This is a genomic window from Amycolatopsis sp. MtRt-6 (genome assembly GCF_017308975.1).
Lineage (GTDB): Bacteria > Actinomycetota > Actinomycetes > Mycobacteriales > Pseudonocardiaceae > Amycolatopsis.
On the sequence record NZ_JADWPD010000001.1, the window covers coordinates 287,612 to 342,128 of the forward strand.

At 69.8% G+C, this 54,517-nt stretch carries 58 protein-coding genes and 2 tRNA genes (1 of these 60 only partly in view); 33 read left to right on the forward strand and 27 right to left on the reverse strand.

The window, feature by feature from the left end:
* The first annotated feature begins 151 nt into the window (after positions 1 to 151).
* Positions 152 to 883 carry a trypsin-like serine protease gene (locus tag I4Q55_RS01475; RefSeq protein WP_206784174.1) on the forward strand — a complete coding sequence of 244 codons (732 nt, stop codon included), beginning with the start codon at positions 152 to 154 and terminating at the stop codon, positions 881 to 883.
* A 95-nt stretch (positions 884 to 978) separates the two neighbouring features.
* Here the strand turns inward: I4Q55_RS01475 and I4Q55_RS01480 are convergent.
* Positions 979 to 1,061: transfer RNA gene (locus tag I4Q55_RS01480), tRNA-Leu, on the reverse strand.
* A gap of 130 nt (positions 1,062 to 1,191) precedes the next feature.
* On the opposite strand from I4Q55_RS01480, the gene I4Q55_RS01485 reads away from it, so the two are divergent.
* From I4Q55_RS01485 to pknB, 7 genes are all read left to right on the forward strand, one after another.
* Entirely contained in the window at positions 1,192 to 2,421 is a 1,230-nt protein-coding gene (locus tag I4Q55_RS01485) for a DUF3662 and FHA domain-containing protein (RefSeq protein WP_206784175.1), read from the forward strand.
* Between the two features lie 100 nt (positions 2,422 to 2,521).
* Positions 2,522 to 2,983 (forward strand): FHA domain-containing protein, encoded by a 462-nt coding sequence (locus tag I4Q55_RS01490; RefSeq protein WP_091305105.1) that lies wholly within the window; start codon positions 2,522 to 2,524, stop codon positions 2,981 to 2,983.
* Entirely contained in the window at positions 2,980 to 4,377 is a 1,398-nt protein-coding gene (locus tag I4Q55_RS01495; RefSeq protein WP_206784176.1) for a PP2C family serine/threonine-protein phosphatase, read from the forward strand. The genes I4Q55_RS01490 and I4Q55_RS01495 overlap by 4 nt, the downstream gene beginning before the upstream one ends.
* Positions 4,377 to 5,864 (forward strand): FtsW/RodA/SpoVE family cell cycle protein, encoded by a 1,488-nt coding sequence (locus I4Q55_RS01500; protein ID WP_206784177.1) that lies wholly within the window; start codon positions 4,377 to 4,379, stop codon positions 5,862 to 5,864. The genes I4Q55_RS01495 and I4Q55_RS01500 overlap by 1 nt, the downstream gene beginning before the upstream one ends.
* The gene (locus tag I4Q55_RS01505) at positions 5,861 to 7,330 is read left to right on the forward strand and encodes a penicillin-binding protein 2 (RefSeq protein ID WP_206784178.1); all 1,470 of its coding nucleotides are present in this window, start codon (positions 5,861 to 5,863) and stop codon (positions 7,328 to 7,330) included. The genes I4Q55_RS01500 and I4Q55_RS01505 overlap by 4 nt, the downstream gene beginning before the upstream one ends.
* 3 nt (positions 7,331 to 7,333) lie before the next feature.
* A complete protein-coding gene (locus tag I4Q55_RS01510) occupies positions 7,334 to 8,686 on the forward strand; it encodes a serine/threonine-protein kinase (RefSeq protein ID WP_206784179.1) in 1,353 nt (450 codons plus the stop codon).
* A complete protein-coding gene (gene pknB / locus I4Q55_RS01515) occupies positions 8,683 to 10,653 on the forward strand; it encodes a Stk1 family PASTA domain-containing Ser/Thr kinase (protein WP_206784180.1) in 1,971 nt (656 codons plus the stop codon). Before I4Q55_RS01510 ends, pknB begins: the two co-directional genes overlap by 4 nt.
* A 48-nt stretch (positions 10,654 to 10,701) precedes the next feature.
* Here the strand turns inward: pknB and I4Q55_RS01520 are convergent, their stop codons facing one another.
* From I4Q55_RS01520 to I4Q55_RS01535, 4 genes are all read right to left on the reverse strand, one after another.
* Entirely contained in the window at positions 10,702 to 11,019 is a 318-nt protein-coding gene (locus I4Q55_RS01520; RefSeq protein ID WP_206784181.1) for a hypothetical protein, read from the reverse strand.
* A gap of 100 nt (positions 11,020 to 11,119) precedes the next feature.
* Positions 11,120 to 11,761 (reverse strand): hypothetical protein, encoded by a 642-nt coding sequence (locus I4Q55_RS01525; protein WP_206784182.1) that lies wholly within the window; start codon positions 11,759 to 11,761, stop codon positions 11,120 to 11,122.
* Complete coding sequence (locus tag I4Q55_RS01530) at positions 11,749 to 12,540, reverse strand: ABC transporter ATP-binding protein (protein WP_206784183.1); 792 nt, start codon at positions 12,538 to 12,540, stop codon at positions 11,749 to 11,751. Before I4Q55_RS01530 ends, I4Q55_RS01525 begins: the two co-directional genes overlap by 13 nt.
* On the reverse strand, positions 12,537 to 13,181 hold the full coding sequence (locus I4Q55_RS01535) for an aminodeoxychorismate/anthranilate synthase component II (RefSeq protein WP_206784184.1): 645 nt from the start codon (positions 13,179 to 13,181) through the stop codon (positions 12,537 to 12,539). Before I4Q55_RS01535 ends, I4Q55_RS01530 begins: the two co-directional genes overlap by 4 nt.
* A gap of 85 nt (positions 13,182 to 13,266) precedes the next feature.
* Here I4Q55_RS01535 and I4Q55_RS01540 point away from each other — a divergent pair, with 85 nt between their 5' ends.
* The gene (locus I4Q55_RS01540; protein ID WP_307793091.1) at positions 13,267 to 14,613 is read left to right on the forward strand and encodes an FAD-dependent oxidoreductase; all 1,347 of its coding nucleotides are present in this window, start codon (positions 13,267 to 13,269) and stop codon (positions 14,611 to 14,613) included.
* Here the strand turns inward: I4Q55_RS01540 and I4Q55_RS01545 are convergent.
* Entirely contained in the window at positions 14,610 to 15,212 is a 603-nt protein-coding gene (locus tag I4Q55_RS01545; protein WP_206784529.1) for a response regulator transcription factor, read from the reverse strand. The two genes, I4Q55_RS01540 and I4Q55_RS01545, sit on opposite strands and share 4 nt — an antisense overlap.
* Positions 15,209 to 17,089 carry a sensor histidine kinase gene (locus I4Q55_RS01550; protein WP_206784185.1) on the reverse strand — a complete coding sequence of 627 codons (1,881 nt, stop codon included), beginning with the start codon at positions 17,087 to 17,089 and terminating at the stop codon, positions 15,209 to 15,211. Before I4Q55_RS01550 ends, I4Q55_RS01545 begins: the two co-directional genes overlap by 4 nt.
* A gap of 170 nt (positions 17,090 to 17,259) precedes the next feature.
* Between I4Q55_RS01550 and I4Q55_RS01555 the strand changes: the two genes are divergently transcribed.
* The 3 genes from I4Q55_RS01555 to I4Q55_RS01565 all read left to right on the forward strand — a co-directional run bounded on the left by I4Q55_RS01555 (position 17,260) and on the right by I4Q55_RS01565 (position 19,197).
* Complete coding sequence (locus I4Q55_RS01555) at positions 17,260 to 17,973, forward strand: ABC transporter ATP-binding protein (protein WP_206784186.1); 714 nt, start codon at positions 17,260 to 17,262, stop codon at positions 17,971 to 17,973.
* Complete coding sequence (locus tag I4Q55_RS01560; protein ID WP_206784187.1) at positions 17,970 to 18,704, forward strand: ABC transporter permease; 735 nt, start codon at positions 17,970 to 17,972, stop codon at positions 18,702 to 18,704. The genes I4Q55_RS01555 and I4Q55_RS01560 overlap by 4 nt, the downstream gene beginning before the upstream one ends.
* 100 nt (positions 18,705 to 18,804) lie before the next feature.
* Positions 18,805 to 19,197, forward strand: coding sequence for an SCO5389 family protein (locus tag I4Q55_RS01565; protein ID WP_206784188.1), 393 nt, complete (start codon positions 18,805 to 18,807; stop codon positions 19,195 to 19,197).
* Here the strand turns inward: I4Q55_RS01565 and I4Q55_RS01570 are convergent.
* The 4 genes from I4Q55_RS01570 to I4Q55_RS01585 form a co-directional block, all read right to left on the reverse strand.
* Entirely contained in the window at positions 19,166 to 20,155 is a 990-nt protein-coding gene (locus tag I4Q55_RS01570; protein ID WP_206784189.1) for an LLM class flavin-dependent oxidoreductase, read from the reverse strand. The genes I4Q55_RS01565 and I4Q55_RS01570 overlap by 32 nt on opposite strands.
* On the reverse strand, positions 20,152 to 20,580 hold the full coding sequence (locus tag I4Q55_RS01575; protein WP_242545104.1) for a protein phosphatase: 429 nt from the start codon (positions 20,578 to 20,580) through the stop codon (positions 20,152 to 20,154). The genes I4Q55_RS01570 and I4Q55_RS01575 overlap by 4 nt, the downstream gene beginning before the upstream one ends.
* Before the next feature lie 71 nt (positions 20,581 to 20,651).
* A complete protein-coding gene (locus I4Q55_RS01580) occupies positions 20,652 to 20,807 on the reverse strand; it encodes a hypothetical protein (RefSeq protein ID WP_091305087.1) in 156 nt (51 codons plus the stop codon).
* A complete protein-coding gene (locus I4Q55_RS01585; protein WP_206784531.1) occupies positions 20,807 to 21,859 on the reverse strand; it encodes a class E sortase in 1,053 nt (350 codons plus the stop codon). Before I4Q55_RS01585 ends, I4Q55_RS01580 begins: the two co-directional genes overlap by 1 nt.
* Before the next feature lie 243 nt (positions 21,860 to 22,102).
* Here I4Q55_RS01585 and crgA point away from each other — a divergent pair, with 243 nt between their 5' ends.
* Together crgA and I4Q55_RS01595 are read left to right on the forward strand one after the other, a co-directional pair.
* Positions 22,103 to 22,369 (forward strand): cell division protein CrgA, encoded by a 267-nt coding sequence (crgA, locus tag I4Q55_RS01590; protein WP_043787021.1) that lies wholly within the window; start codon positions 22,103 to 22,105, stop codon positions 22,367 to 22,369.
* Between the two features lie 70 nt (positions 22,370 to 22,439).
* Complete coding sequence (locus I4Q55_RS01595; protein WP_374194434.1) at positions 22,440 to 22,853, forward strand: PH domain-containing protein; 414 nt, start codon at positions 22,440 to 22,442, stop codon at positions 22,851 to 22,853.
* On the opposite strand, the gene I4Q55_RS01600 is transcribed toward I4Q55_RS01595, so the two are convergent.
* Both I4Q55_RS01600 and I4Q55_RS01605 read right to left on the reverse strand, forming a co-directional pair.
* Entirely contained in the window at positions 22,850 to 23,809 is a 960-nt protein-coding gene (locus I4Q55_RS01600) for a rhomboid family intramembrane serine protease (RefSeq protein WP_206784190.1), read from the reverse strand. The two genes, I4Q55_RS01595 and I4Q55_RS01600, sit on opposite strands and share 4 nt — an antisense overlap.
* A gap of 38 nt (positions 23,810 to 23,847) precedes the next feature.
* Positions 23,848 to 24,366: a peptidylprolyl isomerase gene (locus tag I4Q55_RS01605; RefSeq protein WP_167384499.1), complete on the reverse strand. Its 519-nt coding sequence runs from the start codon at positions 24,364 to 24,366 to the stop codon at positions 23,848 to 23,850.
* A 90-nt stretch (positions 24,367 to 24,456) separates the two neighbouring features.
* Between I4Q55_RS01605 and I4Q55_RS01610 the strand changes: the two genes are divergently transcribed.
* Entirely contained in the window at positions 24,457 to 24,993 is a 537-nt protein-coding gene (locus I4Q55_RS01610; RefSeq protein WP_206784191.1) for a hypothetical protein, read from the forward strand.
* A 64-nt stretch (positions 24,994 to 25,057) separates the two neighbouring features.
* Here the strand turns inward: I4Q55_RS01610 and I4Q55_RS01615 are convergent, their stop codons facing one another.
* Complete coding sequence (locus tag I4Q55_RS01615) at positions 25,058 to 25,510, reverse strand: hypothetical protein (RefSeq protein ID WP_206784192.1); 453 nt, start codon at positions 25,508 to 25,510, stop codon at positions 25,058 to 25,060.
* A gap of 146 nt (positions 25,511 to 25,656) precedes the next feature.
* Positions 25,657 to 26,190 carry a DUF2020 domain-containing protein gene (locus I4Q55_RS01620; protein ID WP_206784193.1) on the reverse strand — a complete coding sequence of 178 codons (534 nt, stop codon included), beginning with the start codon at positions 26,188 to 26,190 and terminating at the stop codon, positions 25,657 to 25,659.
* Between the two features lie 82 nt (positions 26,191 to 26,272).
* Between I4Q55_RS01620 and I4Q55_RS01625 the strand changes: the two genes are divergently transcribed.
* The 4 genes from I4Q55_RS01625 to I4Q55_RS01640 are packed head-to-tail and all read left to right on the forward strand — an operon-like array spanning position 26,273 to position 30,196.
* On the forward strand, positions 26,273 to 26,935 hold the full coding sequence (locus I4Q55_RS01625) for a hypothetical protein (protein ID WP_206784194.1): 663 nt from the start codon (positions 26,273 to 26,275) through the stop codon (positions 26,933 to 26,935).
* 1 nt (position 26,936) lies between these two features.
* Positions 26,937 to 27,575: a pyridoxal 5'-phosphate synthase gene (locus tag I4Q55_RS01630; protein WP_206784195.1), complete on the forward strand. Its 639-nt coding sequence runs from the start codon at positions 26,937 to 26,939 to the stop codon at positions 27,573 to 27,575.
* Between the two features lie 51 nt (positions 27,576 to 27,626).
* Positions 27,627 to 28,754, forward strand: a complete 1,128-nt coding sequence (locus I4Q55_RS01635) for an SMP-30/gluconolactonase/LRE family protein (RefSeq protein ID WP_206784196.1) — start codon at positions 27,627 to 27,629, stop codon at positions 28,752 to 28,754.
* 44 nt (positions 28,755 to 28,798) lie between these two features.
* Positions 28,799 to 30,196, forward strand: a complete 1,398-nt coding sequence (locus I4Q55_RS01640; RefSeq protein ID WP_206784197.1) for an alpha/beta fold hydrolase — start codon at positions 28,799 to 28,801, stop codon at positions 30,194 to 30,196.
* On the opposite strand, the gene I4Q55_RS01645 is transcribed toward I4Q55_RS01640, so the two are convergent.
* A complete protein-coding gene (locus tag I4Q55_RS01645; protein WP_206784198.1) occupies positions 30,174 to 31,391 on the reverse strand; it encodes a cytochrome P450 in 1,218 nt (405 codons plus the stop codon). The two genes, I4Q55_RS01640 and I4Q55_RS01645, sit on opposite strands and share 23 nt — an antisense overlap.
* A 98-nt stretch (positions 31,392 to 31,489) precedes the next feature.
* On the opposite strand from I4Q55_RS01645, the gene I4Q55_RS01650 reads away from it, so the two are divergent.
* Positions 31,490 to 34,606 (forward strand): BTAD domain-containing putative transcriptional regulator, encoded by a 3,117-nt coding sequence (locus I4Q55_RS01650; protein WP_206784199.1) that lies wholly within the window; start codon positions 31,490 to 31,492, stop codon positions 34,604 to 34,606.
* On the opposite strand, the gene I4Q55_RS01655 is transcribed toward I4Q55_RS01650, so the two are convergent.
* Both I4Q55_RS01655 and I4Q55_RS01660 read right to left on the reverse strand, forming a co-directional pair.
* Positions 34,590 to 35,339, reverse strand: a complete 750-nt coding sequence (locus tag I4Q55_RS01655; protein ID WP_206784200.1) for an ABC transporter permease — start codon at positions 35,337 to 35,339, stop codon at positions 34,590 to 34,592. The two genes, I4Q55_RS01650 and I4Q55_RS01655, sit on opposite strands and share 17 nt — an antisense overlap.
* A complete protein-coding gene (locus tag I4Q55_RS01660; RefSeq protein WP_206784533.1) occupies positions 35,336 to 36,271 on the reverse strand; it encodes an ATP-binding cassette domain-containing protein in 936 nt (311 codons plus the stop codon). Before I4Q55_RS01660 ends, I4Q55_RS01655 begins: the two co-directional genes overlap by 4 nt.
* 120 nt (positions 36,272 to 36,391) lie before the next feature.
* Between I4Q55_RS01660 and I4Q55_RS01665 the strand changes: the two genes are divergently transcribed.
* Entirely contained in the window at positions 36,392 to 37,642 is a 1,251-nt protein-coding gene (locus I4Q55_RS01665; RefSeq protein WP_242545105.1) for a hypothetical protein, read from the forward strand.
* A gap of 138 nt (positions 37,643 to 37,780) precedes the next feature.
* Here I4Q55_RS01665 and I4Q55_RS01670 read toward each other — a convergent pair.
* From I4Q55_RS01670 to I4Q55_RS01680, 3 genes are all read right to left on the reverse strand, one after another.
* Positions 37,781 to 37,853: transfer RNA gene (locus I4Q55_RS01670), tRNA-Ala, on the reverse strand.
* Positions 37,854 to 37,885: 32 nt separating this feature from the next.
* Positions 37,886 to 38,053, reverse strand: coding sequence for a DLW-39 family protein (locus I4Q55_RS01675; RefSeq protein ID WP_003100602.1), 168 nt, complete (start codon positions 38,051 to 38,053; stop codon positions 37,886 to 37,888).
* Between the two features lie 191 nt (positions 38,054 to 38,244).
* Entirely contained in the window at positions 38,245 to 39,114 is an 870-nt protein-coding gene (locus tag I4Q55_RS01680; protein WP_206784201.1) for a helix-turn-helix domain-containing protein, read from the reverse strand.
* 125 nt (positions 39,115 to 39,239) lie between these two features.
* On the opposite strand from I4Q55_RS01680, the gene I4Q55_RS01685 reads away from it, so the two are divergent.
* Positions 39,240 to 40,157, forward strand: a complete 918-nt coding sequence (locus I4Q55_RS01685; RefSeq protein WP_206784202.1) for an alpha/beta hydrolase — start codon at positions 39,240 to 39,242, stop codon at positions 40,155 to 40,157.
* Positions 40,158 to 40,170: 13 nt separating this feature from the next.
* Here I4Q55_RS01685 and I4Q55_RS01690 read toward each other — a convergent pair whose 3' ends face one another.
* Positions 40,171 to 40,749 (reverse strand): hypothetical protein, encoded by a 579-nt coding sequence (locus I4Q55_RS01690; protein ID WP_206784203.1) that lies wholly within the window; start codon positions 40,747 to 40,749, stop codon positions 40,171 to 40,173.
* A 137-nt stretch (positions 40,750 to 40,886) separates the two neighbouring features.
* Entirely contained in the window at positions 40,887 to 41,366 is a 480-nt protein-coding gene (locus tag I4Q55_RS01695) for an ArsI/CadI family heavy metal resistance metalloenzyme (RefSeq protein ID WP_206784204.1), read from the reverse strand.
* A gap of 83 nt (positions 41,367 to 41,449) precedes the next feature.
* Here I4Q55_RS01695 and I4Q55_RS01700 point away from each other — a divergent pair, with 83 nt between their 5' ends.
* From I4Q55_RS01700 to I4Q55_RS01730, 6 genes are all read left to right on the forward strand, one after another.
* Positions 41,450 to 41,812 carry a metalloregulator ArsR/SmtB family transcription factor gene (locus I4Q55_RS01700; protein WP_206784205.1) on the forward strand — a complete coding sequence of 121 codons (363 nt, stop codon included), beginning with the start codon at positions 41,450 to 41,452 and terminating at the stop codon, positions 41,810 to 41,812.
* Positions 41,809 to 42,882: an ACR3 family arsenite efflux transporter gene (gene arsB, locus I4Q55_RS01705; protein ID WP_206784206.1), complete on the forward strand. Its 1,074-nt coding sequence runs from the start codon at positions 41,809 to 41,811 to the stop codon at positions 42,880 to 42,882. Before I4Q55_RS01700 ends, arsB begins: the two co-directional genes overlap by 4 nt.
* A complete protein-coding gene (locus I4Q55_RS01710) occupies positions 42,879 to 43,286 on the forward strand; it encodes an arsenate reductase ArsC (RefSeq protein WP_206784207.1) in 408 nt (135 codons plus the stop codon). The genes arsB and I4Q55_RS01710 overlap by 4 nt, the downstream gene beginning before the upstream one ends.
* Before the next feature lie 41 nt (positions 43,287 to 43,327).
* Positions 43,328 to 43,675, forward strand: a complete 348-nt coding sequence (locus I4Q55_RS01715) for a helix-turn-helix transcriptional regulator (RefSeq protein WP_242545106.1) — start codon at positions 43,328 to 43,330, stop codon at positions 43,673 to 43,675.
* Complete coding sequence (locus I4Q55_RS48905) at positions 43,672 to 44,922, forward strand: GNAT family N-acetyltransferase (RefSeq protein WP_242545107.1); 1,251 nt, start codon at positions 43,672 to 43,674, stop codon at positions 44,920 to 44,922. The genes I4Q55_RS01715 and I4Q55_RS48905 overlap by 4 nt, the downstream gene beginning before the upstream one ends.
* Before the next feature lie 956 nt (positions 44,923 to 45,878).
* Entirely contained in the window at positions 45,879 to 46,028 is a 150-nt protein-coding gene (locus I4Q55_RS01730; protein WP_206784208.1) for a hypothetical protein, read from the forward strand.
* A 194-nt stretch (positions 46,029 to 46,222) separates the two neighbouring features.
* On the opposite strand, the gene fxsT is transcribed toward I4Q55_RS01730, so the two are convergent.
* The 3 genes from fxsT to I4Q55_RS01745 form a co-directional block, all read right to left on the reverse strand.
* The gene (gene fxsT, locus I4Q55_RS01735) at positions 46,223 to 48,481 is read right to left on the reverse strand and encodes an FxSxx-COOH system tetratricopeptide repeat protein (protein WP_307793092.1); all 2,259 of its coding nucleotides are present in this window, start codon (positions 48,479 to 48,481) and stop codon (positions 46,223 to 46,225) included.
* 116 nt (positions 48,482 to 48,597) lie between these two features.
* Positions 48,598 to 49,569, reverse strand: a complete 972-nt coding sequence (locus I4Q55_RS01740; RefSeq protein ID WP_206784210.1) for a hypothetical protein — start codon at positions 49,567 to 49,569, stop codon at positions 48,598 to 48,600.
* Between the two features lie 83 nt (positions 49,570 to 49,652).
* Entirely contained in the window at positions 49,653 to 50,804 is a 1,152-nt protein-coding gene (locus I4Q55_RS01745) for a helix-turn-helix domain-containing protein (RefSeq protein WP_206784211.1), read from the reverse strand.
* Positions 50,805 to 51,113: 309 nt separating this feature from the next.
* Between I4Q55_RS01745 and I4Q55_RS01750 the strand changes: the two genes are divergently transcribed.
* From I4Q55_RS01750 to I4Q55_RS01770, 5 genes are all read left to right on the forward strand, one after another.
* Positions 51,114 to 51,311 carry a hypothetical protein gene (locus I4Q55_RS01750; protein ID WP_206784212.1) on the forward strand — a complete coding sequence of 66 codons (198 nt, stop codon included), beginning with the start codon at positions 51,114 to 51,116 and terminating at the stop codon, positions 51,309 to 51,311.
* 20 nt (positions 51,312 to 51,331) lie between these two features.
* The gene (locus I4Q55_RS01755) at positions 51,332 to 51,604 is read left to right on the forward strand and encodes a hypothetical protein (RefSeq protein ID WP_242545108.1); all 273 of its coding nucleotides are present in this window, start codon (positions 51,332 to 51,334) and stop codon (positions 51,602 to 51,604) included.
* A complete protein-coding gene (locus tag I4Q55_RS01760) occupies positions 51,591 to 51,851 on the forward strand; it encodes a hypothetical protein (RefSeq protein ID WP_307793093.1) in 261 nt (86 codons plus the stop codon). Before I4Q55_RS01755 ends, I4Q55_RS01760 begins: the two co-directional genes overlap by 14 nt.
* Before the next feature lie 3 nt (positions 51,852 to 51,854).
* On the forward strand, positions 51,855 to 52,652 hold the full coding sequence (locus I4Q55_RS01765; protein WP_206784214.1) for a Scr1 family TA system antitoxin-like transcriptional regulator: 798 nt from the start codon (positions 51,855 to 51,857) through the stop codon (positions 52,650 to 52,652).
* Between the two features lie 127 nt (positions 52,653 to 52,779).
* Positions 52,780 to 53,676: a phosphotransferase enzyme family protein gene (locus I4Q55_RS01770; protein WP_206784215.1), complete on the forward strand. Its 897-nt coding sequence runs from the start codon at positions 52,780 to 52,782 to the stop codon at positions 53,674 to 53,676.
* Here the strand turns inward: I4Q55_RS01770 and I4Q55_RS01775 are convergent.
* A protein-coding gene (locus I4Q55_RS01775; protein ID WP_242545109.1) for a hypothetical protein crosses the window boundary here: on the reverse strand, positions 53,635 to 54,517 show its 3' portion. 488 nt of this gene lie beyond the right edge of the window; the window shows 883 of its 1,371 coding nt (coding positions 489-1,371); its start codon lies beyond the right edge, outside the window — the gene reads right to left on this strand; it ends in the stop codon at positions 53,635 to 53,637. The two genes, I4Q55_RS01770 and I4Q55_RS01775, sit on opposite strands and share 42 nt — an antisense overlap.

The following is a 54,517-nucleotide window of genomic DNA, read 5'->3' on the forward strand; positions in this document are numbered from 1 at the left end:
TCATATGCGCGGCCGACTTGGTCGGCTTTACCTTATTTCGCGGCCGGGCGTCACCCGATGGACCACCGGGTGACGCCCGGCCAGGGAATTCCCCGCCCGCGGCAGCGGCCCTAACGTCGAACGTCGACCACCGACTCGACGAAGGGGAAGAATGCGCCTGCGCGCCCTGCTCGCCGCTGCCGTTTTGACCGTCTCCACCGCTCCCGCCGCCTGGGCCGTCGCCCACGGCTCCGACGTCCCGCCGGGCCAGTACGGGTTCGTCGCGAAGCTCTCGATGACGAAGATCCCGCGCCCGGACGGCTCGACGTACAGCAGCTACTGCACGGGCGCGCTCATCGCGCCCGCCTGGGTCATCACGACCGGTCACTGCTTCCACGACGCCCGCCGCGAACGGGTCTCGGGCAAGATCCCGTACCCGACGGTGGTGACGCTGGGCCTGACCGACGAAGCCGCGGAGTCGGGCATCGCCCGCAAGGCGACCGAGGTCCGCCAGGCCAAGGAGAACGACGTCGCCCTGATCCGCCTCGACTCCCCGGTGACCACGGTGACGCCCCTGTCGGTGAGCCGCGCGACCCCGAAGGTGGGGCAGCAGCTGACGCTGGCGGGCTGGGGCAGCCTGACGGGCCCGAACCCCAAGCCGGCCACGCGCCTCCAGCAGGGCACGGTGGCGGTCGCGAAGGTCGACCCGACCACGCTGGGCGTCCGCGGCGCCGCGCCGGAGATCACGACGAGCGCCTGCACGTACGACTCGGGAGCGCCGTACTTCTCGGGCACGCAGCTGGTCTCGCTGGAGGCCACGGGCCCGGGCTGCCCCCACGCCGGCATCGAGACGACGAGCCGGGCGGACGTCATCGCGGAGTGGATAGCCACCCACACGGCGTAACTTCGCCCAGGGCGAACAGCGCTCGTGACATACCCCACGGCCTGGTCCAAACCACGAAAAAGGGCCCCGGCAACCAGCCGGGGCCCTTTTCGGTGTGGGCGAGGAGGGAGTTGAACCCTCACGTCCTTTCGGACACACGGACCTGAACCGTGCGCGTCTGCCATTCCGCCACTCGCCCGAGCGCTTGTCTCAAGCAGCGAGGAGAAGACTAGCAGGTGGTTTGAACGGCTTTCACCGGGGGCCGTGTAGAGGCTGGCTCACCCGGATAGGATCGATGCGGAAGCACACGTGTGAGGAGGTTTTCCCCGGTGGGCCGCGCCGAAAGATTCGACAGGCGACTCGAGAACCTGGTGGGGAACACTTTCGCGCGCATGTTCGGTGGCAACGTCGTCACGCAGGAAGTGGCGATCGCCCTCGAGCGGGAGAGTGAGGAGAACGTTCGTGAGCTGGCAGGCGGCCGGCAGCTCGCCCCGAATCACTACATCGTGTCCCTGGGGGCGGCTGACCACGAACGCATGGCCGGCGACGAGCAACGCGTCACCCAGGTGCTCGCCAAGGCGGTGGCCGAACACCTCGCCGCCGAGGGCCTGGACACCTATGGTGACGTCGTCGTATCACTCGAGCGCAACGAGGCGCTGCATACTGGACAGTTCAAGACCCGTTCGTCCGTCGATCCCGACGCCCGCCCCTCAGGCGCCGGTACACCGCGGTCGGCACGACCCAGCAACGCAGGAGACCCAGCAATGAGCCAGCCCCCCGGCTACGGCCAATACGACCAGGGTGACCCGTACGGCCAGCAGGGCCAGTACGGCTACGGACAGCAGGGTGGCCAGCAGCCCGGGTACGACCAGGGTTACGGCCAGCAGGGCGGATACGACCAGTACGGCGGCCAGCAGCCGCAAGGCGGTGGCTACGACCAGTACGGCCAGCCGCAGCAGGGTGGTGGCTACGACCAGTACGGCCAGCAGCCCCAGGCCGGATACGACCAAGGCTACGGCCAGCCCCAGGGCGGCGGGTACGACCAGGGGGGCTACGCGCAGCCGCAAGGCGGCGGGTACGACCAGGGCGGCTACGCGCAGCCCCAGGGCGGCGGCTACGACCAGGGCGGCTACCAGCAGGGCGGGTACGACCAGTACGGCGGCCAGCAGCAGGGCGGCTACGACCAGTACGGCCAGCAGGCGTACGGCCAGCCGGCCGGCGACCCGTACGGCCAGCAGGGCGGCTACGGCCAGCCCGCGGCCGGCCGCCAGCTCGCGGCGAGCCTGCAGCTGGACGACGGCTCCAACCGGACGTACTCGCTGAAGCAGGGCGGGAACGTCGTGGGCCGCGGCCAGGACGCCGACTTCCGCCTGCCGGACACCGGGGTTTCGCGCCGCCACCTGGAGATCACCTGGGACGGCCAGAGCGCGACGCTCGCGGACATCGGCTCGACCAACGGCACCACCGTGAACGGCACCCCGGTCCAGACCTGGCAGCTCGCCGACGGCGACGTCATCCGGGTGGGTCATTCGTCCCTCGTGTTCCGTACACAGGGCTGACTCGGGACCCGGAATACTGTTCCCGCAGAATTGACGTGCGGGGGGACCGCGGCGTACCCGCGTCGCGGCTGCGCGGAAGAGTCGGGAGCGGACACACCAAGTGCCAGAGCTGGTCGTACAACTCACCAGGGTGGGCTTCCTCGTGCTGCTCTGGCTCTTCGTGTTCGCCGCGCTCAGAGTCGTCCGTTCGGACCTCTACGCGGCGTCCGGCATGCGTGTCCAGGTGCCGTCCTTCGGCCGCAAGAAGGAAAAGAAGCCGCGCAACAGCAAGTCCCCGCAGCAGCTGCTGGTGACCCACGGCGCGCTCGCCGGGACGCGCATCGCGCTGGACGGCCGGCCGATCCTGATCGGCCGGGCCGACGACTCCACACTGGTCCTCGACGACGACTACGCGTCGACCCGGCACGCGCGGATCGCGCAGCGCGGTGAGGACTGGTACGTGGAAGATCTGGGCTCGACGAACGGGACCTACCTCGACCGGGCTAAGGTCACTGCACCCCTCCGGGTCCCGCTCGGAGTCCCCATCCGGATCGGCAAGACGGTGATCGAGCTTCGCCCATGACTCTCGTCCTCCGCTACGCAGCCCGCAGCGACCGGGGCCTGGTGCGTTCGAGCAACCAGGACTCCGTGTACGCCGGCCCTCGCCTGCTCGCGCTCGCCGACGGCATGGGTGGGCACGCGGCGGGCGAAGTCGCCAGCAAGGTCGTCATCGCCTCGCTCGCCCCGCTCGACGACGACGAGCCGGGCGACGACCTGCTCGCCCAGCTGCGCGAGGCGGTGGCCAACGGCAACGCCGCGATCGCCGAGCTGGTCTCGCAGGACCCGGACCTGGACGGCATGGGCACCACGCTCACCGCCGTCCTGTTCGCCGGCACCAGGCTGGGGCTGGTGCACGTCGGCGACTCGCGGGCCTACCTGCTGCGCAGTGGTCAGTTCGCGCAGATCACCCGCGACGACAGCTTCGTCAACGAGCTCCTCGAGCAGGGCCGGATCACGCCCGAAGAGGCCGCGGTGCACCCGCAGCGGTCGCTGCTGCTGAAGGCGCTGACCGGCCACGAGGTCGAGCCGAGCCTGACCGTGCGCGAAGCCCGCGCCGGCGACCGGTACCTGATCTGCTCCGACGGCCTGTCCGGCATGGTCAGCGACGAGACGCTGGCCGAAGCCGTGCAGATCCCCGACCCGCAGCAGTGCGCGGACCGGATGATCGAGCTGGCGCTCAAGGGCGGCGGCACCGACAACGTCACGGTGATCATCGCCGACGTCGTCGACGTCGACTTCGGCGAGGACGCGCCCATCGTGGGCGGCGCCGCCGGGGACGGCAGCGACGAACGGCACCAGGGCGACTCCCCCGCGGCGCGGGCCAGGGCGCTGACCCAGCCGCCCCCGCCGCCGCGCCCGGAGCTGCCGCAGCCGCAAGAAGACCCGAAGGCCAAACGCCGGAAGCGGTTCCGCTGGCTGGCGGGCGCCCTCGTGGTCCTCGTGGTGCTGGCCGCGGCCGCCATCGCGACCCGCTACTTCGTGCTGAGTCAGTACTATGTCGGCGAGGGAACGGACGGGGAGGTCGTGATCTACCGCGGCGTCCCCGGCAGCATTCTCGGCATCGACCTGCACGCCTACGAGCAAGGGTCCTGCCCGCCGAGCCAGGTGTGCACGGACAAGCTCCGTGTCACCCAGCTCCAGGAGGACGCGCGGCTGGCGGTGCAGAACGGCGTCAAGAAGGACAGCCTCGACGAAGCCAGGAAGTACATCGACGACTTCCTGCAGCTGCGCAAGCGCCTGAACAACTGCGCGCCGGCGGGCGGTCAGCCGTCCCCGACGCCGACCCCTCCGGTCACGCCGACGACGACTCCGTCGGCTCCGGCCGGCTCCACTGCTCCGTCGTCGGCGAACCAGCCAGCGGGGAGGGACTGCTCGACGCCGAGTTCGACGGCACCGACGACGGGAGGCGGTAACTGATGAGCCAGCCCGCCGCGCGCGCCGCCGAACCGCTCGCCGCGCAGTTCCAGACGAACCCGCCGCGCGAGGTCCCGACCCGCCGCAACACCGAGCTGGTGCTGCTGGGGTTCGCGACGGTCCTCGTGACCATCGCTCTGGTGCTGGTGGAGGCGAACCAGGAGCAGGAGCTGACCTGGTCGATCATCTGGCTGGGCCTGGCCTACCTCGCGATCCTCACCGCGGCGCACCTGGCCGTCCGCAAGTGGGCGCCGTACGCCGACCCCGTCCTGCTGCCCTGCGTCGCGCTGCTGAACGGCATCGGGCTGGTGATGATCCACCGGATCGACCTGGCACTGGCCGAACGGGCCGCGCAGAACGGCAAGGACTACACACCGGCCGTCACCTCGCAGGTGCTGTTCACGGTGATCTCGCTGGTGTTCTTCGTCGCCGTGCTGATCGCGGTGAACGACCACCGCACGCTGACCCGCTACGGCTACACCGCGGGCCTGGTCGGGATCTTCGCGCTGGCGCTGCCCGCCCTGCTGCCGTCGAGCCTGTCCGAGGTCAACGGCGCGAAGGTCTGGCTGAAGCTGCCGTTCTTCTCGATCCAGCCGGGCGAGTTCGCGAAGATCCTGCTGATGATCTTCTTCGCTTCGTTCCTGGTGTCGAAGCGGGACCTGTTCATGGTGGCGGGCAAGAAGCTCGTCGGCGTCGAACTGCCGCGCGCCCGCGACCTCGGCCCGATCCTGATCGCCGCGTTCGCCTGCATCGGCATCCTGGTGTTCGAGAAGGACCTCGGCACGTCGCTGCTGTTCTTCAGCGTCATTCTCGTGATGCTGTACGTCGCGACCGAGCGGATCATCTGGGTCGTCCTCGGCCTCAGCTTCTTCGCGGTCGGCTGCGTCATCGCCTACAACCTCTTCACGCACGTCCAGCAGCGCGTGGCGAACTGGCTGGACCCGCTGGCCACCTACGACGAGGCCGGCGGTGGCTACCAGCTCGCGCAGGGCCTGTTCGGGCTCGGCACCGGCGGCGTCGGCGGTACCGGGCTCGGGGCCGGCCGGCCGGACATGGTGCCCGAGGCGGCCACCGACTTCATCACCGCGGCGATCGGCGAGGAGCTCGGCTTCATCGGCCTGGCCGCGGTGCTGATGCTGTACCTGCTGGTCGCGATGCGCGGCATGCGCAGCGCGCTGGCCGTGCGCGACACGTTCGGCAAGCTGCTGGGCGGCGGGCTCGCGTTCACCATGGTCATGCAGATCTTCGTCGTCGTCGGCGGGGTCACGAAACTCATCCCGGAGACCGGTATCACCGCCCCGTTCCTGTCCAAGGGTGGTTCGTCGCTGCTCGCGAACTACATCCTGGTCGCGCTGCTGCTCCGCATCTCCGACGCGGCACGCAGGCCCGCCGCCCGCCCGAAGCCGCAGCAGCAGCCGCAGGCCCCGATCGCGGAAGCGCACACCGTGCTCGTGCAGCGCCCGCCGGCGGACGGGGGCGCGCAGGCATGAACACCCCGCTCCGCAAGGTCGGCATGGCGATGCTCGTGATGGTCGTCCTGCTGCTGGCCAACGCCACCTACATCCAGGTCGTGAAGGCCGACGACTACCGCACCGACCCGCGCAACGCGCGCGTGCTCTACGACGAGTTCGCCCGCCAGCGCGGCAAGATCGTGTCGCAGGCCAACGGGGAGGTGCTGGCCAGCATCACCCCGTCGAACGACAAGTACAAGTACATCCGGACCTACGCCGACGGCCCGATGTACGCGCCGGTCACCGGCTACTACTCGATCAACTACGGCGCCGGCGGCCTGGAGCGCGCCGAGGACGACGTCCTCAACGGCTCCGACCCGCGGCTGTTCGTGCGGCGGCTGTCGGACATGGTCACCGGCCGCGACCCCAGCGGCGGCAACGTCCGGCTGACCATCGACCCGGCCGTGCAGAAGGCCGCGTACGACCTGATGACGCAAAAGGGCTACACCGGCGCCGTCGTCGCGATGGAGCCCAGCACCGGGCGGATCCTGGCGATGGTCTCGACGCCGTCGTACGACCCGAACCAGCTGGCTTCGCACACGTCGAAGGCGCAGACCGACGCCTGGAACGCGAACATCAAGGACCCGAAGAAGCCCATGCTGAACCGGGCGATCTCCGAGACCTACCCGCCGGGCTCGACGTTCAAGCTCGTCACCGCGGCGGCCGCGCTCGAAGACGGCAAGGGCCCGGACACCCCGATCGACCCGGCGCCGAACACCAAGCTCCCCGGCACGAACGTCACGCTGGAGAACTACGCGGGCCAGGGCTGCCCCGGCACCACGTTCAAGGACGCCCTCGCGCACTCCTGCAACGTGCCGTTCGCACAGTTCGCCGGCGCGCTGGGCGCGGACAAGATGAAGAAGACCGCGGCGAACTTCGGCATCGGGCAGACCGACCTGACCGTGCCGATGAAGGTCGCCGCGTCGACCGTCGGCCCGCTCGACTCGCAGGGCGCGCTCTACCAGAGCGGCATCGGCCAGCGCGACGTCCGGCTGACCCCGCTGCAGGACTGCATCCTCGCGGCCACCGTGGCCAACGGCGGCATGGCGATGAAGCCGCAGCTGGTGCAGTCGGTGCTGGCCCCCGACCTCTCGACGATCGAGGACTACAGCCCCACCGAGCTCACCGGCACCCCGGCGCTGTCGGCGTCGAACGCCGCGATCCTCAAGGACATGATGATCGCTTCCGAAGGCTTCACCAAGGGCGGCGGCAAGCGCCCGGACATCCAGATCGCCTCGAAGACCGGCACCGCCGAGCACGGCACGGACTCCAAGAACACCGCCCCGCACGCCTGGTACACCGCCTTCGCCCCGGCCGAGAACCCGCAGATCGCGGTCGCCGTGATCGTCGAGGACGGCGGCAACCGCGGCCTCGCGGCCACCGGCGGCACGGTCGCGGCGGAGATCGGCCGCGCGGCCATCAACGCGAAGCTCGGGGGTGGATAGCGCATGCTGTCCTCCGGTCAGCTGCTGGCCGACCGCTACAAGCTGACGAGCCGGATCGCCGTCGGCGGGATGGGCGAGGTCTGGCAGGCCAGCGACACCCGGCTCGACCGGACCGTTGCCGTCAAGATCCTCAAGACCGAACTGTCCGGCGACGCCGAGTTCCTCCACCGCTTCCGCACCGAAGCGCGGATGACGGCGTCGCTGAACCACCCCGGCATCGCCGCGGTGCACGACTACGGCGAGACCATCCTCGACGGCGACCTGTCGATCGCGTACCTGGTGATGGAGCTCGTCGACGGCGACCCGCTGGCCGGCCTGCTGGCCAAGCACGGGCGGCTGTCGGCGGAGTTCACGCTCGACATGCTCGAGCAGGCCGGCAACGCGCTGCAGGCCGCGCACTCCCACGGCCTGGTCCACCGCGACGTCAAACCGGGCAACATCCTGGTGACCTCGGCCGGGCAGGTGAAGATCACCGACTTCGGCGTCGCGAAGGCGGCCGACGCGGCCCCGGTCACCCGGTCCGGCATGGTCATGGGCACCGCGCACTACATCGCTCCGGAGCAGGCGCTCGGGCAACCGGCCGAGCCGGCGTCCGACGTCTACTCGCTGGCGGTGTGCGGCTACGAGTGCCTCGCCGGGCACCGGCCGTTCCTGTCCGAGAACGCCGTGACGGTCGCGATGATGCACATCCGCGACATCCCGCCGCCGCTGCCGCCGGACGTGCCGCCCGCGGCGCGCGCGGTGATCGAGGCGACCCTGGTCAAGGACCCGCGGCAGCGCTACAACAACGGCGGCGAGTTCGCGTCCGCCGTCGCCGCGGTCCGCGCCGGGCAGCCGCTGCCGACGCCGTCCGGGCTGGTCAACGCCACCTACACGACGGGCCAGCAGCCGGTGGTGCCGCCGCAGCCGCAGCAGCAGATGCAGCAGCCTCCGCCATCGATGCCGGTGCCGATCCCCCCGCAGCAGATGCAGCAGCCGCAGCAGATGCCGGGCGGCCCGCCGTCCCCCGCGATGAACCCGATGATCGCCATCGGCCCGCCGTCCCGGCCCGCCCCGCGGCAGGTGATGCTGCCGGCCGCCCGGAAGAAGACCCAATGGGGCTGGTGGGCGCTTCTCGCGGCGATCCTGCTCGTTGTCCTGGTGGCGGGCATCGTGCTGGTGGCCAAGATGCTGGGCGGCGGCACCGGCTCGCCGACGCAGAACGGCCAGACGCAGAGCCAGGTGGTCCCGGGCAGACAGGTGCCTGCGGAGCAGCCTTCGAGCGTCTACCCGGCGGACACTCCCGGCACGACCGACGATGGCCGGCAAGGCATCATGACCACACCTTGGACGGAATGGAACGGCACCCAGAGATGAGCACACCCAGACTGCTCTCCAACCGGTACGAGCTGGGCGAAACGCTCGGCTACGGAGGCATGTCCGAGGTCCATCACGGCCACGACGTGCGTCTCGGCCGGGAAGTCGCGATCAAGATCCTCCGTGCCGACCTCGCCAGGGACCCGCAGTTCCAGGAGCGCTTCCGCCGGGAAGCGCAGAACGCCGCCGCGCTGAACCACCCGGCGATCGTCGCGGTCTACGACACCGGTGAGGCGAACACCGAGTTCGGGCCGCTGCCGTACATCGTCATGGAGTACGTCGAAGGCCGGACGCTGCGCGACATCGTCAAGACCGAGGGCCCGATGTCGCAGAAGCGGGCGATGGAGGTCATGGCCGACGTCTGCGCGGCGCTGGACTTCTCGCACCGCCACGGCATCGTGCACCGCGACGTCAAGCCGGCCAACGTGATGATCACGAAGAACGGCGCGGTCAAGGTGATGGACTTCGGCATCGCGCGCGCGATGCACGACGGCCAGTCCGCCATGACCCAGACGGCCGCGGTGATCGGCACGGCGCAGTACCTGTCGCCGGAGCAGGCCCGCGGCGAGTCGGTCGACGCGCGGTCGGACGTCTACGCCGCCGGCTGCGTGCTGTACGAGCTGATCACCGGCGAGCCGCCGTTCACCGGGGACTCCCCGGTCGCGGTGGCCTACCAGCACGTCCGGGAAGACCCGAACCCGCCGTCGTCGGTCAACCCGGCGGTGGCACCGGAGCTCGACGCGGTCGTGCTGAAGGCGCTGGCCAAGGGCCCGGCGAACCGCTACCAGTCGGCGGCGGAGATGCGCTCGGACCTGGTGCGCACCCTCTCGGGCCAGCGCCCGGTGGCGCCGATGGTGATGTCCGAGGACGAGCGCACGCAGGTGATGAACGCCGACCGGCGGCAGCCGCAGCGCTACGACGAGTACAGCGAGCCGGACGACGAAGACCCGAAGGCCAAGCGCCGCCGCCGCACGATCCTGGCCGCGGTCGCCGCGTTGTTCGTGCTGGGCGCGGTGCTGCTGATCATGTGGCTGTCGGGCTCGTTCAAGGGCAACGACAACGCCACGGTCGCGATCCCTGACGTGCTGCACCAGACGGTGCCCCAGGCTCGGGAAACGTTGAAGAGCAAGGGTTTCGACGGCACGATCGAGACGAAGCAGGTGACCTGCGGGGTGGCGCCGACCGACGGCAACCCGGAGTGCACCCAGGACGACATCAACAAGGTCATCAAGATCGACCCGTCGGTCGGGATCACGGTCGCGACCAACACGAAGATCACGTTGTCCGTCGGCGTCGCCCCGGGCAAGGCCAGCGTGCCGGACCTCAAGGGCAAGACACGTGACCAGGCCCAGCAGGCGCTCACCGACGCGAAGCTGGCGCTGGACCCGACCGTCGACGAGGTCGAGGTCGACGACCCGAACCAGGCCGGCCTGGTGCAGAAGCAGACCCCGTCCGCCGGTTCCGAGGCCCCCCAGGGCAGCACCGTGCGGATCACGGTGGGCAAGTCGAAGCAGCTCAAGACGGTCACCGACTTCACCGGCAAGCCGTACTCGCAGGCCAAGTCGTCGCTGGAAGGCGCGGGCTTCACGACGAGGCGGGTCGACCAGGCTTCGGACACGGTGCCGAAGGACACGGTCATCACCCAGAACCCGAACGGCGGCCAGCTGGCGGTGGGCAGCCAGATCGTGCTGACCGTGTCGACCGGTCCGGACCAGACTCAGCCGACCAAGATCCAGATGCCGAGCCTGGTCGGCATGACCGTCGACGAGGCGCAGCAGAAGCTGCAGAGCATGGGCTGGACCGGAAGCCTGAGCCAGCGAGCGGACCGGACCAGCGGGCAGCCGGAAGGCACGATCACCGGTCAGAACCCCAGGGCGGGCACCCAGATCGACGCGGACCAGGCGGTCACCGTCAACGTCGCGGAGAGCTTGTTCCCGTCAACGCCGACGACGAGTACGCGTAACTGACGTACGAAGAAGGCCCGCACGGTTCGCCGTGCGGGCCTTCTTCGTTGCTCAAGACTTGTCCAGAAACCCTTGCACGGCACCGAGAACCTGCTCAGCGTCGCTCGCGGCACCGAAGTCGAGCTCGAGTTCTTCGGCGGCGCCCGAGCGTTTGACCTTCAGGGAGACGCGGGCTTCCCGGCAGCGCGTCAGCCACTCGAAGAGCGACCGGCAGAAGACGCCGGCGGAGGTGCTCGACACGCCGACCACGACGGCGTCGAAGACCTGGACGCGGCCGCGGAGCTCGTCCTCGCCACGCAGCCACGCGGCGAGCTCCGGAAGCTCGCCGTCGGAGTTTGGGACGGTGATCGCGACGATCCCAGCCGTCACCCGATCTCCCTTCACCCGGAACCGGAGAGGCCCCGAACCTTAGCCGTCCCCGTGGTCGGGCTGGAAGCCCGGGCCGGAAATTGAAGATGGCAAATTGCAGTCAGGAGCGGCGGTGCACGAGCGCCGAAACGGTGAAGAAGCTGACGGCCAGCATCGCCACCGCCGTCACCAGGGCCAGCACCAGCGGGCCGCCGACCGGCTTCTCGTCGGTCAGGGCGCGCAGCAGGGGGTGGACCAGGGGAATCTTCGCCAGCAGGACGACGACGAGGGTGACCACCGCCGCGAGCACGGTCCAGCCGACGCGGTGCACCAGTAGCCGCGAGCACGGCAGCGCGATCGCGATGCCCAGCAGCGCGCACGCCAGGTGCGCGAGCAACCCGATGCCGAGCGCGGCCGGCTGGACCTTGAACGACTTGACCGCCGACCACACCTCGGTGATCGCGGTGAGGACCAGCGAGCAGGCCAGCACGGTGAGGATCGCGCCGGTGATCATCCGCCGCCACTGCCGCGCGTGACTCAGGGTCACCAGGCGCTGCACCGGGTCTTCGATGTCGAGCAGCGCGATCGTCAGCCAGCACGAGACGACCAGCAACCCGCCGGCGCTGACGCCGAACAGCGGCAGCGGCGGCGAATGCGGGTCGGCGTAGAGGATCACGCACAGCGCGAGGTAGGCCAGCAACGCCGGCAGGTACCGCTGCGAATGACCGAGCAGCGCCAGGTAGTAGCGCGTCAGGGCGAGCACGGCGCCACCTCCCGGACCGACCAGCCGTCGTCGAGGGCCCGCTTCAGCACCGCGTCGACGCGGGCGATCTCGACCGTGAGCACGACCTGCGGGCCCTCGGTGACGGCGTGCCGCACGCCGGGCTCGTCCGCCCAGCCGGTGCCGCCGCCGCGCAGCACGATCCGGGTGGTCGGCTCCGCGCTTTCCGCCGTGAGCCTGCCGGAGTTCATGAGGTGGACGACGTCGGCGTGGTCGTGCACCACCTGGGGCCGGTGGTCGGTGAACACGACGCTCGCCCCGCGCGCCCGCGTCTCGGCGACGAGTTCGCCGAGGATCGTGTGCGTGCCGACGTCGAGGCCGGACCACGGCTCGTCGAGGATCAGCAGGTCGGGCCGGACCATCACGGCCTGGGCGAGCCCGACCTTCTGGGCGTTGCCCTTGGACAGCGTGCGCAGCGGCGCCGCCGGGCCGCCGACGAGGGCGAGCCGTTCGAGCAGCGGGTCGATCACCGACAGGTCGGCGAGCCCGTGGATGCGGGCCATGTGCCGCAGGTAGGCCCGCGCGCCCATGCGCTGCCCGGCCGGGAAGCGGTCCGGCAGGTAGCCGATCCGCGACGTGCCCGTCACCACACCGGTGGTCGCGTGCGAGACGCCGGCCATGATCCGCAGCAGCGTCGACTTCCCGGAGCCGTTGCTGCCGAGGACGCCGACGACGTGCCCGGGCTCGACGGTCAGGTCGACGTCGCGCAGGACGAAGTCACCGCGCCCGTACCGCTTGCCGACCCCCTCGAGCCGGATCACGCAACAGCGGCCTTCTGGAGCGCCTTGGTCGCGCGCTCGAGCTCGTCGACCCGGGCCGGGTCGACGGGGTGGCCCGCGGCGGCCAGCCAGTTCGCGAGCATCCGGTGGCCGCCCTCGGTGAGCACGGACTCCGGGTGGAACTGGACGCCTTCCAGCGGCAGCTCGCGGTGGCGCATGCCCATCACGATGCCGGACTCGGTGCGCCCGGTGATCTCGAAGACGGCGTCCGAGATGGTCTCGGGGAGCACGGTCAGCGAGTGGTAGCGGGTGGCCGTGAACTCCTCCGGCAGGTCGCTGAGGATGCCGGCGCCGGTGTGCCGGACCTGGCTCGTCTTGCCGTGGAGCAGCTCGGGCGCGCGGTCGACGGTGGCGCCGTAGACGACGCCCAGCGCCTGGTGGCCGAGGCAGACACCGAGCATCGGCGTGCTCGTCTCGGCGCACTTGCGGATGACGTCCATGCTCTGGCCGGCGCGTTCGGGGGTGCCGGGGCCGGGTGAGACGAGCACGGCGTCGAACTCGGGCACGCGGTCGAGGTCGACGACGTCGTTGCGCCAGACCGTGCAGTCGGCGCCGAGCTGGGCCAGGTACTGGACCAGGTTGTAGACGAAGCTGTCGTAGTTGTCGACGACGAGAACGCGCATGGCGCCGAGCTTACCGGCTCCCAGTCCGTGGACCGTACGCCAAATCACATTTCGGGTTAGGTGACCCTAACTTACCGTGGAGCAGGTGAGCCGATCTCTTCGCGTAGCCATCGTCGGTGCCGGTCCCGCCGGGATCTACGCCGCCGACATCCTGGACAAGTCCGACGCCGACGTGCGAATCGACCTGTTCGAGCGCATGCCCGCGCCGTTCGGGTTGATCCGCTACGGCGTCGCGCCCGACCACCCCCGCATCAAGGGCATCGTGACAGCGCTGGAGAAGGTGCTCTCGAAGCCGAACATCCGGCTGCTGGGCAACATCGACTACGGCACCGACATCAAGCTCGACGAGCTGCGCGAGTTCTACGACGCGGTGATCTTCTCGACCGGCGCGTCCGCCGACCGCGCGCTCGACATCCCGGGCATCGACCTGGACGGCAGCTACGGCGCCGCCGACTTCGTGTCCTGGTACGACGGCCACCCCGACGTGCCGCGCACGTGGCCGCTGACCGCGTCCTCGGTCGCGGTGCTCGGCGTCGGGAACGTCGCGCTCGACGTGGCGCGGGTGCTGGCGAAGACGGCCGACGAGCTGCTGACCACCGACATCCCGGACAACGTCTACCAGGGGCTCAAGGCCAGCCCGGTCACCGACGTGCACGTGTTCGGCCGCCGCGGCCCGGCCCAGGCGAAGTTCACGCCGCTGGAGCTGCGCGAGCTGGACCACTCGCCGAACGTCGAGGTCATCGTCTACCCGGAGGACATCGAGTTCGACGACGGCAGCATCGCGGCGCTGCGGGCGTCGAAGCAGATCGACATGGTGGTGAAGACGCTGCAGGAGTGGGCCATCCGCGAGCCGGGCACCCGGCAGCGGCGGCTGCACCTGCACTTCTTCCACTCGCCGGCCGAGGTCCTCGGCGAGGACGGCAAGGTGACCGGCCTGCGCACCGAGCGCAGCGAGCTGACCGGCGACGGGAACGTCCGCGGCACGGGCGAGTTCCACGACTGGGACGTCCAGGCGGTGTACCGCGCGGTCGGCTACCTGTCGTCGCACCTGCCGGAGCTGCCGTTCGACCACGTGGCGGGCGTGGTCCCGAACCAGGCCGGCCGCGTGCTGGACCTGGACGAGAACCAGCTGCCGGGCGTGTACGTCACGGGCTGGATCAAGCGCGGCCCGGTGGGCCTGATCGGGCACACGAAGGGCGACGCGGCGGAGACGATCGCCAGCCTCCTGGCCGACGCGGACACGCTGCAGGCCCCGAAGTTCGCGGCGCCCGACGCGATCCTCGACTTCCTCGAAACGCGCGGCATCCCGTTCACGAGCTGGGACGGCTGGGGCCGGCTCGACGCGCACGAGAAGGCGCTGGGCTCGGCGGCGGGCCGCGAGCGGGTCAAGGTCGTCGAGCGCGAGGAGATGACCCGGATCTCGCGCGGCTAACTCCCCGCGCCGAGGTAGGTGAGCACGGCCAGCACGCGGCGGTTCGTGTCGTCCGAAGCCGAGATGTCGAGCTTCGCGAAGATGTTCGCCGTGTGCTTGCCGACCGCGCCTTCGCTGAAGTGCAGCCGGGCGGCGATGGCCGCGTTGGAACAGCCTTCCGCCATCAGCGACAGGACCTCGCGCTCGCGCGGGGTCAGCGCGGCGAGGGGGTCGGAAGCGTTGCCCGCCACCAGCTTCGCGATCACCTCGGGGTCCATCACGGTGCCACCCGCCGCGACCCGGCGGACGGCGTCGATGAACTGCTCCGCGTTGAACACGCGGTCCTTCAGCAGGTAGCCGATCGCGCCCGTGCCGTCGGCCAGCAATTCGCGGGCGTACAGCTGCTCGACGTGCTGGGACAGCACCAGGATCGGCAGCCCGGGCACTTCGCGGCGGGCGGCGAGCGCGGCCTGCAGTCCCTCGTCGGTGTTCGTCGGCGGCATCCGGACGTCCACAATGGACACGTCCGGGCGTTCCTCGCGCAACGCCGCCACGAGTTCCGGGCCGGTGGCGACCGCCGCGACGACGTCGAAGCCGTGCGCGGTCAGGAGGTGTGTCAGACCGTCTCGGAGGAGGTACTGGTCCTCGGCGACGAGGGTTCTTGGTCGACCACTTCGGGGGGTCCGGGTGGCGAAGCCCCCGGCTCGGGGCGGAGCCCCGGATGTATCTGACACGGGATCTCCAGGGTCGCCTTCGTCGGGCCGCCGATCGGGCTGGTCAGCGTCAACCTACCGTCGAACCCACCGAGCCGGCGCTCGATTCCGCGCAGTCCCGAGCCGCGGGCCACGTTCGCGCCGCCCGGGCCGTCGTCGGTCACCGCCACCGTCAGCAGGTCGTCGGCGAAGGCCACCTCGATCGACACCCGTTTCGCGCCGTGCTTCGCCGCGTTGCCGAGCAGTTCGGACACCGCGAAGTAAGCGCACGCCTCGACCGGCTCCTCGACGCGCCCCGGCAGCGAGCCCGTCACCTGTGACTTCAACGGGCTGTCCAGCGCCAGCGCGCGCACGGCGTCCAGCAGCCCGCGTTCGGACAGCACCGGCGGGTGGATGCCGCGGATCAGCGCCCGCAGCTCGGTGAGTGCCTCCGACGTCGCCGCGCGCAGCTCCGCCGTGAGCCGTTTCGCCGCCTCCGGGTCGGTGTCCACCAGTGCCTCGACCGCGCCCAGCTTCATGCCCATGGCGACCAGCCGCGACTGGACGCCGTCGTGCAGGTCGCGCTCGATCCGGCGCAGCTCGGCCGCTTGCGTGACCGTGACGTCGGACCGCGTCTGCTTGAGCCGTTCGACGCGCTGGGCCAGCAGGGACGACTCGGTCGGCCCCAGCCACGCCCGCGCGACGCGGGCTTGCTGCCGGGCGAGCCACGGTGCCGGCGCCAGGGCCGCCGCCAACGCCAGCAGGACCAACGGCGTCTGCGCGAGCGCACCGAGGTGCGTCGATACTTCGGGCAGCGGGGACCACCGGACACTCGACGACACGAACGGCCGCCACACCCAGAGCAGCCAGAGGCCGGTCATGCCCCAGGAGAACAACACGAGCGCCGGCAGCGAGCACACGAGCGACACGAGGAAGCTCAGCCCGCCGCCCGCGATGTCCCGCCAGGTGGCCCGGTCGCGCAGGATCCACCGCGTGCGGGCGTGCTGGACCGGCCAGAACGGCTCCTCGTACAGCTGCCTGCCGACCTGGTAGAGGCCGTCGGCGCGGGGCACCGGCAGGGCGGGCGGCGGCAGGTACGGCCGCGGGATCCGCACGCCCGTCCACTTCTCGGTTTCGCGGCGCAGCGTGTCGGTGATCGAACTGCGGCCCCGCAGCACCACCGGCGCCGCCAGTGGCATGGCGCCGACGAAGACGACCAGCTGGAACGCCGAGAAGATCAGCTGCACCAGGGAAAGCGCGAGGATGCCGAACTGGTGGCCCAGCGCTTCGAGGTGCCGGTGCGGCCGGCTCTTGCGCGGCTCGACCGGCGGGCGCGGGCCGAGCCACCAGCGCGTCCACCGGCCGTAGCCGTGCAGCACCCGCGGGCCGCCGAGCAGGACGGCCACCGGCAGCAGCAGCGTGACCAGCGGGTTCACCAGCTGCCAGCTGAATTCGCGGCTCGCCGCCGGGTCTTCCAGCGCCCAGGTGAGGCGGCGCTGCCAGCGGATCCAGAACGCCCGCTTGTAGAGCTGGTTGCCGTCGCGGTACCAGCCGTCACGCTCGCGCACCGGCTCGGGCGGCTCGGGCCGGTACGGCGAGCCGACCTCGACGCCGCACCAGCGCGCGGCCAGCGTCCGCGCCACCGCCGACCGGCCGCGGGCCCATTCGACCGCGGGGCCGAGGAAGAAGACCAGCCCACCGCAGAGCAACGCGAACGCGATCAGCTCGACCAGCACGTCGACCCAGCTGAGCAACGAGATCGCGGCCAGCGCGAACGCCCGGCCGACCGCACGCAGGTACGTCATCCGGCACCTCCCTTCCCCCGCAATCCTCGCCGGACGCACCCGCCCGCCGCACTGCCCGAAGCCCCACGAAAGGGGTGGGCCCAGCCCCACCCCCGGTTCAGCAAAACGCTACCTGAGCTGGGGTTTCAGCGTCATTACGGCAGCGGCCGCCGGTTCGTAGCTTCGTAGCCATGCCACTCATCGAAGTCACCGACCTCCGCAAGCGCTACGGCACCAGGGTCGCGGTCGACGGCGTTTCCTTCACCGTCGAGCGCGGCGAAATCTTCGGCATCCTCGGCACGAACGGCGCCGGGAAGACCACCACCGTCGAATGCCTCCAAGGACTCCGCCAGGCCGACAGCGGCACGATCTCCGTGCTCGGCCTCGACCCGGCGACCGACCGCGCGGCGCTGACCCGCCGCGTCGGCGTCCAGCTGCAGGAGAGCCAGCTGCCCGCGAAGCTGCGGGTGCGCGAAGCACTGGAGCTGTTCGCCTCCTTCTACGCCGAGCCGGCCGACATCGACGTCCTGCTCGACCAGCTCGACCTGCGCGAGCACGCTCGCAGCTTCTTCGGGAAGCTGTCCGGAGGCCAGAAGCAGCGCGTCTCGATCGCGCTGGCGCTGGTGGGCCGGCCCGAGCTGGCCGTCCTCGACGAGCTGACCACCGGCCTCGACCCGCACGCCCGCCGCGAAACGTGGCGGCTCGTCGAAGGCGTCCGCGCCACCGGCGTCACGGTCCTGCTCGTCACCCACTTCATGGACGAAGCCGAGCGGCTCTGCGACCGGGTCGCGATCTTCGACGCCGGGCGCGTGATCGCCACCGGCACCCCGACCGAGCTCCGCGCCGCGGCCGGAGAATCCACTTTGGACGATGCATTCGTCACGCTGACCAGGAGCGCCCGGTGAACACCTTCGCCAAGATCACCGCCACCGAAACGAAACTCTTCCTCCGCGCCCCGTTCATGGCGCTCGGCGGCCTGCTGCTGCCGTCGATCCTGTTGCTCGCCATCGGCGCCATCCCGGGCATGAGCGAACCCCACGAGGCGGCGGGCGGGTACCGGCTCATCGACGCCTGGGTGCCGTCGCTGATCGTCATCAGCCTGGCGATGCTCGCGCTGCAGTCGATCCCGGCCGCCGTCGCCACCTACCGCGAGCAGGGCGTGTTGCGCCGGCTGGCCACGACCCCGGTACACCCGGCGAACCTGCTGGGCGCGCAGCTGCTCATCCACGTCGTGGTCTCGCTGGCGGGCATCGCGCTCGTGCTGGGTCTCGGCAAGGCCGTCCACGACGTCCCGCTGCCGAAGCACCCGCTGTCGTTCGCGCTGACGCTGGTGCTCGGGGTCGTCGCGACGTTCGCGCTCGGCCTGATCGCGGCCGCGGTCGCCCGCACGTCGAAGGCCGCCACCGGTGTCGCGATGGTCGCCTTCCTCCCGATCATGTTCTTCGGCGGCGTCTACCTGCCGCGGCCGTTCCTGCCGGAGGTCCTCCGCCGGATCGGCGACTACGTGCCCCCGGGTTCGCAGGCACTGCAGGACGCCTGGGTCGGCACCGGCGTGCAGCCGCTGCAGCTGGCCGCGCTCGCCGCGTTTGCGGTGTTCGGAACGGTTCTGGCGGCGAAGCTCTTTCGCTGGGAGTGACCGGGCCTTCCGCCAAAGTGGTGATGATCATCGTTTTCTCTTGTGGCCGGGCCACCCGGCAGGTAGCCAAGAGGGTGGCCCTGCTCAAACTGGAGGTTCGATGTCCCTGGACGTGTCACCCGCGTTGCTGGAGAAGGCCGAGCGCGGGGAGGTCACCGACGCCGAGTTCGTCACCTGCGTCAAGGAATCACTGCCGTACGCCTGGGAGGTCATCACCGGCGTCATCGCCGACGCCGAGGGCGCGGCGGACGGCTTCGCCGACAACGAGACCCCGCCGCCGAGCGAGGCCGCCCGCGGGCAGCTGCTGCGGGCACTGGCCTCCGACGCCATCCGCGGCGGCCTCGAGCGCCACTTCGGCGTCAAGCTGGCATTCCAGAACTGCCACCGGGTCGCCGTGTTCAAGCAGTCCGAAGTGGACGGTGACCGCTACCGCGCGTTCGTCTCGCCGCGCGGCCAGCTGCTCAACCAGAGCCCAGAGCTGCGGGACTGCTAGCCCGCAGCACGGGCAGCACCTCGGTGCCGATCCGCGCGATGTTCTCGAACGTGCCCTCCGGCGTACCCGACGCTTCCACGAGCATCAGCACGTGGGAGACGCCGGTGCGCCGGAGGCTCGTTTCCAGCGTCCGGACGCAGTGGGCCGCGTCGCCGACCGGGTGGATGGCGCAGAGCCGTTCGGTGTACTCCCCCGGGTCCCGGTGCGGTCCGGGCCTCCCGTCGACCGTGACGTGGGCGCCGAGCCCGTCCTTCAGCCAGCCCGGCAGGGCTTTCCGCACCACGTCGGCGTCGCCCACCTGGCAGAGCACGGTCGAGACGTGGTCCGCGGGCTTCCCGTAGGCGGCGATGGTGCCGGCTTTTTCCTCGTCATCGGCGTGCAGGCCGAGCAGCAGGGGAAGGTTCCGCTCGGCGGCCTGCCGGACGGCATCCGACTTCGGTCCCCCGCACGCGACGACGACGTCCGGCCGTCGTTCCGGGGTGGGCACGACGGGCACGTCGCGGAAGGCGAAGTGCCGCCCTTGTGCTTCGACGCGGCCGGTGGTGGCACGCAGGAAGACGTCGAGGGTCTCCTCGAAGCCGGTCTCGAACCGGTCGAGCCCGGTCCCGAACACCTCGAGGTCCTGCCACGGCCCGCCCCGGCCGACCCCGAGCCGCAGCCGTCCCCCGGAGACGGCGTCGAGCATCGCCCACTGCTCGGCCAGGGCGACGGGGTGCGTGGTCGACAGGACGCTGACGGCCGTGCCGACCCCGATCCGCGACGTCCGCCCGAGCACGTGCGCGGCGAGCGTGATCGCGGAGGGGCACACGCCGTAGGGCATGAAGTGGTGTTCGGCGAACCAGACGTCGTCGAAGCCGGCTTCTTCGGCCAGCTCGGCGGCCCGGACGGAACGGCGGAGGACGTCGGCGTCCGCCTGACCGGGGAAGCGGCCGCTGACCAGGAAGACGCCGAACCTCACGAACCGAGGCCCGTCAGCAGCCGCGCGGTCGGCAGGCCGCTCTCGAGGTACTGCACGAAGAGCGGGTTGCTCAGGGCGCCCGGCGAGCGGCGCTGCCGGATCACGGCGATCGCCGCCGGGAGGTCCATCCCGAGTTCGACCAGCGCCTGCGCGACGACCAGGCCGGACCGGTTCTGCCCGGCGTGGCAGCGGACGAGGGTGGTCCGGCCCGCGCGGACCGCCGCGACAGCGAGCCCGGTGAAGCGTTCGACCTCGCCGAGCTGCGCCTCGGTCAGCGGCCCGTCCGGCATCTCGGCGAAGTGGTGCTCGACGCCGGGCGCCGGCCCGTGGCCCTCGCGCTGGTACAGGCTGAGCACGAGATCGAACTCGCGCCGGACGACGACCGGCTCCTCGCCGTCGGCGCCCACCCGGATGTGCCCGCCCATCCACAGGCCCGGGCGGATCTCGTTCCACGGGTCCGCCGGTGGCGGGTTGTCGCGGTCCTTCTGCCGAGTCTTCAGTTGACCGCCACCTCGTTGAACCACAGCCGCGGCTCGAGCCAGGGGAACACCACGAACATCAGCAGCGCGATCACGCCGAGCACCAGCACGACCGCGATCGTCAGCTTCACCGCGAACGGGCCGGGGAACTTCCGCCAGAGCCAGGCGTACATCAGGCCTCCCCGATCTTCTGCAGCAGGTCGCCGTAGTCCTTGACCTGGTTCTTCGGCACCTGCTGGGTCAGCACCGACGTGATGATGAGCCGCTCCCGGGCGGAGAACTGGGGGTGGCAGGTGGTGAGCGTGAGCAGCGCGGCCTGCTGGGCCTTCGGCAGCACGTCGGCGTCCTTGTACGGGACCGGGTTCACCGCGGTGCCCTGGCTGGGCAGCACGACCTTGCGGCCGAAGGTCTCGCTGTAGGCACCGCCGTCCTCGGCGTTGGTGTCCCGCAGGGTCGAGACGCCCTTGCACTTCGGGTCGGCGCCCTTGCCCGTCGCCCAGTCCTTCACCTCGTCGTCGTAGGGCAGGACCTTGTAGATGTAGAAGTCCGTCGAGGTCTCGATCACGATCTGGTCACAAGAAGAGAGGTTGTCCAGGTCGTTGAACGGGGCACCCTTGCCGACGCGGTGGCCGGCGACGGCGAAGTTGCCGGGCTCACCGGGCAGCGCCGTGCCCTTGTAGTGGCCGGGGCCGACTTCGAGGGCGGCGTCGTCGGTGCCCTCCTGGATGGTGAAGTTGTAGTCGACGCCGAAGGTCGGGATGTGGATGCGGGCGAACGCCTTGCCGTCGATCAGCTCGGGGTGCAGCGTGCGGTCGTGCGCCCACTCGCCGTCGAGCTGGTCGCTCGCCTCGGACTGCTTGCCCGCCGAGAACAGGTCGGTCACGTAGAGCTCGTAGACCATGAACAGCAGCACGACCAGGCCCAGCGTGATGAGGAGCTCGCCGGCGGTCCGGATCGCGACGCCCCCCTTGCCGAGCGGCGCGGGGGCGGGCTTCTCCTTGGTTGCCGCGCCACCCTTCCCGACCGGGGCGAAGACGACGGTCTCCTCGCTCGCGCCGGGCGGCGGGGGCGGGCTGGTGTAGCGGCGGGGCGGCGGGCCCTGCGGACGTCGCGGCGGCTGGCCCTGAGGGCCGCGCTGAGGCTGGCGGTGCTGCTGGTGGGGCTGCTGGGGCTGGCGGGGCGGCACCTGGCCGCGCGGGGGCGTGGCGGGCCGTCGTGGGGGCATCGGCGGCTGACCGGCGTATCTGCGCCGGTCGTCGTCCGGTCCTTCGCGCGTAGCCACGCAAGCTCCTCTCAAGCCGCGTCGAACCCTGGGTGACCCCGTTGTCACGGTCCGGGAAATCCGACCACTCCTGGCCGCTGCTTTCCTGCGGTCGTTTACGTTAACGTGTGCACGTGGCGCCGGTTGCGCACCCTCAGCGGGACATCGCCACCAGACGAGCCCGAAGAGCACCGCGAGGAACACACGATGCCCAAGTCCAAGGTCCGCAAGAAGACCGCATACACCCCGCCTGCCGACCGGCGCACGCCGGTGAAGGTGCGGGCCGCAGGCCCGACCGGCCTCGCCTGGAAGATCCCGATGTTCGGGCTGATGCTCCTGGGCCTGGTCTGGCTGCTGGTCAACTACATCGCCGGGGACAAGATCTCCTGGATGGCCGACCTGGGGAACTGGAACTTCGCCGGCGGGTTCGCGCTGATGATCGCGGGCCTGCTCATGACCATGCGCTGGCGCTGATTATTACTCCATTCGGCGGCTTGACGTCGAATTACAGCGGTGTGACTCATCCCCAGTGTGGATAACCCCTGTGGATAACTACCCCACCTCCTGGGCGCCCCGCCCGGCCGTTGTGGTATCGGCCTGGGCGGTCACCGCGTTGCTGCTGATCGGCGTGACGGCCGACGCGCTGACCGGCGACCGCGGCGGACTGGTGCTGTTCGCGCTGGCGGCCGTCGCCGTCGGCGCGTTCGCCGTCCACGCCACCGTCGTCCGGCCGCGGCTGGCCGCCGACGCCGAGGGCCTGGTGGCCAGGACGCTGGGCGGCACGCACCGGCTGCCGTGGGCGCGGACGCGCACCCGCCTGCGCACCACCCGGCGATTCGGCCGCGACGGCGTCACGCTCGAAATCGAGCACGACGAGCAGCTGTACGTCTTCGGGTGGCTCGACCTCGGTGAGGACCCGCGGGACGTCCTGGACGTCCTCAGCACGCTGCGCAGCTAGCCGCAGGTGTAGTACAGGCCCTGGCGGTACTGGACGAACTCGCACGTCTCGGGCGTGGCCTGCGCTCCCCGGTAGGCCATCAGGCCGACGATCGCGAGGGTGATGATCGCGATGCCGATCGCCTGCCACCGCGCCTGGTTCGCCTGCGGGGCGTAGAGCAGCGCGACGGTGACCAGCGCGCCGGTCACCAGCCCGCCGATGTGCCCGAAGATCGAGATGCCCGGGATGCCGAAGGTGATGAACGCGTTCAGCGCGAGCGTGATGATCAGGCCGGTCGGGTTCAGCCGCAGCTTCAGCACGGTGACCGCGTAGGCGCCCATCAGGCCGAACAGTGCCCCGGACGCGCCGGCCGTGCCGGGGATGCCGTGGGGGTCGGCGAACAGCAGGACCGCGGCGGACGCGCCGAGCATGGAGACGAAGTAGAGGGCCAGGTAGCGGCCCCGGCCGCAGACCTGCTCGAGCGACCGGCCCATCATCCACAGCGAGAACATGTTGACCGCGATGTGGATCGGCCCGTAGTGCAGGAAGCCGTTGGTCACGACCCGCCACCACTCGCCGTGGCCCATGGTCGCGTCGCCGTAGAGGGAGCCGTACTGGAAGAGCGACGACAGGTCGTTGTCGCTGATGCTCTGCGCCTGGAACGCCGTGAGGAGGTAGACCAGGACGTTGACCGCGAGGATGACCTGGGTGACGAGCACCGACTGCGAGAAGCGCGCGCCGAAGACGGTGCGCTGGCCGAAGCCGGCTTCCTGGTACCCGCGGTGCTGACGGCGCTGCTCTTGGCTGCCGGCGTGCACGCAGTCGGTGCACTGGAAGCCGACGGGGGCTTCGCGGAGGCAGTCCGGGCACGCCGGACGCCCGCACCGGGAACAGCTCAGTCCGGTCGGGCGGTTCGGGTGCCACCAGCACCCGGGGAGCGCGGCTTGTTCGGCGGCGGGGTTCGGCGGTTGGTTCACGATGGCACCAACCTACCGAAACTCCCGCGAGTCAGCCGTCAGTGCTCGACGCTGACCTTCTCGATGACGATGTCGGTCAGCGGGCGGTCCGCCGGGCCGGTCGACGTGCGCGCGATCGCGTCGACGACGGTGCGCGACTCCTGGTCGGCCACCTCGCCGAAGATCGTGTGCCGGAAGTTCAGGTGGGTGGTCGGCGCGACGGTGATGAAGAACTGCGAGCCGTTGGTGCCCGGCCCGGCGTTCGCCATGGCCAGCAGGTACGGCTTGCTGAACTGCAGCTCCGGGTGGAACTCGTCGCCGAACTTGTAGCCGGGGCCGCCGCGGCCGGTGCCGGTCGGGTCGCCGCCCTGCAGCATGAAGCCGTCGATGACCCGGTGGAAGATCGACCCGTCGTAGAACGGACCGGAGTTCGTCCCCGCCGCGTTGGGCTGGGTGTACTCCTTGGTGCCCTCCGCGAGCCCGACGAAGTTCGCCACCGTCTTCGGCGCGTGGTCCGGGAACAGGTTGAGGTGGATGTCACCCTGATTGGTGTGCAGCGTAGCTTTCACAGACCTCATCGTGCCATCTGCGGGCGGGCGGCGCGGAAAAGGGGCACGATAGGTTACGGGTAACAGAGCAGTGTCAAAACGAATGATGAGGTGAAGCCCATGTCCCGGGCGACAGCCCAGGCCGTCGAGACCGCCGACAAACTCGTCACCGAGGGTGTCAAGCAGGGGCGGCGCGCGCAGAAGAAGCTCGCGAAGAAGACGGAACTGACCCGCAAGGAGCTCAAGAAGAGCTCGAAGGCCGCTCGCCAGGAGGCGCTCGCGCGCCTGTCCGAGCTGCGCAAGCCGGGTCGCAAGGCGAAGAAGGCCGCCATCAAGGCCGCGAAGGCGGCCGGCGAGTCGAAGCGCCGCGGCAAGAAGGACTTCAAGGCGGCGAAGAAGGACTTCTACGCCGCGGTGTCCGAGGCCAAGTCGGCCGCCAAGGGCACGCGCAGCCGTCGCAAGTGGCCGTGGCTGCTGGGCCTGGTCGTGGTCGGCGCCGGCGCCGCCTACGCCCTCCGCTCGAAGCAGGAGCCGCCGGTCGCGCCCGCGCCGCCGAAGGCCACCCCGCCGGCCCCGCCGAAGCCTGAAGCCGCGAAGCCGGCCCCGCAGGCCAACGGCAAGGCGCCCTCCTCGGCGCCGGCCGAAAAGAAGAACTGAACACGACGCGAAGAGGCCCCCGGGGGTGCAACCGGGGGCCTCTTCAGTCGTGCTTGGGAACCGATCAGACGGCAGCGGCGTGCTTGTCGATCAGCTGGCCGAGACGCGGCAGCGCCTCTTCGACGTTCTTCTTGCCGTTCGGGCGCAGCTTCGAGTAGACCTTCTTGATGCTGTCGCGGCTGCTCTTCTCCGCGCGGGAGTCGGTGACGCTCAGCAGCGCGTCGGAGGCCTCGTCCGAGCGGCTGGACAGGTAGGCACCGAAGTCGTTGCCACCCTTGGCCTTGTAGTCGCCGTAGAACGGCTCGAGCGCGGAGGCGAAGTCCGGCAGCAGCGTGTCGACGGCCGAGGGGATGATGCCCGGCTTGATCTTCTTGACCGCGGCGAAGCCGGTCTTCACAACGGCACCCGAAACGCCGCCCTTGTCCGAGACCTCGGCGTCGACGAGGGTCTCGAAGTCGGTCACGACCGCCGGGCGACGGCTGGAGTCGAGCAGGATTTCCTTGAGGGTGTCAGCCACGAATCTTGTCCTTTGTCCTTGCAGAGTTGGTGCCCCGCCCCGGGGTGGGGGTCCCCGGTGGCTGCGGTGCGCGAGTCCACGAAGCCTGCGCGTGACGCACAGGGTAATACAAGATCAACATCACTCACCCGTGTGGAGGTCGCTACCTAGAGCTTCAGGGCAGCGATAGCCTTCTTGACCACTGTGCGTGCCTTGACGCTCTGCTTCTGGTTGGTGGCCGCGATCACCGCCGTGGACCCCTTCGAGACCGCGTAGACAGCGCCGTCGTCACTCGACAAATAGCCCCCCTTCCAGCCGGAAGGGTCGCTGGCCGGGTTGGACGAGTCGAGCGGCGCCGCCTTGTTGACCAGCGCCGTCGCCGTTTGCGCGTCCCCGACGTACACACGGACGGTGAGCTGGATCTTCCCGTCCGGGCGATAGAAGAAGCAGGCGGGGTGCGGCTGGTCGGCGGACACGCGCACCTTCGACACGTGCTGGCCGTTCGACTCGGCCACGAACTCGCTGCCGAGGTACGGGCAGTCCGCGGTCGCGCCCGGTTGCGGGTCCGGGGGCAGGCCGCCGGCGTTGCTCGAGTTCGCGGACGCCGACGGCGGGCTGGGCGCCGCGGTGCCGGTCACGATGGTGGCGCCGCAGCCGGCCAGCAGGGCCACGGCGGGCGCGAGAAGTACGAGTCGTCGCATAGCGCGGACAGTCAACCACGAAGCATGTGTGAAAACCGCTGGCTGACGACGGCGTGACCACCGGACGTGCGACGATGACACCATGCTCACCCCCGAGCAGTACCTCGGCGCGATGGCCGAGCGCATCCAGCGGTCCGGCGGCCGGCTGAACACCGTGCAGATCGGCCCGGCCACGGCCGTCGTCGGGCTGTTCACCGAATCGGTGATGCTCTCGACGATGAACTACTGCGTGGTCGCCGCCGCCGTCCCCGAGGTCAGCGCCGCGGCGCTGTACGACTTCACCGGCCGCGCCACCCAGCACGCCCGCGCGAACATGGTCGGCAGCATGGGCTGGACGGCGGCGTCCGTCGTCATCGCCGGGCTCGTCGGCGGCCGCGTGTACCCGGACGCCGCGCAGGCCGCGTCGGCGAAGTCGGGCAACCAGTTCGGCGGCGAGACGCGGATGGTCGCCGTCGACCTCTCGGCCGGGCAGATGTACGCGTTCGTCGGCGGCAAGCTCTGGGGTGCGGCGGTGCAGGGGTCGGTCAACGCCAAGCTGACGTACTGCTTCCCGCAGCCCGCCGAGGTCTACCAGCAGGTGCAGTGGCAGCAGGCGCAGCAGCAGTACCCCGCTCAGCAGCCGCCGATGGTCCCGCCGGCGCCGCAGGTGCCGCCTCCGCCGTACGCCGGCGGCCCGGCCGGTCCGCGGCCGCCGGTCTACCCACCGCCCGGGCACGCACCCCAGCAGGGTCCGTACGGTTATTGACATGGTGCAGTTGCGCGGCTGGCCGTCGTTCCCCGAAGAGCTTCCCGTGTTCACGCCGGAGACGGCGCCGCCGGACCCGCAGGCGCTGTTCCTGGAGTGGCTGACCGAAGCCGGCGAGCACGTGCTGGCACCGCACGCCGTCACGCTGTCCACAGTGGATGCCGATGGCGCGCCCGACGCGCGGGTGGTGATCCTCAAGGACGTCGGTCCGGCGGGCTGGGCGGTCGCGACCAGCTCGGAAAGCCCGAAGGGCCTACAGCTGCGCAAGGACCCGCGCGCGGCGTTGACGTTCTTCTGGCCCGGCCGCGGCCGGCAGGTCCGGCTGCGCGGCCCGGTCTCCCCCGCCGCGCCCGAGGTGTCGGCGGCGGACTTCCTCGCCCGGCCTCCGGCGTCCCGCGTCGAGGCGTTCATCGGGCACCAGTCGCAGGTGCTGGGCGATCCGGCGGAGCTCGACGCGGCGGCCGCGGCGGCGGAGCGCTGGGTCGAGGCGAACCCGGACGTCGCGCCGGAGACCTGGACGCGGTACTTCGTCGACCCGGACGAGGTCGAGTTCTGGCAGGCCAGTCACGACCGGCGGCACGTGCGGCTGCGGTACCGGAAGTCCGGCGGCGGCTGGGTCCGCGAGCGCCTCTGGCCTTGACGGCCTGGACGCGGCGGCGTAGGCAGGAAATCCGACAAAACGGAGGCCCTGATGCGCCGGATCGTCGTCCTTGCCACCACCGCCGCCCTGTCCGCCGGGGTGCTGTCCGGCGCTTCCGCCGGTGAATCCGCCCCACCGCGGCACCCCGCCGTCTTCGAGACGGTGTTCGCGTCACCGCTCGGCCTGGAAGGGCTGACCACCGACGGGCGCGGCAACCTCTACACGCCGGCGCGCGGCGCCGATCCCTGCCCGGTCTTCCGGGTCGCGGCCACCGGCGGTCCCGCGACCGTCGTCGGCACGATCCCGGGGCCGTGCAACCCCGCCGGCCTGGCGTTCGACCGCCGTGGCCGGCTGTACGTGGCGAACGCCGACACCGTGGTGTCGTTCGTGCCGGACGCGGCGAACCCGCCGTCCGCGACGGTGTTCACCAGCGGCGTCCCGGGCGCGAACGGCCTGGCCTTCGATCGCTCGGGGGCGCTGTGGATCTCCGACGGCACCACCGGGCAGGGCCGGGTGTGGCGCGCGGGCGCGGACGGCGTGGCCGCCGAGGCGTTCCGCGTCCAGCCGATGGTCAGCGACGTGGTCGCCGGCGGGATCGGCCGGGACGTGCGCGGCCTGCCGCCGGGGACGGTCACGATCACGCCGACCGGCCGCACGGCGGCGGACACCGCGGGCTCGCAGCACATCGTCGCGAACGGCCTCGCCTTCACCGCGGACGGCACGCTGCTGGTCGCGGACACCGCACGCGGCGCGCTGTGGCGCGTGCCGATGGACCGCGCGGGCCGGCCGCGCGTCACGACCGGCTGCGACGTCGCCTTCCCGGCGAACACGGTGTGCCTGGACAACCTCGAAGTCCAGCACCCGTACCTCGAAGGCGCCGACGGCATCGTCCTCGACCGCGCGGGTGGCGTCTGGACGGCGGTGAACGAGCGCAACGCGATCGTCGTGGCCCGCCGCGACGGCCGCGTCGTGGAGTACTTCCGCAACCCGGCCGACGCGACGTCGAAGCTGCGCAACGGCGGGCCGCTGGAGTTCCCGACCAGCCCGGTGCTGCTGCCGGACGGCCGCGTGTGCGTCACGCAGTCCGACGGCAACCGCCGTGACAACGCCCCGAACACCGCGGGCGAAGCCGCTCCCGCGGGCGCGGTGCGGGCGAAGGTTTCCTGCGTCAAGCCCTGATCGGGGGTAGCCCGCGCGCGGGCGGCTGTGCGCATGATGCACGCATGCGCTCGAAGATGCTGACCGCCGGGCTGGTCCTGGCGCTGACCGCCGCACTCGGGGGTGCGGCCCCGGCCGACGCGCGTCCTGGGGGACGACCGAAGCTGGCGGATCCGCACCCGTGCCCGGGCCAGCCGGGCTTCACGTGCTCGACCCTGACCGTGCCGCTCGACCACACCGGCCGCGTGCCGGGCACGCTCGCCCTGCCGGTGGCGACCGCGGACAACGCCGACGCGCCCAAGGGCGTCCTGCTGTTCCTCACCGGCGGCCCCGGCCAGGGCGGCGTCGGAACCATCACGCGGATCGCCAAGCAGCGGCTGCCGGAAGTCGCGAAGGACTACCGGATCGTGATGCTCGACCAGCGCGGCACCGGGCCGTCGGGGGCGTTGAAGTGTCCCGGCCTGCAGGCGGAGGTGGGCAGCTCGGACATCGCGACGCCGTCGGTCGACGCGGTGAAGGAGTGCGCGCGCATCCTCGGCGACACGGCACCGCTGTATTCGACCGACCAGAGCGTGGCGGACTTCGACCGGCTCCGGCAGGCACTGGGCGTGTCCAAGATGGTCGTCGACGGCGTCTCGTACGGCTCCTTCACGGCGGCCCGGTACGCGATCGCGCACCCGCACAACGTCAGCAAGGTCATCCTCGATTCGGTGCTGCCGCACCACGCGACGGCGTCGGCTTCGCTGTACCTGACGGGCCTGACGGCGGAAGCGCGCGTGCTGCGCGAAGCGTGCGCGGTGGCCCCGGCCTGCGGCTACGACCCGGCCGACGACCTGGCCTGGGTGGTCCGCCACCGCGGCACGGCGGACGGAGTCCGGATCTTCGACACGATCGTGTCGTACGAGTTCGCCGACCCGACGTACCGCAACCCGGCGGCGGGCGACATCATCGGCGCGCTGCACGAGGCCCGCGGCGGCGCCCCGGCCCGGTTGGACGCACTGCTGGCGGCATACCAGCCGGGCGGCGACGACCCGGCGGCGTTCAGCTCCGGCCTCCACGCGGCAACGCTGTGCGCGGACGGCCGGTTCCCGTGGGGCACCGCGGCCACCCCGCTCGTGCTCCGCAGGCCGCTGCTTTCCCTGACGTCCCGCACGCTTCCGGAGTCGGCGACCTGGCCGTACACGACGGGAGTGGCCATGCAGCAGGGATTCGTCCAGACGTGCCTGCCGTGGCCGGCGGAACGCCCGGCCTCGAACCCGGCGGGGCCGTTGCCGGACGTCCCGGTACTGCTGCTCAACGGCGACCGGGACCTGTCGACGCCGTTGGAGTGGGCCCGCGAGGAAGCAGCCCAGGCGCCACAGGGGAAGCTGGTGATCGTGCCGGGCGAGTCGCATTCGATCCAGAATCGCGAACGCGGCCACGCGGGGAGGGACGCGGTGATCAGCTTCCTGCGGTCCACGTGACCGGCAGCTCGTGCACGCCGTAGATGTTCATGTCCGTGCGCAGCTTCACCTCCTCCGCCGGGACAGCCAGTGCCAGCGTCGGGAAGCGGCGCAGCAGGCCTTCGAAGCCCGCGCGCATCTCGATGCGGGCCAGCTGCTGGCCGAGGCATTGGTGCACGCCGTGGCCGAAGGACAGGAGGCCGCGGGCGTTGCGGTGGATGTCGAGGGTGTCCGGGTTCTCGAAGCGGCGGGGGTCGTGGTTGGCGGCCAGCAGGGAAACCACGACCGTCGAGCCCTTCGTGATCGTTTCGCCGCCGAGTTCGAGGTCCTCCGTGGCGTAGCGGAAGAAGATGTCGGCCACCGACAGGTAGCGCAGCAGTTCCTCCACCGCGCCCGGCAGCAGTTCCGCGTCGGCGCGCAGTTCGGCGCACTGCTCGGGGTTCTCCAGCAGTGCGAACGTGCCCAGTGACAGCATGTTGGCCGTCGTCTCGTGGCCGGCGAGCAGCAGCAGGAAGGCCGCTCCCGTCAGCTCTTCGACGGTCAGTTCTTCGTGCCGGGCCAGGTCGGACAGGATGTCTTCGCCGGGCTCGGCGCGCTTGCTCGTGACCAGCTCGGCCAGGTACGTGTTCAGCGCGATGTACGCGCCCATCTTCTCTTCGAGCGGCTGCTCGCGGACCATGAACTGCGCGGAATTGGCCTGGAAGGTGTCACGGTCCGCGTAGGGCACGCCGAGCAGCTCGCAGATCACCAGCGACGGCACCGGGAGCGCGAACTCCTTCACCAGGTCGACCGGCGGGGCCAGCCGCGCCAGGTGGTCCAGCTGCCGCTCGACGATGTCGGCGATGTGCTCCTCAAGCTGCTTCATCCGCTTGACGGTGAAGGCGCCGGTGAGCTTGCGGCGCAGCCGGCTGTGGTCCGGCGGGTCCATCGCGATGAACATGCCGGGGATCTGCGGGGACGGCTCGGTGGCGGCGGGCATGCCCGTCTCGTACGGCACGTGGATGACGTCGAGGTCGAGGCGGGAGCTGAAGCGCGTGTCGGCCATCATCTGCCGGACCTCTTCGTAGCCGGTGACGAGCCAGCCCTCGTGCCCGTCGGGGAAGACGAGGGGGCTGACCGGGCGGGCGTCACGCAGCCGGGTCAGCGCCCGCGGCGGGTCGAAGGGCCCGGCGTCGCGGTCCATGGGGAGTCCGTGCGGGACGTCGACCTGGCTCATCGGCTTTCCTTTCGTGGTGTGTGGGACAACCATCGCCGACCCGGCTGACACGGGCCTGACACGCCTCGGACACGGCAGGTCGTGGCAAGATCGGCCGGGTGCAGATCGGGATCCTGGGGCCCTTCGAAGTGCGCACGGACGACGGCGTGCTCGCCGATGTGCCGGGCGCCCGGTTGCGCGGACTGCTGGTCGCGCTCGCGCTCGAACCCGGTCAGGTGGTCCCGAAGGGGACCCTGGTCGACTGGATCTGGGGTGAGCAGCCGCCCGCCGAAGCGGCGAACGCCTTGCAGCGCCTGGTTTCCCGGCTGCGCAAGGCCCTGCCCGACGGCTCGGTCGACGGACGGCCCACCGGCTACCGGCTGGTCGTGTCGCCGGACGACGTCGACGCCGTGCGGTTCGAACGACTCGTCGGCCAGGCCCGGACGGAGGACGACCCGCGGCGCCTGCGCGAGGCCCTCGCCCTCTGGCGGGGTGCCGCCATGCAGGACGTCGAACTGCCGGAGAGCGCGGCGTTCGAGGCCGCGGTCACCCGGCTCGAGGGGCTGCGCCTGGCCGCCTTGGAGGACCGGTTCGACGCGGAGGTCCGGCTCGGCCGCGGTGCCGAGCTGGTCACCGAGCTGACCGACCTGGTGGCCGCGCACCCGATGCGCGAACGGCTGGTCGCCGCGTTGATGCGGGCCCTCGTCGCGACCGGCCGCGACACCGAGGCACTGCTCGTCTACGAACGTACGCGGGAAACCCTGGCCGACTCCCTCGGCGTCGACCCGTCGCCGGAGCTGGCCGAGGTGCACGTCGCGCTGCTGCGCGGCGAACTGGGCCGGCGCGAGGAGCCCCGGCAGACGAACCTGCGGGCCGAGCTGACCAGTTACGTCGGCAAGGACGCCGACGTCGCCGCGGTCCGCGAGCTCATCGCCGAGCACCGGCTCACGACCGTGATCGGCCCGGGCGGCTCCGGCAAGACCCGGCTGGCCACGGAAACCGCGCGCCGGCTGCTCGACGCCCAGCCGGACGGGGCCTGGGTGGTGGAGCTCGCCGGGATCGGCGCGGACGGCGACGTCGCCCAGGCGACGCTCGGCGCGCTCAAGCTGCGAGACGCGCTGCTCGGCGAGGCGCCGGACGCCGAACCGGCGGAACGGGTCATCGCCGCCCTCCGTGACCGCGAAATGCTGCTGGTCCTGGACAACTGCGAGCACGTCATCGAGTCCGCGGCGGCGTTCGCGCACCGGGTGCTCGGCGAGTGCCGCCGGCTGCGGATCCTCGCGACCAGCCGGGAACCGCTCGGCATCACCGGCGAAGCGCTGTGGCAGCTCGCGCCGCTGGTCCTACCGCCGGAAGGCGCCGATCCCGCCGAAATCGAAGCGGCGCCGGCCGTCCGGCTGCTGCGGGACCGGGCCGGCGCGGTGCGCAAGGAACTCGCGACCGACGCCGCCGCGTTGCCGACGCTCGCGCGCGTCTGCCGGGCCCTGGACGGGATGCCGCTGGCCATCGAGCTCGCGGCGGCCCGGTTGCGCACCATGTCCCTCGACCAGCTCGCGCACGGCCTCGACAACCGTTTCCGGCTGCTGACCGGTGGCAGCCGGACCGCGCTGCCCCGGCACCGGACATTGCGCGCGGTCATCGATTGGAGCTGGGAGCTGCTCACCGACGCCGAACGCGTGGTGCTGCGCCGCCTCGCGGTCTTCGCCGGCGGGGCGAGCCTGGAGGCGGCCGAGCGGGTCTGCGGCGGCGAAGTCCTCGAGCTGCTGACGGCGTTGACCGAGAAGTCGCTGGTGGTGGTCATCGACGGCGACGGCGCGCCGCGGTACCGGATGCTCGGCACGATCAAGGAGTACGCCGAGCAGCGCCTCGCGGAAGCCGGGGAAACGGAGCAGGCGCGGCACGCGCACCTGGCGTACGTCACCGAGCTGACGGAGACCGCGAAACCGCACCTCCGCCGGGCCGAGCAGCTGGAGTGGCTGGCCAAGCTCGAGGCCGAGCACGAGAACATCGCCGCCGCGATGCGCGGGGCACTCGCGGCAGGCGAAGCGGCGAACGCGATGCGGCTCGCGGCGAGCGCGGCTTGGTACTGGTGGCTCGGCGGCCACCGGGCGGAAGGCAACGAGCTGGTGCTGGCGGCCACCGCCGTTCCCGGCGAAGTGCCGGAGGAGATCCGCGGCGTCGTGTACTCGTTCGTCGTGCAGTTCGTCGTGTCCGGGCAGCAGAGCGACGAATCACGGGCGGTGGACTGGATCCGCAAGGCCTACGAGATCAGCCTGCGGGTGCCTGCCCGCGAAGTGGAGCTGAGGTTCGCGCCGGCGCTGGAACGCCTGCTGCGCGGGCCGGACGCGGCGCTGACCGCGTTCGAGCCGCTGCTCGCCGACGAAGATCCGTGGGCCCGCGCCGTGGCCCGGCTGCAGCTCGGCAAGATGCGGATCCAGCTCGGCCGCGGCGACGAGGAGGCGGACGCCCACCTCGAAACGGCGCTCGCCGAGTTCCGCGCCACCGGTGAGCGGTGGGGGACGTCGTTCGCGCTGACCGAGCTGGCCGACCACCTCGCCGTGCGCGGCGAGTTCGGCCGGGCTTGCGCGCACTACGAGGAAGCGGTCGCGGTCGTCACCGAGGTCGGGGCGATCGAGGACGTCGTGCGGATGCGGATGCGCCAGGCCCAGCTGTACTGGCTGCTCGGCGACGAAGCCGCCAGTGCGGCCGCGCTGGCCGACGCACAACGGTCCGCCGAACGGGTCGCCTGGCCGAACGCGCTGGCCGACCTGGCGCTGTCGAAGGCGGAACTCGCCCGCTGGCGCGGCGACGCGGAGCAGGCCCGCCACCAGCTCGACGTCGCGACCGCGATGCTCGGCGACGACGCCAAGACGGCGCACGTCCGCGCGGTGGCCGAGGACCTGCTCGGCTACCTCGCCGATGACCTCGGCGAGTCCCGTGGCCACCGCGTCGCGGCGTTCCGCGCGGCGGTCGAGGCGGGCTACCCGCTGACGCTCGCCCAGGTCGTCGTGGGGGTCGCGGATCTCGCGCTGCGCACCGGCGAAGACGAGCAGGCCGCCCGGCTGCTCGCGGCGAGCGCCGTCCTGCGCGGCCTGCCGGACCGGTCCCACCCGGACGCGACCCGGATCGCGGAAACCGCACGACGTCGCCTCGGTGACACGCGGTTCACCGAGGCGACGCGGGAGGGTGCGGAAGGGAACTGGCAGGAGCTGGTCGAGGTCACGCTCGCTTCGTGAACTTCGCCCGCGCCCAGACGTACCCGATCACCGCGATCCCGGCGCACCAGGCGACCGCGGCGATCGCGTAGCCGGTCGACGGGGTGCCGGTGAGGAGCCCGCGCACGGTTTCGATGATCGGCGTGAAGGGCTGGTATTCGGCGAATTCCCGGAGGCCGGGGCCCATCTTTTCGGCGGGCACGATCGCGCTGCTGAAGAACGGCAGCATCACCAGCGGCACCGCGCCCATGCCCGCCGTTTCCGGCGATTTCGCGGCCAGCCCCAAGGCGACCGTGAACCAGCCGGCCGCGAAGGCGAGCAGCAGGACCATGCCGACGACGCCGAGCCAGTCGAGGAAACCCGCCGACGGGCTGAAGCCGAGCAGGAAAGCGACGCCGACGAGGGCCGCGATGGCGACGACGTTGGTCAGCACGCTCGCGATGACGTGTCCGGTGAGGACCGCGCCCCGCGAGACGTCCATGACCTTGAAGCGGTTGATGATGCCCTTCGTCATGTCGGAGTTGACCGAGGTCGCCGTGCCGCCGAGGCCGTAGCAGATGGCGAGCAGCATCAGGCCGGGCGTCGCGTAGTCGACGTAATCGACTCCGACGTCGAACGCGTCTCCGAGCATGTACACGAACATCAGCATGAGCACGATCGGCATCAGGACCGCGTTGAAGACGGACGTCGGATTGCGCGCGATGTGCTTGAAGTTGCGGCGCAGCATGACGGTCGCGTGGGATGGGGTGCTCATTTCGCAGCCACCTCCGTGGTGTGGCCCGTGAGGGCGAGGAAGACGTCGTCGAGGTCGGGGGTGTGGACGGAAAACTCTTCGGCGCTGAGCGCGTATTCGTCGAGCCGGTCGAGCAGGAGGCGAAGCGATTTCGAACCGCCGTCACCGGGCACGCGCAGGGCCAGTGCCTCGTCGTCGCGCGTGGCGTCGGTGAGGACGCGGGCGGCGGCGTCGAGCTCGGCGGCGGTGGCGAACCGGAGCCGGACGTGGGTGCCGGGGATCCGGCGCTTGAGCTCGTCCGCGGTGCCCTGGGCGACCAGGCGGCCCTGGTCGAGCACCGCGATGCGGTCGGCGAGCTGGTCGGCTTCCTCGAGGTACTGGGTGGTCAGGAAGATGGTCACGCCGTCGGCGACCAGGTCGCGGATGATCGCCCACATCGTCCGGCGGCTGCGCGGGTCCAGGCCGGTCGTCGGCTCGTCGAGGAAGATGATCCGCGGACGGCCGACGAGCGTCATCGCCAGGTCGAGCTTCCGGCGCATGCCCCCGGAGTAGGTCGACGCCGGCTTCTTCGCCGCCTCGGTGAGTTCGAACCGCTCCAGCAGGCCGGCGACGACGCGCTTGCCGTCGTCGACCCCGCTGAGGTCGACCATGAGCTGGAGGTTTTCTTCACCGGTCAGCAGCTCGTCCACGGCCGCGAACTGGCCGGTGACGCCGATCGCGGACCGGACTTTCCGGGTCTCGGTCGCGATGTCGTACCCGGCGACGCGGACCGTGCCGCCGTCGGCCTTGAGCAGCGTGGTCAGGACGTTGACCATGGTGGTCTTGCCGGCCCCGTTCGGGCCGAGGAGGGAGAAGATCGTCCCCGCGGGGACGTCCAAGTCGATGCCGTCCAGCACGACTTTGTCCTGGTAGGCCTTCCGGAGCCCGGAAGCCGTGATCGCCGTTTCGGTCATGGGAACACTGTCATCGGGCGGCCTGACACCGGCCTGACCCCGACCTGACACGTCCTCGGGTGTCACATTCCGTAGCGTGCCATCGACTGCAGTGGTGTGGACGAGATACCGCCTCCGCCCGTGCTGACCGACCTGACCGAGGTCGAACGACAGGTGGTCGACGCCGCCCGCCGTGGAGAAGCTGTCAAGCCCGCCACCACGATGACGGCGGAAGAACTGGCGGTCACCGACGACGCCGAACTTCGGGTACGAGCCGATCTGCTGCGCGAACTGCTCCGCGGCCTGCGCGGTGACCTCGACCCCCGCGGAATCCGGATAGTGGGTGTACGGGTCGTCGGAGAGCTCGACCTCGACCACGTCACCGCCGTCACCGGCCTGCACTTGTACCAATGTGCGCTGCCGGACGGCGTCTCTTGCCGATACGCGCGCCTTCGCGACCTGTATTTGGACGGAAGCCTGCTCACCTACCTGCGTGCCGACGGCCTCCGCACCGACAGCAACCTGTTCGTGCGGGACGCCACCATCACCGACACCAGAAAAAACGGTGCGATCCGGCTGATCGGTGCCCACATCGGCGGCCAGGCTGTCCTGCTGATGTCCAGCCTGGACAACAGTTCAGGTCCGCTCCTGGTAATGCACGAGGCGCAGGTCACCGGGGCGTTGTTTCCCCCGACGTCGCTGGTGTGTCCGGCCGGCCGGCAGGAGGTGGGCCGCCGTGGCTGTCCTGACCGCGATCGCACCATCACGGCCCACGGATTGACCTTCCCGATCCTGCGGGAAACGTCATGGCGGCAATGGCTGCACCTGCTGGTTCACCACACCCCCACCTATTGGCCCCAGCCCTTCCAGCAACTCGCCGCCACCGAGCGCGCCGCCGGCCACGACAACAACGCCCGCGAAGTGCTGATCACCCAGCAACACGAACTCCGCCGCCGCACCCCTCAGGCTCTGGGCAACCGGTTCGCTCGCGGGCGGCACGCGCTCTGGGGCCGGCTCGGCCGCTACGGCTACCGCGCCCACCGCCTCGTCACCGCCCTCGCCGTCGTTCTCACCCTCGCCGCCGGCCTCGGCCTGCTCGCCGGACACGTCACGACCCGCCCCGGTCACCACGCCGCCGAACGCGTCCCGCCCGCCACCGCAAAACCCGGCGCCCCCGGCACGCCTTGCTCACCCGTCGAACTCATCGGACTCGGCATCGACCGCGGACTCCCCCTCGGCGCCACCGGCATTCGCGCCCACTGCGACCTCGACACCGCCACCGCCTGGGGCCAAACCTTCACCGCCGTCCTCTGGGCACTCCAAGCCCTCCTCTGGGGCCTGGCCACCCTCGCCATCGCCGCCTACACCGGCCTCGTCCGCAAACCCACCTGACAACCGCGTTGCAAAGGTGCGAACCCGGGGCGAGGGGCACGCAGGGGGCACGGTGGGAGGTACGGACGCCTTATACGACGAAGGCCAGGCGAGAGGAAGCACCCCTCTTACCTGGCCGTTGTCGTGTCTTCTGCGGTGTGGAGCTGAGGGGAATCGAACCCCTGACCCCCGCCTTGCAAAGGCGGTGCTCTACCAATTGAGCTACAGCCCCGGACGCGGGCGGCAAGCCGCCCGCGGGAAACCTCAGTTGTGGGAAGCGCCCGCCGGCTTGGCCGGGGTGGTGCCGTTGGTGGAGGGGACCGGCGCGGTCGCCTCGCGCCACAGGTCGGCTTCGGCCTTGGCTGCCTTGTTGCGCTTGACGACGAACAGAACGCCGCCCGCGATGACGGCGAGTGCCAGCAGCTTCTTCACCGAAGCCCCCTTCTCAGCTTGCTTCCCTTGCCCGTGATGTTACTGCACCGGCGCCGGGTGGTGTCGGGTGCCGTTGGTTCCACGTGGAACCAACATCAACGCAGGTAAGCGACGTCACACGCAGCGCGAAATACCCGGGCGTGGGCGGCTCGTTGTACCGGGTGGCCGGTGGACGCCCCGGCCGTGCCTGCTCAGCCCTGCCGGCCTTCTCTTCCCGGCAGGGCTGACTCGTTTCCGGACGCGCTCCAGGACGTCAGGATCCGCAGGGCGTCCTGCGAGGGGCTGCCGGCCTCGGCGGTCAGCACCATCAGGCGCTGGCCGGAGCCGTCCGGGCTGGCCCAGGTGTCGCAGTCGAGGGTGAGGTCGCCCACGAGGTGGTGCCGGTAGTGCTTCGTGCCGTAGCCGGCGTTGCTGACGTGGTGTTCGGCCCACCAGGCGCGGAAGTCCGTGTCCTGAACGGACAGTTCCCCGACCAGCCGGGCCAGTTCCGGGTCATCGGGATCGGCCTCCATCCGCAGCGCGGCAACGGCTTCCCGGGCGTCGTGCCGCCAGTTCCGGTGCAGCTCGCGGCAGACGGGGTGCGTGAACAGCAGGTGCACGTAGTTGCGGCGCGCGAGCGTCGAGAAGTCGACATAGAGCGCGACCGCCGCCGGGTTCCAGTCGAGGACGTCGAGGCGTTTGCCGAGGACCAGGGCGGGCGTCTGGGTGAGCTGGTCCAGCAGGCGGCGCATGGCGGGCCGCACCCGCTGGGGCGCCCGCCGCCGCCGTGGCCGGTCGTCACCGCGGCCGGCGAGCTCGTAGAGGTAGCGCTCCTGGTCTTCGTCGAGGCGCAGGGCGCGGGCGAGGGTGGCGAGCACGGACGCGGAAGCCCGGACGCGGCCCTGTTCGAGGCGCGTGTAGTAGTCGACGCTGATCGCGGCGAGCTGGGCGACCTCCTCACGACGCAGCCCGGCGACCCGGCGCGCCGAGTCCGTCGCGGGCAGACCGCAGTCCCCCGGGGCCAGCTGTGCCCGGCGCGCCTTCAAGAACGCGCCGAGGTGGGACGGGGTCGCGGAGTTCATGGCTCCAGTGTGCGGTTTCCGCCGCGGCGGTGCGGGGGCAGGTTCCTTCCCAGGCAAGGACTTTCCCTTTTTGCGCCGGTCGTCCCGGGCGATGGTGGAGGTACCACCGAGCACGAGGAGTTCCGATGAGCAAGACCAGCGTCACGTTCACCAGTGCGGGGATCGACATCGCCGCGCACCTGTACGTCCCCGATTTTCCGCAGGAGCCGCTACCGGCGCTGGTGGTCGGGCACCCCGGCACGGGGGTGAAGGAGCAGACGTCGGGCACCTACGCGCAGCTGATGGCTTCGCGCGGGTTCGTGACGTTGGCGTTCGACGCCGCGTACCAGGGCGAATCGGGCGGCCTCCCCCGCGGCTTGGAGGACCCGGCCCAGCGGGTGGAGGACTTCAAGGCGGCGGTCTCGTACCTGACAACGCGCCCGGAGGTCGACGCCGGCCGCATCGGCCTGCTGGGCGTGTGCGCGTCGGGCGGCTACTCCCTCGCCGCGACCGCCGGGGACCACCGCGTCAAGGCGGTGGCCACGGTCTGCACCGCGGAGCCGGCCCGCCAGTTCCGCTACGGAGCCGACGGCACCCAGGACCCGGCGGTGTTCCAGGGCCTGCTGGCCGCGGCCGCCGAGGCCCGCACCAAGGCAGCCCACGGCGAAGACCCCGGCGTCCTGACGATGTTCCCCGAGACGGCCGAGCAAGCCGGCGCCCTCGGCGGGCAACACGGAATCGAGGGCTGGGAGTACTACTGCGGCCCGCGCGGCCACCACGAGCGTTCGGCGAAGTTCCTGGCGTGGGAGAGCGTCGACCGGATGGCGTCCAGCGACGTGTTCCACGCGGTGCCGTTGATCGGCCCGCGCCCGATCCTGCAGATCCTCGGCGAGCACGCGGTCACGGCCTGGATGGGCCTGGAAGCCCACCGGCGCGCCACCGGACCCGCGGAGGTCTACTGGATCGAGGGCGCGAGCCACGTCGACCTCTACGACAAGCGCGAGTACATCGACCAGGCGGTGGAGAAGCTCGGCGAGTACTTCACGGTGAACTTGGACAAGTGACGACCTGGCCGGCTCAGGCTCCCTTGATCCGTTCGACGAGCTCATCGCGGTACTCCCGCACCGCCTGCAACTCCGGTTCGTCGCCGGTCGCCCGCTTCAACGCGCCTTCCAGGATCTTCAGCCCCTGGCGTTCGTCGCCGCGCGCGTCCGCCTGCCGCGCGGCGTTCTCCAGGGCTTTGGCGAGCTTGGTCTGCGCCTCGGGTTCCTTGGCGGCCTTGTGGATCCGGATCCAGTTGCCACCCGGATCGACGACGGTGAACCCGGTGTACCGGTCGTTGCGCAGCCGCGGCCGGGTCATGCGCGGGATGCCGGAGGTGAGCAGTTTCCCGTGCACGGACCGCATTCCCGCCGCGAAGGCCTCGAACAGCTCACTGGTGTCCGCGACGATGACCAGGCAGGTGCTGTACGACTGCGCCGGGTCGTAGCCGTCCATCCCGAAGAAGTGCAGGTTGATGTCTTCCCGCCGCACCGCGACGTGCGGGTTCGGCCGCGTCTGCCGATAGGTGATCTCGAAGCCGAGCATCTCGTAGAACGACGCGATCTCGTCGATGGAAGGACAGGGCAGGAGCGGAATGGTCAGTTCGTTCGCCATTGCCCGAAGCTAAAGCCGAACCCGCCGAAACGACACCGAGGTATTTGCTGGTGCGAACGCCGGTATGGCCGAGCGACTCGGTCCGAGTCGCTCGGCCTGCCGCGGTGCTGCAAGCGATCGGCTGAGGTGCTGGACGGTCAGGAGCAGCAGCCTTCCGGCTGCGTGGCCTTGTCGACCTGGCCGGTTTCCGCGTCGGGGGTGCAGCACGTGGCCGGGGTGGCGAGTGCCGCACTGCCGGCGCCGAAGGTCTGCGAGTCGGCCTTGACGGCGTAGACCTCCCACGGCTCCTGACCGGGGCCGTGCACCCACACCTTGTCCTGCACGGCGTAGCAGCAGGTGGTGTTGTCTTCGGTCAGCGTCTCCAGGCCCTCGCCGGTGAGGCGCTTGCCGGCCTCGCTGACCTGGTCGGTCGATTCGACCTCGACGCCGAGGTGGTCCATGACCGTGGCCTGGCCGGGCTCGCCCTCCAGGAGCACGAGCTTGAGCGCCGGTTCGGCGATGGCGAAGTTGGCGTAGCCGGGGCGGAGCTTGGCCGGCTCCGTGCCGAACAGCTTCGAGTAGAAGTCGATCGAGCCTTCGAGGTCCCCGACGCGCAGCGCGAGCTGTACCCGTGACATCCCGTTCTCCTTGAATAGACGTTTGTCGAAACAGTGGCAAGACTTAGATTGCTCTCTAGATAGAGAGCTGTCAAGATAGACACATGCCGAAACAGCTGCCGATCGCCGCGATGGACGCCTGCTGCTCCCCGCTCGCCCGCCAACCGCTGAACGAGGACCAGGCCGCCGAGCTGGCCAAGCTGTTCAAGGCGATGGCCGACCCGGTTCGCCTGCGGCTGCTCTCGCTGATCGCCTCCCACGCCGGGGGCGAGGCGTGCGTCTGCGACCTGACCGACGCCTTCGACCTGACCGGCCCGACGATCTCCCACCACCTCAAGGTGCTACGTGAGTCCGGGCTGATCACCGGCGAGCGGCGCGGGACCTGGGTGTACTACCGCGTTCACCCCGAGGTGCTGGCCCGGCTGTCGGCCGTGCTGGTCCCCGGTGACGCGATCGTCCCGGCGTGACCGACACGCACGCCGGGGTGGTCGGCAAGCTGTCCACCCTGGACCGGTTCCTGCCCGTGTGGATCGCCGCCGCGATGGTCGCCGGGCTGCTGGCCGGCCGCTGGGTCCCCGGTCTGAACACCGCCTTGTCCGCGGTGCAGGTCGACGGGATCTCGCTGCCGATCGCCCTCGGGCTGCTGGTGATGATGTACCCGGTCCTGGCGAAGGTCCGCTATGACCGGCTCGGCACGGTCACCGCCGATCGGCGGCTGCTGTGGCCGTCACTGGTGCTGAACTGGCTGATCGGCCCGGCGCTGATGTTCGCGCTGGCCTGGCTGCTGCTGCCCGATCTGCCGGAGTACCGGACCGGGCTGATCATCCTCGGCTTGGCCCGCTGCATCGCGATGGTCATCATCTGGAACGACCTCGCCTGCGGCGACCGCGAAGCAGCCGCCGTGCTGGTAGCGCTGAACTCGGTGTTCCAGGTGATCGCGTTCGGCCTGCTCGGCTGGTTCTACCTCGCCGTCCTGCCCGGCTGGCTCGGCCTGCCCCAAGCCGACCTTGCCGTGCCGGGGTGGCAGATCGCGAAAAGCGTGCTGATCTTCCTCGGCATCCCGCTGCTGGCCGGCTACCTGACCCGCCGGCTCGGCGAACGCGTCAAGGGCCGCGCCTGGTACGAGACGCGGTTCCTGCCGAAGGCCGGCCCGGCCGCGCTCTACGGGCTGCTGTTCACGATCGTGGTCCTCTTCGCCTTGCAGGGCGACCAGATCACCGCGCGGCCGCTGGACGTCGTCCGGATCGCGGTTCCGCTGCTGGTCTACTTCGGACTGATGTGGGCCGGGTCCTACGCGTTCGGCAAAGCCGCCGGCTTGTCCTACGAGCGCACCACGACACTGGCGTTCACCGCCGCGGGCAACAACTTCGAACTCGCCATCGCGGTTGCGATCGCGACGTTCGGGGCGGCCAGCGGGCAAGCGCTCGCCGGGGTCGTCGGGCCGCTGATCGAGGTGCCCGTGCTCGTCGCGCTCGTGTACGTGTCCCTGGCGCTGCGCCGCCGCTTCACCCCGACCCCCGTGGAGGCCACCCCGTGAATATCCCCGAAGTGCTGTTCGTCTGCGTCCACAACGCCGGCCGCTCCCAGATGGCCGCCGCCCTGCTCGCTCACCACGCGGGCGGCGCGGTCGACGTCCGTTCTGCCGGCTCCGCGCCCGCGGAGAGCATCAACCCCGCCGTGCGCGAGGCGATGGCCGAAATCGGCCTTGACCTGTCCCGGGAAGTCCCGAAGAAGCTGACGACCGACGCGGTCGAGGCCGCCGACGTCGTGATCACGATGGGCTGCGGTGATGCCTGCCCGATCTTCCCCGGCAAGCGCTACCTCGACTGGCAGCTCGACGACCCGGCCGGCCAATCCGTCGAGCACGTCCGGCCGATCCGGGACGAGATCGACCGCCGCGTCCGCGCCCTGCTCGCCGAGCTCGTCCCCGCCACGTCCTGAGCCTTCCACCCGTCCCCTTAATCGTTTATCGTCGATGGACGATGAAGGGGGTCGTTGTGCTCGATCGCCACACTGCCGAGACCTACGCGGGCTGGTTCCGCGCGCTGGCCGACCCGACCCGGGTCCAGATCCTCAACCTGCTGGCCTCCGCCGGCACACCGATGACCGTCGGGCAGATCGTCGAACGGGTCGAGGTCGGCCAGTCGACCGTGTCCGCCCATTTGAAGATCCTCACCGAAGCCCGGTTCGTGCTCGCCGAACCACGGGGCACGGCCCGGCTCTACCAGGTCAACCAGCGCTGCGTGTCCTGCTTCCCGACCGCCGCCGACGTCGTCATGGGCCGCGAAGTGCTGCCGTTCGCCGCCGTCACCTGCGAGATCGCCCGATGAACCCCGACCGGGAGGCGGTCCACGAGCGCTACGCCACCGCCGCCCGACGGGCTCTGGACGGCGAGGGAACCGGCCTGCTCGCCGGCGACGGAGAGGCCGAATGCCTCGGCGCCGTGCACTACGCCGACGAGGACATCCCCGCCGAGGTATCCGCGAGCAGCCTTGGGTGCGGCAACCCGCTGGCCGTCGCCGATCTGCACCCCGGGGAAACGGTGCTCGATCTCGGCTCGGGTGGCGGACTCGACGTCCTGCTCTCCGCCCGCCGCGTCGGTCCCACCGGCCGCGCCATCGGCCTGGACATGACCGACGACATGCTCACCCTCGCCCGCCGCCACGCCGAGCAGGCCGGCGTCACGAACGCCGAGTTCGTCAAAGGCACGATCGAGCGCATCCCGCTGCCGGACGCCTCGGTCGACGTCGTCATCTCCAACTGCGTCATCGCGCTGTCGTCCGACAAACCGGCCGTGTTCGCCGAGATCGCCCGCGTCCTGCGCCCCGCCGGCCGCCTCGGGATCACCGACATCGTGGCCGACGACACGCTCACCGACGCCGAGCGCGCAGCCCGCAACGGCGTGGTCGAGTGCCTCGGCGGCGCGCTCACTGCCGACCGCTACCGCGCTCTCCTGCGTGACGCCGGGTTCGCCGGCACAGACGTCCGGCTGACCCACGAAGTCGGTGACAAGCTGCACTCGGCGATCATCCGCGCCACTCGGCCTCCCCTCATCGTTCCGATGACGGCCGACCACGCCGAACAGGTCCTGGCGATCTACCAAGCCGGACTCGACACCGGGCACGCCAGCTTCGAAACCACCGCCCCCGACTGGGCCACGTGGGACGCCGTCCATCTGCCGGCGCACCGGCTCGTGGCTCTCGACGCGGCTGGAGACGTGCTCGGCTGGACCGCGGTCAGCGCCGTGTCCTCCCGTTGCGTGTACGCCGGGGTCGTCGAGCACAGCGTGTACGTCCGACCAAGCGCGCACGGTCAAGGCGTCGGACTTGCGCTCCTGAACGCGCTGATCAGCTCGACCGAGAACGCAGGGATCTGGACGATCCAAAGCGGCATCTTCCCCGAGAACACCGCGAGCCGAGCGCTCCACCGCCGCGCCGGCTTCCGCGAACTCGGTAGCCGCGAACGGATCGGCCGGCATCATGGCCAGTGGCGCGACGTCGTGATGATCGAGCGGAGGTCTTTTGACCTCGCCGTTCAGCGTCCGTGGACGTCCACCGAAGGTTGTGTTTGCTCCTGACGATTGTCACTCAGTTCTGACGCCTGACCAGGCGAAAGACTCGGAGTATCGACGTCGAATTCCTGCCGCCGCAACTAGGCTGGCGATCGAGAGGAGATGCAAGTTGACCGTTCGGATGATGATGTCCACCAGACCGTCGGGACACAGCTCGATGCGGCCAACGTCCCGACAGGGTTCAACTGGCCCAGCGCGGGAAACACGGTGGGACGCCGAAGCGCCCCACCGCCGCCTTATCACTTAGGCCAATAATTGAACCTGTAGCCGCTGTAGCAGATACCTGCACAACTGGGGTCACGAGGAAAGTACTCGAGCGGCCCAACTTTGTAGTATCGAGCGAATTCGCTCCGCTCACGGACACAGTTATTGTAGTTTTCGCCGCACCACCTGCTATTGACGTCTGCTACGCCGGCACTGGTAGACGGCGCCGCGGCGCCGCCCTGAGCAGCCATCGCGACACCCGGAGCAGCCAACGCCGCCACTGCGGCCCCGGCCACAATGAACGTCTTTACAAGATTCTTCATAATTCCCCTCGAAAATTGCAGGTGGAATTCGGATTCCACTTGTTCAACCAGATAACGCATGAGTTATCCAGTTCAATGCATGGCGAAACGCGAAATAGAATCCGACTTCCCCAGTCAGGTTCGAATACACCTAGGAGGCTAGCATCATGTTGATCATCCCGCCAGGCCAACCCCGGACCTCGCGCCGGACGGGATCCAATGAGCCACGATGACGTCCATGAACAACAACTCGGCGCCGCGCCTCCCACCGGTCGGACGCTCCCGGGTCCAGCGCGCACTGCGGTTCCGAGTCGGCGCTGTCGCCGAGCTGGACAATGGTGCCGGCGAGTGACGCACCATGGACACCCGCCAGCGAGCCAACCAACGACGTCGAGCGTAAGGCCAACGTCGCGTCGGGCTGGATCGAACGCGCCATTTTCACGGAATGATCCACTGGTGGCGCTGCCCTACCGGTTCTTCGCGCTCGGCACCCATCCAGACCGTCAGCAGCTCGTCGACTGGCTACGCCACAGCGGTGGGCCGCGTTGGGAGCGGTTCGTTGCCAAGCAGACGACGGCTGGTGCGGCCGAGGCTCCGCCGGACTGAAGTTCCGCTCCGTACGTCACTCAGGTCATGAAAGAGGCCGGTTCGCATAGTGCGAACCGGCCTCTGACCTGCGTGGGCCTACCAGGACTTGAACCTGGGACCTCTTCGTTATCAGGGCAAGTCCACGGGTCATTGATCTCGTGACATCGCACTTAGCCTCGCCGGCAACGTCCGTGAAAGTCCGTCCGTGAACCTCACTGACTCTGATGGTTGTCACTCAGTTTGTCACTCTCGCTTGCCGAGATCCTCACCGCTATAGCGAGCAACGTGCGAGCCGCGCGAGCGAAGGCGAGATTAAGTCGGGCGGTCTCCGTCGTGTGGTGTGCTGGCCCCAGCAGCCGCTGGCATGCCGTCAGCGTCTGCTCATACAGTCTGATCGCCTCCTCAAGCTGGCCAGCGCGCTGGTAGGCCCTCGCCAGATTGACCCACGAAGTCAGAGTGTCCGGGTGCTCGGCACCCAATATTCGCTCCCGGTCGGCGAGGGTCCGCTCATGCAAGCTGATCGCCTCGTCAAGCCGTCCCGCCGACACGTAGGCGTCAGCGAGATTGTTACGCGAAATCAAAGTGCTTCGGTGGTCGACACCCAATATTCGCTCCCGGTCGGCGAGGGTCCGCTCATGCAAGCTGATCGCCTCGTCAAACCGTCCCGCCGACACATAGGCATACGCCAGATTGTTACGCGAAATCAAAGTGTGCGGGTGCTCGGCACCCAATATTCGCACCCGGTCGGCGAGGGTCCGCTCATGCAAGCTGATCGCCTCGTCAAACCGCCCCGCCAGCTCATACGCGCCAGCGAGGTTGTTACGCGCGATCAACGTATTCGGGTGCTCGTCACCCAGCAACCGCTCCCCCTCGGCGACGGTCCGCTCAAACATACTGATTGTCTCGTCAAGCCGCCCCGCCGACGCGTACGCCTGTGCGAGGTTGTTCCGTGAGCCCACGGTGTTTGGATGCTCGGCGCCCCACACCTGCTCCGAACTTTCGAGGTTCTGCTCAAGTAACGGCAACGCGCGGGTCAGATCACCGGCTTCCTCTAGCAGCCGACCGATCCAATCAGCCTGGATGAGCAGCAGCGGCGACGGATCGTTGACGTGACCGCGAACAGCTTCGAGGTGTGCCGTGAGCTCATCCAGCTCACCACGTCGCAGCGCGACCTGATGACTAGGAAAGGCCCCGGTGATCGAGCCAAGCAACCGAGTTGCCGTGTCCAACGCCGCAGCCTGGTCTTCTGCGGGTGGTCTACTGGCCTCGTGACGGACCACTAAAGCCGTGAGCCGGTGCACCACGACGACCCGACGGTTCTGACCGTAAGAGACCGCTTGAACGTCACCGCTGATCGTGACCAGCGAAGCTTCGACCAATGCGTTGATCGCTGGCCACACCGCACCGCGTAGATCGAGCTGCTCCTCGGCCTGCATCAACAAGTCTCGGCTCACGCCGTCCGGCGACAGCACTGACAGCACACGCAGTAGCCGGGCGGCATCCCCGCTGGGATCGGCGTCGGCCAACCCGGCCAAGCTGAGCTGGGTCGCTTTCAACACCCCGGGGTGATCAGCGCCAGCCTGCTGGCGCAGCATTTCATCCAGGTTCTGATCTCTCAGTAACTCCGCGTATTCGGCATAGGACAACCGAGTTCGTGCGATGAACGCCGCAGCCTGTGCCAAGCCCAGGGGCAGCCATCCCAACTGCTCACCCAGTTGCGTTCCATCTACGGCCGGGTCTAGTCCGGTGGCACGGAGCAGGAACGCTGTTCCCTCCGCTGGAGTGAACATGCCAACCTCAACCGCAGCGACTCCAGCTACGGTGGCGAACTCCCGCCGATTGGTGGTGATCAGCACCTTCGTCGTCCCGATGGCCGGGATATATCCGTGCAACACATTCGGATCGTCGACGTTGTCGAATACCAGCAGCCTCCTGGTCCGGTCGTCGTGCTCCAGCCACCGGCACACAGCCGCTGCGGCCTGCTCCGGCGTCATCTCCGCCGTCCCCGGTAGGTTGAGATGGGCCGCCAGTGCCGCAAGCTCGGACTCAGGACCGGACTCTGCGTTGACCCACGCCACTAGGTCATAACCCCGATTGAGGCACCATCGGGCGTACCGGCCGGCCAGCTGAGACTTACCCGCGCCACGTGCGCCAAGAAGCGCCACAAGCGCCGGCTTCCGACGCCGCCCGAGCGCCGCACGGACGGCTTTTTCCTCGTATGGTCGCGACTGCCACTGCCACGCTTGGCGCGGTAACGCCCCGAACACCCGCGGCTGCACCTCGACCGACGCCAGTTGTGACCGCTCCTGTTCGGCTCGCTGCCGCACTAATTCCAGCAGAACCACCACGGCCACCAGCACTCCCAACGCGGTGAACACAACCGGGCGCCACCACCACTGCTGCACCTCGACCAGGTTGGTGGCCAGGTTGCCTACCAATGCGAGGGCTACACCCACCAACGCCAGCGACACCGGTGACGGCGTCCACCGTGGCCCATGCCTCATAGTTCAACTCCGAACGGCCATGACCAGAGTGGCTGGCCACCATGCCAACAAGGGGATATGCGCTTGCCGGCAACTGCCTCGCCTTATTGCGCGCGGTGAACGGCACCACTCGTGAACCACTGAACCAGGATGACCGCCAGATGCACGGCGGCCTCGCTCTCTGCTTGGGTGCTATCGCGGTTGTGGTCAGCGGACGTGTGCCGTCCGGTTTCACCGGTCAGAAGTCGATCGAGCATGGCTGAGACCACGTCCGCTGACCCGGTTCCCGGATCCATGTCTGATTTTTCCAGAAGTGTGAACCGCCACTGATCCAACTCCTTGCGGAACTTGCGAGCGGCCGCGTGCACTGTGCTCCCAGTCCCCGGGTTGAGCAGCGGAACCGCGACGGCTTCTACCGCCTTAACAGCAGCACCGTAACTAGCCGATGGATTTGGGCGACGACCGTAGACCTCGCGCCAGGCGGTTTCGAGGTTGGCCGCAGCGGCTGTTGAACCTACGGATGTGGCTAGCTCGCGCGCTTGCCGCCACGCCTCGGTCGCGGTCGGGTCCACTCGGCGGTACAGGCCGCGAAGTTCCGCATCTACGTGCCAGGCAGAACCAGTGTCCAGCAGCAAGTCGATCAAGGCTAGAAGGTGCTCAAGCCACTGGTCCTGCCACGTCCGACCGTAGCCATCGGAGTCGAGGTCTTCCCAGCCAGGGTGCAAAGAAATTACCGCGTCGACAACACTAAGTGGATCGAGTGGACGCGGTGACTCGATGCCAGCAAGGTTACCGGACACGATTCGGATAACCGCATCTTGATGGCTGCGTGGATAGCTGGCATACGAGGACGCCTGACTGTTAGGAATCCACGATACGCGGAAGCGATTGAGTACTCGGCGCGCCAACTCCTGCTCATTGCTGAGGACGCTGGCGACCCACCGGACGAGGTCGTTCTTGAGATGCGGTGGCACGTCCTCATACAACTCAGCCTCGGGAAGCTTGCCTGCATCCCGTTCACCCAGGGTTGGCCACGGCGCCAGCCGAGCTAGTTCCGCGCGGTCATTCTCGTCCATGACAGTCAACGCTAGCGCCTAACACCGACACAACTGCGCCGACATTCCCGAGTGAACCGTTCCGTCAGGTGCGAAGCGTTGCGTCAGGAAGTCTTGATTAGGCCCATCCGGTCGGCCATGCCGCGAACCTCACGGGCTACGCCCTCGCGCCGGGCCCGAGCGAGCATTGTCGAGATGATCTCCCGAACGAACGGGTTCGTTCGAGTTCGAATGTGTCCCAGCTTCTCGGCCCGAACGAGCAGCGCCAGCACTTCCTCATCGGGACGGCGGATGCCGTAGAGAGCGCGGGCATGCTCGATCAGAAACGTCGTGCGCCGCGAGTCAATGGTCAACTCGGCCGGGTCAACGGTCGCCGCCAGCCTTGCGGCCTCGGCGTGGTCGCCGCGTTCGAGGGCAGATGAGATGCGCCAGAGCACGACGTTGGCCGGGCTGAACAGCAGGAAGTTCCGGTTGCCGTACTCGACGTGCTCGGCCAGGCCGGCGGCCTCGTCGAGCGCCGCGGTGGCGTCGCCGCCCAGGACGGACTCGGTGTAGCCGGTGGTGAGGGTGAGCGCGCCGCGCACGTCGTAGGCATCGGCCGGCACGTAGTCCAGCGCTCGCCCGGCGAGCTTGGAGGCTCGCTTGTGTGCGCCGAGGCCGGCTAGGGCCTGTGTGCGCGCGAACTCGGCGAGGGCGATCCAGCCAGGTTCGCCGAGCCGCTGCGCTGCCTCGTGTCCGCGGTCGGCGGCGATCCAGGCCAGCTCGAACGCGCCGAGACCCTTCGTGAGCAGGGCCGTGGTGTGGGTGGCGGTGACGAGCGAGCGGAGTGCGTCTGGCTTGTCGACGTGGGTGTGCAGGGCCAGCAGCAGCTCGGGGAGCCGGGCGCCGACCTCGGCGTCTTGGTTCGCCTGCCGCAGGGCTGCGACCAGCTGCGTTTCGGACAGCAACTGTCCAAGGTCGCCGATCGGCGGCTCGGTGCCGTCGAGGTCGGTGCTCAGCAGGGCGTCGCGGATAGCGGGGATGGCGGAGTCGGCCTGCGGGTCGCGGATCTCCAGTCCGTCGCCGGTGATGTCGGAGAGGCTGACGCGGAGCGCGCCGGCGATCGCGACCAGGGTTGAGCGCTTGTCGATCGCCGTGCGCTCGTTTTCGATCTTGGACAGGTAGCCCTTTGAGAGGCCGGACAGGCCGGCGAGCTGTTCGAGGGACAGGCCACGCCAACGGCGAAGCCGACGGATCGTGATGCCGATCGAGTCCATGCGCCTCAGGGTACAGACTTGGGTTTCCCGGCAGGAAACGTTTGCGACCTGCACCTTTGTACGGTCACTAACTATGCGTGATCGACGACGTACGCGACAGAGCACCGAGGGTGTTGACCAGTTCGGCGGTCCGGCACACGTCGAGGTCGAGGTACGGGAAGACAGCCGGATCGCGCTGACCAGCTCGACGCCTCCCGGCGAGCCGATCCTGTTCAGCGCCGAGTCGGCCGCACAGCTTCGGAACCAGCTGGGTGACGCGTTGACGGTCTCGCTGCGTGACGCTCGTACAGCTCGGGGGTGCAAGGCGCCATGACCTCGGAGCACTTCGACGTCCGGCCGACGTTCCGGTGTGGCGCGTCGCTGTTCAACTCGGGTGGTCAGCGGCTCAACGAGATCGATCTGGCCAACTACCAGTCTCCGAAGACGCACGCAGACATGACCGATGCCGACTGGGAGCAGGCAGCCGCTGCGCTCCGGGCGTTCGAGGCCGAGCGGGGACTTCGATGACCGCGTTGAACGACTGGCCGATGACCAGCACCGACACATGCCGGGACTTCTGGGAGTGGCACGAGTTCGCCGGGGGCGACGGGTGGGCTCACCTGTACCGGCACTCGGAGATGGCCAACCCGCGGCTGTTCATGCTGCTGCCCTGGTGCCTGACGGACGTCCGCTTTCCGCTGGAACACGACCGGCCCAGCATCAGCCGCCGCCGGGTGATCCCGAGGCCGGGCCGGGTGTGCCCGGTCTGCGCGAGCCAGAACGAACACCGGCGAATCGAGGTGCCGCGTGCGCGCTCGTGACCGCGAACTGCTCGCCGCCCTCTCGAAGGTCAACACCAAAATCGGAAGCGTGACGGTCGAATTGCTGGCCCTCCAGTCGGACGACGCACGCTATGCGACCGCCTTGCGCACGCTTGGCTGCCAACTGATCCAGATCGGCGTAGCGCTCGTTCGACACGCCAGCGAGCTGGACGGCGCTGAACTCGATCTGCCTTCCCTGATCAGCACTCCCGACACAGAAGACCCACGACCGAACGGAGCGGTCTGAACCGTGACCGAAGCTGCACTCCGACCAGCCGTCATCGCCCTGGCCGGCGGACTTCGCGAAGCCCGTACCCAGCGCGGCATCAGCCTGCGCCAGCTCGCTGACATGGTTGACCTTAACCCCTCGGTGCTGTCGAGCTTTGAACTCGGCCACCGCGCACCAGAAGACACGACCGTGGCCCACATCCTCGGTGTCTTGCGAACGCCGTACACCGTGCGCGAGCACCTCATCTACCTGGCCCGCCGCTCCCACGACCGCGACTTGATCGACCGCGCAGGACGCGCCGAAGACCTCCTGCACACCGCCTTCGAACGGCGATCCGCGCGCGTTACCGAGTGGTCGCCGTCGCTGGTTCCCGAGGCGTTGCAGACGGCCGAGTATGCCCGCGCGTTGCGGGACACCGGCTTGTTCGCCCCCGAGGACGCCGACGTGGGCTGTCTCCTCCGCACCGCACGTCAGCTCGCCCTACCCGACAAGACGGGCACGCAGTACGCGTTCCTGATGGGCGAAGCCGCTACACGCCTCGACACCTGCACCGCAGATGTGCTCCGTGACCAACTCGACCAGCTGCGCGCCTGGACGAGAAGGCCGCGGATCTCCGTGCGCCTCGTCCCCTCCGCCAACTGCCCGCCCGGCCTGGTCGAACCGTTCACCCTCTACGAACGCCGCACTGGCGCCTTCGCGGTCGCCGTGCGCAACCGCCTCGGTGGTGCCCTGTACCTCACCAACCCAGCCGCCTTGACGACATACGAGCAGGCAGCCCAGGGACTACGACGCCACGCCATCGAGAACGCGTGGCCCTAAGCCCCCGGTCGGCGCGTCCTGCCTCCCTCCAGGCGGCGCGCCGGCCGGGCCTCACGTGCCCGATTCGCCGAGCACACGTTCCTGCCGAAGCTCTAGCCTGGCCGAGGCACCCCGATAGAGGAGTCTGATGACATCGACGAAGGCTTTCACGACGGAGCGGACACAAGCTGTCTTCGAGGCAGCGTGCGCCTTCGCCGGGCTGGACGCGACCGACGCGCAGCGAGTCCGGTTCGGGGAGAACGCCATCTACCGCCTGGCCGACGGCTCCGCCGTGGTCCGCGTCGGCCGCTCCATCCCGGCCGCCACGAAGGAAGTGCTCGTCGCCGGGTGGCTTGCCGAGAACCGGTTCCCCGCCGCGACGGTGCTCGACGGCAACGAACAGCCCTTCGTCGAGGACGGCTTACCCGTCACCTTCTGGAACTGCCTCGAAGAGGACGACACACCGATCACGCCGGCCGAGTTCGGGAAGCTGCTGCACGACCTGCACGCGCTCCCCCACCCGACGGACTTCCGCTTGCCGGCCTTCTCGCCGATGCCAAAGGTCGAGCCGCGCCTACAAGCGCTGAAGGGCAAGCTCCCCGAGGCCGACCTCGACTTCCTGCGCGACCGGTACGAGGAACTCTCCGAGAAGTTCCAGGAACTTGAGTTCCCGCTGCCCGCCGGCCCTGTGCACGGCGACGCGCACCCCGGAAACGTCATGCGCGCCCCCGACGGGACGCTGAACCTGATCGACTTCGAGGACTTCGCCTACGGACCGCGCGAGTGGGACGCGGCCGTGCTCTCCGTCCGCCACCAGGCGTTCGGCTGGGCCTCCGAAGCCGAGTACGACTCGTACACGACGGCCTACGGCTTCGACCCGATCGACTGGCCGGGCTTCCCCGTGCTCAGGGCGACACGAGAGCTGAACATGACCATGTGGCTCTCGCAGACCGTCGACGAGTCCGCCGAGGTGAAAGCCGAGGTCGAGAAGCGAATCAGCGACCTACGCGACGACCAGGCGCCCCGACACTGGAAGGTTTTCTGACGGAAGGTGGATGTTGGCGAAGTCGAGGAACTCCTTCACCAACGGGTCGCCGGCATGTCCGCCCAGGCGTCCGCGGAAGTCGTCGAGGTACGAGATCACCCGGAACGACTTCAGCTTCGCCGCGGTCTCGACGACCGACCTGGCCACGTTCAACGCCTCTTCGAGGTTCCCGCCTTGCAGGTGCGACGTGGCCAGCACGGTTCGGCAGAACGAGAGGCTACGGACGTAGGTCGACTCCGAGGCCGCGATCGAGGCGGCCGCGTGGTGGTTCGCCAACTCGGCGTTCCCGATGTCGCGGAAGCAGTGCGCGAACTCGGCGTGTAGCTCGGCCTCGTCGAAGTAGTGGATCCACTCGGGGTCGTTCTCCCGGATGCCCTGGCAGTGCCACCGTTCAGCCGTGAGCAGCGCGGCCGTGACGTCCTCTGCCCTACCGAGGGACGCAAGCGCCCTGGCCTCCATCGCGTGGAACAGCGCCATCGTGGTCGGAGTGGCGTAGCCGTTCGCACCCTTGTACGCGGCGCGCGCCAGGTCGACCGCCCGTTGGAAGTGCCCGAGGAAGTTCGCCTGGTGCGACATGCCCGCGAGGATTCGACCGCAGAGCGCCTTGTCGCCGGCTGCCTTGGCCAGGCGGAACGCCTGAGTCAGGTACCGCTGCGCGAGGCCGTGCGCGCCCGTGTCATAGGCCGTCCAGCCGGCGAGCCGCGTCAGGGCAGCGACCTCCCGGAAGTACTCCCGCCCAACCGGGTCGTGCGGAGACACGTGCCTGATGTTCGGCAAGATCTCCTGGTCGAGGAACGAGGCGACGAGCGACTTTGGCCGGCCGCCGCCGTACTTGTAGTCG

Excerpts from the sequence above, each read along its gene's own strand:
- I4Q55_RS01475 (WP_206784174.1), top strand. The coding sequence starts at position 152 with ATGCGCCTGCGCGCCCTGCTCGCCGCTGCCGTTTTGACCGTCTCCACC.
- I4Q55_RS01495 (WP_206784176.1), top strand. The coding sequence starts at position 2,980 with ATGACTCTCGTCCTCCGCTACGCAGCCCGCAGCGACCGGGGCCTGGTG.
- I4Q55_RS01500 (WP_206784177.1), top strand. The coding sequence starts at position 4,377 with ATGAGCCAGCCCGCCGCGCGCGCCGCCGAACCGCTCGCCGCGCAGTTC.
- I4Q55_RS01505 (WP_206784178.1), top strand. The coding sequence starts at position 5,861 with ATGAACACCCCGCTCCGCAAGGTCGGCATGGCGATGCTCGTGATGGTC.
- I4Q55_RS01510 (WP_206784179.1), top strand. The coding sequence starts at position 7,334 with ATGCTGTCCTCCGGTCAGCTGCTGGCCGACCGCTACAAGCTGACGAGC.
- pknB (WP_206784180.1), top strand. The coding sequence starts at position 8,683 with ATGAGCACACCCAGACTGCTCTCCAACCGGTACGAGCTGGGCGAAACG.
- I4Q55_RS01535 (WP_206784184.1), bottom strand. The coding sequence starts at position 13,181 with ATGCGCGTTCTCGTCGTCGACAACTACGACAGCTTCGTCTACAACCTG.
- I4Q55_RS01550 (WP_206784185.1), bottom strand. The coding sequence starts at position 17,089 with ATGACGTACCTGCGTGCGGTCGGCCGGGCGTTCGCGCTGGCCGCGATC.
- I4Q55_RS01555 (WP_206784186.1), top strand. The coding sequence starts at position 17,260 with ATGCCACTCATCGAAGTCACCGACCTCCGCAAGCGCTACGGCACCAGG.
- I4Q55_RS01565 (WP_206784188.1), top strand. The coding sequence starts at position 18,805 with ATGTCCCTGGACGTGTCACCCGCGTTGCTGGAGAAGGCCGAGCGCGGG.
- I4Q55_RS01575 (WP_242545104.1), bottom strand. The coding sequence starts at position 20,580 with ATGGGCGGGCACATCCGGGTGGGCGCCGACGGCGAGGAGCCGGTCGTC.
- I4Q55_RS01580 (WP_091305087.1), bottom strand. The coding sequence starts at position 20,807 with ATGTACGCCTGGCTCTGGCGGAAGTTCCCCGGCCCGTTCGCGGTGAAG.
- I4Q55_RS01585 (WP_206784531.1), bottom strand. The coding sequence starts at position 21,859 with ATGCCCCCACGACGGCCCGCCACGCCCCCGCGCGGCCAGGTGCCGCCC.
- crgA (WP_043787021.1), top strand. The coding sequence starts at position 22,103 with ATGCCCAAGTCCAAGGTCCGCAAGAAGACCGCATACACCCCGCCTGCC.
- I4Q55_RS01605 (WP_167384499.1), bottom strand. The coding sequence starts at position 24,366 with ATGAGGTCTGTGAAAGCTACGCTGCACACCAATCAGGGTGACATCCAC.
- I4Q55_RS01610 (WP_206784191.1), top strand. The coding sequence starts at position 24,457 with ATGTCCCGGGCGACAGCCCAGGCCGTCGAGACCGCCGACAAACTCGTC.
- I4Q55_RS01620 (WP_206784193.1), bottom strand. The coding sequence starts at position 26,190 with ATGCGACGACTCGTACTTCTCGCGCCCGCCGTGGCCCTGCTGGCCGGC.
- I4Q55_RS01625 (WP_206784194.1), top strand. The coding sequence starts at position 26,273 with ATGCTCACCCCCGAGCAGTACCTCGGCGCGATGGCCGAGCGCATCCAG.
- I4Q55_RS01630 (WP_206784195.1), top strand. The coding sequence starts at position 26,937 with ATGGTGCAGTTGCGCGGCTGGCCGTCGTTCCCCGAAGAGCTTCCCGTG.
- I4Q55_RS01635 (WP_206784196.1), top strand. The coding sequence starts at position 27,627 with ATGCGCCGGATCGTCGTCCTTGCCACCACCGCCGCCCTGTCCGCCGGG.
- I4Q55_RS01640 (WP_206784197.1), top strand. The coding sequence starts at position 28,799 with ATGCGCTCGAAGATGCTGACCGCCGGGCTGGTCCTGGCGCTGACCGCC.
- I4Q55_RS01645 (WP_206784198.1), bottom strand. The coding sequence starts at position 31,391 with ATGAGCCAGGTCGACGTCCCGCACGGACTCCCCATGGACCGCGACGCC.
- I4Q55_RS01655 (WP_206784200.1), bottom strand. The coding sequence starts at position 35,339 with ATGAGCACCCCATCCCACGCGACCGTCATGCTGCGCCGCAACTTCAAG.
- I4Q55_RS01660 (WP_206784533.1), bottom strand. The coding sequence starts at position 36,271 with ATGACCGAAACGGCGATCACGGCTTCCGGGCTCCGGAAGGCCTACCAG.
- I4Q55_RS01680 (WP_206784201.1), bottom strand. The coding sequence starts at position 39,114 with ATGAACTCCGCGACCCCGTCCCACCTCGGCGCGTTCTTGAAGGCGCGC.
- I4Q55_RS01685 (WP_206784202.1), top strand. The coding sequence starts at position 39,240 with ATGAGCAAGACCAGCGTCACGTTCACCAGTGCGGGGATCGACATCGCC.
- I4Q55_RS01690 (WP_206784203.1), bottom strand. The coding sequence starts at position 40,749 with ATGGCGAACGAACTGACCATTCCGCTCCTGCCCTGTCCTTCCATCGAC.
- I4Q55_RS01695 (WP_206784204.1), bottom strand. The coding sequence starts at position 41,366 with ATGTCACGGGTACAGCTCGCGCTGCGCGTCGGGGACCTCGAAGGCTCG.
- I4Q55_RS01700 (WP_206784205.1), top strand. The coding sequence starts at position 41,450 with ATGCCGAAACAGCTGCCGATCGCCGCGATGGACGCCTGCTGCTCCCCG.
- I4Q55_RS01715 (WP_242545106.1), top strand. The coding sequence starts at position 43,328 with ATGAAGGGGGTCGTTGTGCTCGATCGCCACACTGCCGAGACCTACGCG.
- I4Q55_RS48905 (WP_242545107.1), top strand. The coding sequence starts at position 43,672 with ATGAACCCCGACCGGGAGGCGGTCCACGAGCGCTACGCCACCGCCGCC.
- I4Q55_RS01740 (WP_206784210.1), bottom strand. The coding sequence starts at position 49,569 with ATGGACGAGAATGACCGCGCGGAACTAGCTCGGCTGGCGCCGTGGCCA.
- I4Q55_RS01745 (WP_206784211.1), bottom strand. The coding sequence starts at position 50,804 with ATGGACTCGATCGGCATCACGATCCGTCGGCTTCGCCGTTGGCGTGGC.
- I4Q55_RS01750 (WP_206784212.1), top strand. The coding sequence starts at position 51,114 with ATGACCTCGGAGCACTTCGACGTCCGGCCGACGTTCCGGTGTGGCGCG.
- I4Q55_RS01755 (WP_242545108.1), top strand. The coding sequence starts at position 51,332 with ATGACCAGCACCGACACATGCCGGGACTTCTGGGAGTGGCACGAGTTC.
- I4Q55_RS01770 (WP_206784215.1), top strand. The coding sequence starts at position 52,780 with ATGACATCGACGAAGGCTTTCACGACGGAGCGGACACAAGCTGTCTTC.